Origin of the sequence: Legionella saoudiensis (genome assembly GCF_001465875.1) — a bacterium.
Taxonomy (GTDB): domain Bacteria; phylum Pseudomonadota; class Gammaproteobacteria; order Legionellales; family Legionellaceae; genus Legionella; species Legionella saoudiensis.
The window spans coordinates 387374-434188 of record NZ_LN901321.1; the positions used below are offsets into that span (position 1 = coordinate 387374).

Consider the following 46815-nt stretch of genomic DNA (forward strand, 5'->3'; position numbering starts at 1 on the left):
CACCATTATTAACTAAGTGCACATTAATTTTTTCATAATTAATGCCTTTAAGATTCATCGCAATACGTACGCGATAACAGGCGGTGGAGCGAAAGTAATCGTAAAGTTTCATCGTTAAGCCAGCTTCACGGTTTGCTCAATGGCACCAAAAAGACTCTTGCCTTGTTTATCCAGCATTTCAATACGAATAGTATCTCCAAAATGCATAAATGGAGTTTTGGCTTGACCTTGTTCAATGATTTCCAGCATTCGTTTTTCTGCTATACAGGAAGAACCTTTACTGCGATCTAAATTAGATACAGTTCCTGAGCCAATAATCGTTCCTGCACTTAACGCTCTTGTTTTTGCAGCATGTTGCACTAATTCAGTAAATGAAAAGGTCATATCAACGCCCGCATCAGGCTGACCAAATAGTGTTCCATTTAAATGGCTGAGAAGGGGTAAATGCACACGCTGGCCATCCCAGGATTGTGCAAGCTCATCTGGAGTAATGGCTACTGGGGAGAAACTGCTCGATGGTTTTGACTGGAAAAAACCAAAACCTTTGGCCAGTTCTCCAGGGATTAAATTACGTAAAGATACATCGTTAACGAGCATTAGTAATTTAATATGCTTGCTCGCATCTTCAGCATCTATCCCCATGGGTACATCATCAGTAATCACGGCAACTTCTGCTTCAAAATCAATGCCATAGGCTTCATCTGCAGCAAGAATGGGATCTCTTGGGCCAAGGAAGGTATCAGAGCCTCCTTGATACATCAAAGGATTAGTCCAGAAATCTTCGGGCATTTCTGCGCCGCGCGCTTTGCGGACTAATTCAACATGGTTAACATACGCACTACCATCAGCCCATTGATACGCACGGGGCAGAGGTGAAGTACAGTGTTTGGGATCGAATGCAAAGGTATTTTCTAAACACTGTTCATTCAACTGTTGGTATATTTTTTGTAGTTCAGGTTCAACCTGCTGCCAATAATCCAGCGCGTATTGCATATTACCTGCAATGTGTGGAACGCGTATGGCATGGGTCAATGCTTGATTGACCACACATAATTCCCCATCTCGTGAAGAGGCTGATTTTAATGTCGCTAATTTCATAGGGACTCCTACTGAACTTCTTTTAAGGTACCGCGTTTTATTTGGTCACGTTCAATTGCTTCAAATAACGCTTGAAAGTTTCCTTCACCAAATCCTTGGTTGCCTTTACGTTGGATAATTTCAAAAAATACTGGGCCAAACATATTCTCAGTAAAGATTTGCAATAATAAACCATGCTTGGGATCAGCCTCACCGTCAATCAATATTTTTTCTTGATGAAGTTGTTTTACTGATTCTTGATGCCATGGAAGGCGGTCTTGCAACATTTCATAATAGGTATCTGGAACATCAAGGAACTGAACCCCTTGTTCTCTTAGACTATGTACGGTGTGATAAATATTGTCTGTGGTTAAGGCCATATGTTGTATGCCTTCACCATGATACTCATGGAGAAACTCTTCAATTTGCGATACATCATCTTTAGATTCATTTAGAGGAATTTTGATTTTTCCACAGGGACTTCCTAAAGCACGGCTAAGCAAACCAGTCATTTTACCTTTGATATTAAAATAACGAATTTCTTGGAAGTTAAAAATCCGCTCATAGAAATGAGCCCATTTATCCATGTTACCACGAAAGACGTTATGAGTTAGGTGATCAATAAGTAACAGACCATTGCCATCTACTGTCGCATCCGATTTATTCGTCCAGTGTTGAGCAAACGGTTGGTGTTGATCATCAACAAAATAAATGACGCTACCGCCAATCGCTTGAATTGCTGGCAAGCCATGATGGGCATGTTCGCAATCTTCAAAAGCTGTGGCCCCATGTTTGATTGCATGCGCAAAAGCAGCTTGCGCATCACGCACTTTAAAGCCCATTGCACAGGCTCCAGGGCCATGAGTGGCTGCATGAACTGCTGCTTGACTGTTTGTTGTTGCATTGACTATAAATTGAATTTGCCCTTGCTGAAATAAGGCAATGTCTTGATCTTTATGAGTCGCGGTAATTTGAAAGCCCATATCAAGAAATTGTTGATGTAGGCGGTTTTTGTCAGGTCCTGAGAACTCTAAAAAAGCAAAGCCATCCAATCCACATGGGTTCTCATTTATTTGCATTCATTATACTCCTTTATAGGTTTCCTTATCCGGCTTTGGGCTTAAGTTATAACTTAAGCCTATGCTAAGTGCACTAAAAATAATCCGTCAGCAATAGGCAACATACTGGTAAACACCCGCTTGTCATTTTTAATCAAATCATTAAGCTTTTTTATCTCTCGGGTCTGACCGTTCGTGTCCTGCTCATCGATCACTTTACCATCCCAAAGAACATTATCAATAGCAATAATACCTTTAGGCTGAATCAATTTTAATGCCAATTCATAGTATTGCACGTAGTTGGTTTTATCCGCATCAATAAAAATAAAATCAAATTTTTGCTCCCAACCCTCATTAATAAGTGCATGCAATGAGTCTAGGGCAGGTCCAAGACGTAACTCAATCTTCTGATCTTGTTCGGCTTCTTCCCAAAAAAGATGCGCTTTTTTAGTCCATTGGGCACTAATATCACAGGTAATTAAGCGGCCATCATCAGGCAAGGCTAAAGACATAGCTAAGGCACTATAACCAGTAAATGTACCTAGTTCCAACACATTTTTGGCACCTATAGTGCGTAAAAGAAATTGCATGAACTGCGCTTGCTCTGGCGCAACCTGCATGTTTGCCAGCTCCATCAAGGAAGTGTCCTTGCGCAAGCGTTCCAAAGTAGGATGCTCGCGCAATGATTTATCTAAAATGTACTCATAAAGCTTAGGAGTTAGGCTTAATTGTTTCATTATGCTAATTTCTCTTGAGCCATTGCATCGGCAATTTCATTGGTGGGTATATTTTCTTTTGCTGAGCGAACAAAAATTTCAGTTAAATGCTCACGAATATGATCAATTTGCTCATTGATTTTGCTTTCAGGGGTATGCAGATATTTAGATGCTGCAAAAATCAATCCGCCTGCATTAATTACATAATCCACAGCTAATAAGATTCCTTTTTGATGCAACACTTTCCCATGATAGGTATGAGCGAGTTGGTTATTTGCTGCACCAGCAACAATTGTAGTTTGCAATTGTGGAATCGTAATATCATTGAGTATTGCACCTAAGGCACAGGGTGCAAATACATCACAAGGAACTTTATGAATTTCTTCAGTAGTTACTGGTTTAGCTCCGAATTCTTTAATTGCCTTTTCTACTGCAGCAGGAGATATATCCGCAACTGTTAAGTTCGCTCCTAACTCATGCAAATGTTGCGCAAGTAAATAACCTACATGGCCTAAGCCTTGAATAGCAACATGCACACCCTTCAGATTATCTTTGCCCAATTTGAATGCAACAGCAGCTTGAATGCCACGTAAAATTCCGCGTGCGGTTGATGGAGATGGATCACCATCATACTTAGATAAACTGGCTACATGGTTGGTATGCTCACCAATAATGTCCATATCACTTAAGAGCGTACCACTGTCTAAGGCGGTAATATAGCGGCCATTTAACTCATTAACAAATTGGCCAAATTTATGCATATAGCCCACACGGTCAAAGGAACCACGTGGTTTGATAATTACTGATTTACCACCGCCTAAAGGTAAATTGACAGACGCAGCTTTGTAACTCATGCCACGGGCAAGGCGCATGGCGTCTTTAAGTGCCGCGGCAGTATTAGGATATTCAATAAAACGACAGCCGCCTAAAGCGGGACCTAACTTGGTATTGTGTATGGCAATAATTGCTTTCATGCCTGTTTCTGGATCTACTTTAAAGTGTAAATCACCAAATCCATGCGCAAGCGCGTATTCTAAGAAATCATCATCAGCTCGTGCTGAATTGTCAGTGCTTATATTTTCAACAGACATCATTACCTACACTCCTGTTACGAATATTTTTTTGCAGAAGTTATAGTCCTATTTAAAAATTAAATCAATGATAATTTGGTTTCTGATGAGTTGCTGGTATAAACTAACTTGGGTTCGGTATATATTTACTTATCAATTTGGAGACGGTTATGCGACAGGCTGTTGCTAAGGTACTTGCTTTGATGGCAATTACTCCATTTGCTTTCGCGGCAGATGCAGTATTTCCACCACAGATGGTTCTCGATAAAGTTCTTTTCCAAGTTTCTGCAAAGCAATGGGTGACAACTCAATCGGCATTATTGGGTGTTAATATAAATGTTACCTTGTCGAATGCAGATTTAGTTAAAGCGCGTTCTGATATTATGGAACGATTAAATAAAATTGCTGCCGGAGATTGGCATTTAATTGCCTTTGAGCGTTCACAAGACAATTCAGGCTTGGAAAAACTCTATGTTCAAGCCCAGGCACGAGTGAACCAGACGGCGCTAACGGATATTTACCAAAATGCAAAATCAGTAAGTGTACCTGGTGCTAAATATGAAGTTGGCAGTGTAGAATTTAAACCAAGCCTTGAAGAAGTTCAGGCGGTTTTGGTTAAGGTACGCGAGCAATTATACCAGCAAGTAAATGATGAGCTCGGACGATTAAATAAGATATACCCAACGCAAAATTACAGTGTGAGCAATTTAGTTTTTGTTTCTGGGAATAATCCCCCAGCGCAACCATTAAGAGCTTATAAAGAGAATACCATGATGACTATGGCAGTGGGCTCAGCGGCGCCAGGGGCTATGCCTGAGGTTGCCGTAAGTAATGAGCTGACTTTGACTGCAGTAGTTGAGGCAGCATCTAATCGGAAACCATAGAGGCAGTTGCCTGATTATTTAAAGTATTGAGGAGTAAATTTCTTGGTTGTTGAACAAGTTATTGGCCATCGTGGCGCATCGGCATACGCACCTGAAAACACATTCGCTGCATTTAATAAAGCATTGGAAATGGGCTGCCGTTTCATTGAGTTTGATGTAATGTGCAGTGAAGATGGCGAGCCGTTTATATTCCATGATGACAAGTTAAAAAGAACATCGAATGGGCGTGGGGAAATCGGAAAGGTTAGTGCCGAGTATCTGCGCTCCTTAGATGCTGGCTCTTGGTTTTCCCGAAAATACAAAGATGAGCCAATTCCTCATTTTCAAGAAGTTTTGGAATGGCTGGTTCGCTCTGATATGCAAGCGAATATCGAAATTAAGCCTTATCCTGGAACCGATGAGCAAACCGCAGTATCAGTTCTTACCCATATTAATCGATTCTGGCCGGAAGGAAAGGCTTTGCCATTAGTTTCCAGCTTTTCCTGGGATGCTTTAGTGATGTGCCGTAATTTAGCGCCAGAGATGCCTCTAGGGTTACTCTTTCACGAGTGGGATGAGCAATGGCTGAAAAAAGCGAAACAATTAGACTGTTTTTCGATTCATTTTAATCGAAAGATTTTGACCGCAGATCGAGTTAAAGCTGTTAAAGATCAGGGGTATGTAGTTTGTGCTTATACAGTGAACCGTAAACGCCAAGCGAATAAACTATTCAAGTGGGGCGTAGATGCTATTTTTAGTGACTATCCAGATCTCTTAGCATGAACAAATTGAGCATTTGTTTATTGGCATTCTTATGTGCCTTACCTTTGTATGCAAAGCCTGTTGAGTTAGTGCTTTGGCATGGTATGGCAGGGCATTTGGGGGATGAAGTTAAGCTGCTTGCGGATGATTTTAATAAGAGCCAAGCGCAATATGTTGTTAAACCTGTTTACAAAGGGAATTATGTTGAAACCCTAACTAGTTTTGCCGCAGCGTTCAGAGCTCACCAACCACCGGCAATGGTACAAATCTTTGAAGTAGGCACGGCAATTATGCATTCAACTCAAGGGGCAATTAAGCCTGTGGATGAGCTAATGCACGAACAAGGAGTTAGTCTGCCTAAAGAGGATTTTATTCCCTCAATTCGGGAATTTTACAGTAAAAACGGACGGTTACAGGCTTTGCCCTTTAACCTCTCTGTTCCCACTTTGTACTATAACGCGGATGCACTTGCTAAAGTAGGATATAGCGGGAGCAATTTTCCTCAAACTTGGGAGGAGATGGAAGTCTTAGCCCAAAAGCTTAAAAAAGCAGGTTATGAATGTGCTTATACTACCGCTTATCCCGGCTGGGTACTTTTTGAGTCTTTTTTAGCGATTCATGGCTTGCCGTTAACACAAGGCAAGCCTCAAAAGGCAGTTTTTGATACTCCGCAATTAATTAGTCATTTTAAGCGCTTGCAACGCTGGCATTCACAACGTTATTTTCGTTATGCAGGACGGGTAGATGATGCCACCATTTTATTTACCAGTAATGTTTGTCCTCTTTTTAGTCAGTCTTCTGGAGCTTATAATAGTCTTGCTGCTTTAGTGCCATTTCGTTTGGGAGCGACTACCATGCCCTTGGACACTCAAATCAGTAAGGTACGTCATGCCAATGTAGCAGGTGGGGCGGCTTTATGGGCTGTGGCCGGGCAAGAGAAGATCAAATATAAGGGGATAGCTGAGTTTTTTGCATTTATTGCTCAACCAAGAAACCAACTGCGTTGGCATGAGCATACAGGGTATCTGCCCTTAGGTTTACAAGGTCAGTATGCAGACATCGTAAAATCAAGCCAGCATCCTAATTTAGCGTTGGCTCAAGTTGATTTAAGCAGCAGCATGCAAGAAACGCCATTGAAATATTTGGGGCCGCAAAACCAAATTCGTAATATTAATGATGAAGTTTTGGAGGCAATGTTTGCAGGTTTAATCAGCCCTGAGGCTGCAGTACATCAAGCAGCAGCACGCGCTAATCATGTCCTGCTACGTTTTGCTCGTAATGTACACTCTTATCAATAAAGAGAAATAACCCAGACGGTGCTTTCTTAAAATTCATCTGGGTTCTTCATTCGCAGGCGATAAGCGGCTCTCCGATTTATTGGCTCATTGAATAGGCTTCGCTGTTATCTTGTAATTCCATGCTATCTGTGGGAGCTTGTTGCAGGAATAATAAAGTTGGCGTATTTGTTATAAGTGGAGTCTCTCTCATCTTATCGAGTGTTGAAAAATCACTCAGCGCTGTTTGAGGTTGAATCAGGGCCTGCCATATCTCATGCATTAGTTGATCATAATTTTTAGTTGAGCCCCAATTTTCTTCTTCTAGGACACTTGCGACCTGGTATTTAATTGCCTCAAAATGAATCCTATTCCCTCCTTGTTTTTGTAATAGCAGTATCATTTCTTTCATATTCATGCGGTCTTGATAAGACCTAATGGCGGTAATTTTAGTGATGCAATATAACTCTAAGGCCCTAACTACCTGGTCCGCACAATCTATTTCTGTAAGATAGTCCTGGCTGCAAGGGATAGGGCGAAATTCTGCAAAAAAGTTAAAAAAAGTGCGAATTCTGCTTTCTTCGTGCTGTAAATTGCAAAGTTGTTGAATAATGCGATTTGCATCTTGTGGACGTAATGGTTCAGTGGGTATGGTGTAATCTGAAAAAGAGCGTAATCTTGCATCAAAAATAGTTTGACATAAGGGATTGGCAAGTACTTGGGTTAATACGCTTAATTTTAATAAATGCTCTTCGTGGTAATTAAAACTACTTAGATCAAATAAGGTAATTGCTCGACTTAATCCATCGGCGACAATATATTTTTCCATGAAGTTGGGAATATGCTCAACAGCTACCCCTCCTTTTAGCATTTGAGCAATAAGTTCGATACATTCATCAGACTTGGTGGCATTATTTAATAGGTAATTGACGGTATGCTCATTTAATAATTCTGATTCATCAAGCTCTTTCAAGAGAACAGAAAGCTTTTCTTGGGATGTAGATGTTAGTTCAGTAAAAATGTTGGGATGCCTCTTAAAGCATTGTGGAAATTTCTTTTGCCAGTTTTTTAACATAATTGATATCCCTATGATGGAAAAAAAGTCGCAAGAATAACTACTCTTTGTAAATAGTCAAGAGTGGCTAAAAGAAAAATTGCTGTTCTTAACAACCTAGGGATGGGCTGGGGATGCTTACATGATGAAACCTAAAGGGCTTGTCTTAAGAGGCGTCTCATCGCGAATAATTTATGCTGGGCTTTACAGCCCAGCCTACCAATAAGCATTAGGTAGTATGTGGCAAGGTTCCTTGGAGCTTTATAAGTTATAAAGGCTCCAGGAAACGAGCGAGATTTGGTTTTTGATTTAACCTATATTGATAGACTACATAAAATGCCATCACATTCTTCAAGTAGTTTCGAGTTTCTTGCCAAGGTAATGTTTCAATCCAGACATCGATTTCTTTTGGTGGATGGCTTCTTAGCCAATAGACCACTTGTTTGGGGCCTGCATTATAGGCTGCCGCGATAAGAATAGGATGATTATCAAATCGTTTTGCCAATTGTTTTAAATAAGCTACTCCAATGTTGATGTTCTTTTCTGATAAAAATAATTGATCCTTATTCTGATAGGAAATTTTATCTGCTTTAGAAACAACCCCTGCGGTATAGGGCATGACCTGCATCAAACCGCGTGCTCCAACCGTAGAGGTGGCATCCTCCCTAAAACCACTTTCCTGACGGATAATGGCGTAAATAAATTCTGGAGATACGGCGTATTTTTTAGCGTATTGCTGTATGGCTGTTTTATAAGCGAGAGGGAAGCGCAAAATAAGTTGGTTATTGAGGCGATCTGTATTGCTTAAGTAAACTGATTTGCCATGCCATTGCAACGTGGTATCAATCCAATAAACCAGCGCGCTGGCCTCATCTTTGGGTAATTCGCTAATAAAATCATTCAATAGGCGAGAAGCGGGCAGGGTATTTTTACTCTGATATAGCGTTTTTACCTGATCTAGAAATTCTTGATAGGGCTTTAATACATTCAAGTTTTGTATGGGGGCTTCATTAACAAAGCTTGGGGTTTGTTTAAGACGTAAGCTGGCAAGAAAACCATAATATTGTCGGCTTTTCGCTAAGGGCTCGTACACAGCTCGTGCCTCAGCGATTTTACCTTGTTCTTCCAAAGAGCGTCCTAGCCAGTATTGCCAGCAGGGCGCTTCTTTGTTTTTAGAATTATTAATTAAGGTACTTACTTCTTTCCAGTCTTCGCGTTTTAAGGCGTAACGTATTTCCCAATCAAGCAAAGTATCGTTGTAATATTGGGGGGCTACTTTCGCAAACCATACAGAGGTGTCTTCGCTATTGCGCATTGCTTTATACAAAGCAACATGAGCTAGAAATGCCTGCTGTTGCGCTTGGTTTAAAAGCTTCGATGTTTTGCTTTGTTGCCATAATTGCAGCGCCTTATCCATATTGATGGAAACCATGCGTTTTAGACCATAAAGATAAAACTCACCATTTAGGCCTCCTGGACTAAGCTTGCTAATGGCGCTTGGGTTTTGTACTACAGCATTTAAGGTCTGGATGTCTGTTAGGTGAGGTGTTTTGTATTGTTTTAACAAATAACGTGCCAATTGAATGTTGCGTCGGTCTAAAGCAAGTGCGATCCGCTGGCTAATTAAATTTTGATCAAAATTTTCATCATGCATTAAAAGCTCAAATAAGTTATTGCAGGCAGCAGGCCTGGACTCACCACTAAGCCATAGGGGAATTGAATCTTTTAATGCTTCTTGGCGAGCGCCAAGATTATACTTAGCGATTTGCTCATAGCAGGCAAGATTTAAATCAGTAGATGGTTGATAATATTGGGTGTAGCTGACCCAATCTTTAGTTCGTGCTAATTCATAAAGCCAACGTTCGCGCAATTTATTGGAAAGAGGGGTCGTCCCTTTAACAAATTCAAGAAAGACAGGCGTTGGGGTAACTGGTAGGTTCTTGCTTAAAGCAACATAAGTGTTAAAGCGCTCCATATATTCTGGTCCAGTAAGGGCCTGACTTGTATGTGCGCTGATAAGTCCGCATAGCAGGATAATTATTTTTTTCATAAATTATTTTTCATCGGCATTAATAGTCATTAATTGTTCACGCATGGAGGCTATTGTTTTTTTATAGTCATCGCTGTTAAATACAGCGGAACCAGCAACAAATTGATTGGCTCCCGCGCGTGCTAAGTGTGCAATGTTTTGGATGCTCACACCACCATCAACACAGAGGTCCAACAGTGGGTAAGATTGGCGAATTTGCGTTATTTTATTAATAATTTCTGGAATCAATTTTTGACCGCCAAATCCCGGATTTACTGTCATAACCAAAACAAAATCTAACTTATGAGCACACCAAGTAAGTACCTCAGTAGACGTGGCAGGGTTAAGTACCAGGCCCGCTTCACAGCCTAAATCGTGTATGAGTTGCAGGCTTCTATCTAAATGAATGGTTGCATCATGATGAATACTGATGCGTTTGGCTCCTGCTTTAGCAAAGGCTTCAATTAGAGTATCTACAGGTTCAACCATTAGGTGAACATCTACTGGTAAGCTGGGAAAACGTGTGATTAAGGCGCTACAAAATGCAGGACCAAAGGTAAGATTGGGAACATAATGATTGTCCATAACATCAAAATGGATAAAATCGGCTCCTGCTTGCATGACCGCATCTACTTCTTCGCCAAGACGGGTTAAATCAGCAGAAAGCATAGAGGGTAGTATTTGGTAAGTCATGTTGTGCTTTTTAAAATTATGCAATGGCACATATCATATGCTGTTCTGGGCAAACATTCTATATAGATGTGGAGTATAACTAGGTAAAGTCAGGTCTGGAGGGCACAGTTTACTTGTTTTTTACCAAGAGATTAATCGCTCAAAAATTACTCTCAATATTGAGTATTTGCTCAAGACATGGGATAATGCTTAGGCATTTCTGCTCGTGTAATTTGAATATTACTGAGACCTAATCATGCTTTTTAGGAAGAATAATATGAGTCAAAATTGGCCTACCAGAGACAGAGATTTAGATGCTGCACGTGTAATTATGGAGGAATATGCTAGTGAGCGGGATAGTGACTCATTAGGGCTTTTTGAAATTGTTGTTGATCCTACGGAAAAGCGGATGAATTTTTGCTTATCCGGCTGGGTTGTTACCTTAGCAAAGCATTTTTATCTACTATATGGGGAGAGTCAGGGGGATTTCGTGACTCGGCAGGTGATTACACGCTGCATCACCCAGGGAAATACCTTACATTAAAAGCGTGAATATTTGCAGCCGACTTCCTCTGTACTAATACGGGCTACTGTTCCTTGCCTTATTCTATGCCCTGCGGGGTCGTGGGGCATAGAAATAATTAAGATACATAAGCTCAACCGATGATATTAATATCATCACTTTTTTTCTTCTTACGTTTGCTCCACAGCCAAAATGCTAAGCCAGTAACTGCAATCAAAAGAATAATAATAGATATGACAAAGATTAATACATGTTTTGCGTGTCTCTTTCTTTTTATTTCTTCTTCTAATAGCTTTTTAGCGTCTACAGTCTCTGCAGGTGGTTTATAGCCTGGGGTGCAGACTGCGCCATTTAATAATAACTTAAAGAGTACGGGACGGCCGCTAACCATTTGTGCGTTAATTTGTATAATGACATATTCTTCTGAAAAGGCGCGTCGTTCACATAAATAGTATAAATCCGCAGTCCAGCCGTCTTTGCTTTTCTTGAAGAGCGTCTTTGTAGGTTTGTCTTTATAAATAAGTTTGATATGGACGCTTTCAGGCTTAATCAAGTTAGGATACTGTAGTTGAATCATTACCGAATCATGTTTGGCATTAATCATTTGTTCGAAGGGGGAGGGGTGAATAACCGCTTGATATTCCTTTTTTTGGTTAATATAGGTCCCTTCTGTCCGCAAAGTTGCTTGATAAGTTCCTACCGGTATGTCCAAAATAAAGGCATTTGTAAATACTCCATTTTTGTCATAGGGAATGACATAAGAAAAATTATGTTCGCTATTATGCAGCTCAAAATTCATTTTTAAATCTTTTGCAGCCAGGTCAGATTTAATAGGCTGTTCGTCTTGTTTAAGATAGCTATTTAATGTGATTAACTCACCAATAAAATAGGTTCCACTGGTGAAGTTAGTACCTAAATTAGCATTTACCAGTATTAATACCTCCTGCAATTGCTCTTCAGGACCTGATAAAACCCATTTTCCTGCTGTAGGAGTATGCATTTGTACTACTCCATAATTGGCAGTAGCTAAGATTCCATTGTCCTCTTTAGCTAAAGAATATTTTTTTTCGTCAGGCGCTGTTAAATACAGGTCTCTAATGTTCGCAGTTTTTTTGAAAATTAAAGTAAATTGCTGCAGTTTAGGAGGAATAATAATCGAGCGCGTAGATGTTGTATCCTGGAGATTTGGGCGCGTTTCTTTGGAGGCTGCAGAATCGGCAGTACCCGGAATGCTGAGTAACAAATAAAAACAAAAAACTATGTAAATTAAGTACCAATATTTTTTCATGAGAAGTCCTTTTCTCAACTGTGCTTTTTTGAGGAAACCGCAGTTAAGATGCTGAAAAATACCAATAATTGTACCCTAATTATGGGTACAAATACATTGGGCTATATAAAGGTTTTGTTGTTTATTACAAAAATAACTAGCATAAAAAAAAGTCTTGATGTATAAATCCTGATTTTACAGTCCTCACGCTCCGGTTACTGAGAAAAGTGGTACTAGGTAGTAGTTGGTTATGAATTTCAAATCGAAAACAGAAGCTTATTCCTATGCTATTTTATTGCTAACGCGGTTAAGCAAGCGCTATGCTAAATGGACTTTTTTTCAAGAAAATAGTGCCATTACCCAAATCAATGCGTGTATTTGCAGTCTAAAAATTGCCATGGAAAATCATGAGCAAGATTTAAAAGTTAGTGCAGAGCGTATCGAAGGGCTCATTTCTCAGTGTGCTCTTCTTCCTGATGATGAAGCTTTACTTAGGGAGTTGAGCACTAATATTTTAAATAGTACGTATCAGCAAACGATTCAAGAGAAATTTGATAATCCATTGGCGCGGCGTTGGGAGTCGGAGCTGGCAATTGTTTTATTCTGCAACCCAACTACTGCAATGATGCAAGCAGTAAACGAAGTGTCCGCACAAATTCTTCTTTTTATTGAGCAATTAAGTCTACTTAAAGAATTTGATTGGTCTTTTTATATTGATCTTTTTAGCCGAAGTTATCATGTTATCTCTTTTGGAGCAGAAGAAAATCCTACGTTAGAAGAGATAAAAAAAATACTGGTAGAAAATAGGCCTGAGCAATTAGCTGAAATAATGCACATACATTATAAATTTGCTCAAGGCATCATTCGAAAGTTTCCTATCAAAGGAATAGAAAGAAAACCTGTAGGCAAAATGGCAGAGATTGTAGCCCGTATATGGCAAGGGCCTGCAGAAAAATTTTTTTCCGAAGGCTTACAAGACTCTATCTCTGGCGCATCATATCGAGGCTATATCCCCGATCATCTAATGTATGGCTCTCTTCTATATAAAGTGCTTGATAATCGCGGCAAGCTGCCTAATTCTTTTAATGAAGAAAGCACGCAGCAATTAGGTTTATTGGGTTGGGGACAAGAAGAATATGAAATTGGCCTTCCCAAGCATCATTCTATATGGACTGCCGATTGCAAGGCACAAGGAGCTAATCTTGGATCCCAGTATGTTCTTGATTTAATAGAAAATGATGCGGTTTATGTTTCAGGCCCGTCTGGTATGACGAGTGTGCTTTTAGGCCAAATGGAAATTTTGGCTAACTTCCCAACGGTGAGTTTAAAAAAGAATTATTTAACGGCAGTGATGGTTTATATTGTTGCTGCGGGATTTCATAGTATTCATGAGGTAATAGCCCCCGCCCACTATGCATTAGAGCTGATTCCTGGTTATGAAGTTCATGTTCCACAACAAGGCAAGTTAGCTCCACCACCAAATTATAACCAATTTTTTATTCAACAAGCATTCATTGATCCTGATTTTGCCGCGCGTCGTGATACTGCTTGGATGAATTATCTAAATTATTTTAGTCAGTTTTATGTACCTCGACATTTGGCTAAACCTTTAGCGCAGCCAAATGTTCTACCCCAACAGCAATTAGGTAAAAAGCCAATTGACCCCATATTAGTAAATGAGGTGAAGTTGGAAATGAGTCGGTATATTAATGCGCGAGGCAATAGTGATGGGCGTTTAAGTTTTATCAGCTGCGTGTTTCGTAATAATGAGTTAACTAAAAAGAAATTGTCTTTGGCAATTGAATTTAATAAGCAATTAGCATTAGTAAAAACACTGAGCGACCTCGATGTCTTAATTGATAATACCGTTAATGCAAATTTAATTACAGAAAAAGAAATGGGTAAAACTTATGGCGTTTTAACCAGAAGTGGTTTGAATCGAAGTTTAGAGCATATTAAAACGATCATTAAAGAACACGTTTTTCCTCAGGAGGAAAACGCCTGGATTATTTTAAAGTAGGAGCTATTTATGTCTGAAAAATTTGGAGGCTTTTTTAATAAAGGCCCTATGGCTGGAAAGCAGCGACTATTCCATTTGTTGGAAAATGCGGATAGCGGAATAACTACGGCTGAATTTGATACCTTTCCTCTAAGTCATGAGGATGTTACACGATTAGCAAAAATTATAAGAGAGAATACTTCCTTAAAGGCTATCTCATTAATCGATTGTAATTTGAGCTCCGAGGATCTCGAAGAATTGGCTATGGCGGTTTTGAGCAATAGTACATTGCAAAAATTCCAAGTGGAATTATTTTATGATTGCAGTAAAACCCTACGCGATCTGATGACTACAGTCGATTCTCATCTTAAAAATAATATAAATATGATGCACAAGCTGGATATGCCAGAACAAATAATGAAAGCGATTTGTGTGTAACCTTCACAGTGCAAGCAACTTAATGTTTCGTTATCTTAAGTAAGTGCCATTAGCTGCCTGCAACCAGGCTTCCCTTATAAGTACTTAAAACTCTGATAGATACTTATCATAATTTTGCTTATATTCAGGGGAGCCTTGATATTGTAATAAGGCTTGATTTAACGCAGTCAATAAAGCGCCTTCCCCTGGATTTACCGCAATACCTAGTCCATAACCATACATATAAGGTGGGCCTGCTAATTTAAAGGTATCGGAAGAATTCGCCGCCCAATAATTCGCGGTTGGGTTATCCAGTAAGATAATGTCTACTTCACCTCGATTTAAACCTGTGAGCTGGTCTGAAACAGTAATGTAGAATTTAATTTTTGGATTCTTAACTCCCATGGTATTTAATTCTTGCTCAAATACAGTACCCGTTTCCAAGCCAATTCTTTTGCCATTCAAAAACTCTAAAGTAAAAGGTTCCGTCTTTACTTTGGGAGTGGTAACAAAACGCGAATAACTAAGCAGATAAGGTAAACTAAAGTTTACAAGCTTGGCTCGTTCTGGAGTAATCGTAATAGAGCTCATAGCCATATCAATTTGTTTTCTGGCAACAGCATCTAAAAGCTCATCAAAACGCATAATGTGATAATGGCAGGTACGTCCCATGATTCTGCACAAGGCATTCATCGAGTCAATGTCAAAGCCATAGATTTCATTTTTTGAACCGCGCATCACAAAGGGCGGGTTAAAATTTTCAGTTCCAATATTGAGCACAGGCAGGTCCTGTGCAAATAGCGCAGAAGAAAAGCTAATAGCCGCAAGCAAAAGACTACGAAAAAAATTCATTTTAATTCACTGAATAATGATTGATTTTTATAGATTATAACGAGATATTAGTTTTGGGAACGAAAAATTTCATTATTATGTGAATTCAGGATAAGAATCGAATTTATGCCAATAAATACCTCCGAGTTACGTGAATCTAAATCCTGGTTTATTGAAAAGCATTTTTCGGATTTATCACATCCGTTAAGCGATGCAGTAAAAAAACTGGTTTTAGTTAGCGATTATGCAAGCAAGCACGTTTCTCTGCTCAAACAGCTTTTAGCGGTCGATAAATGGGTTGCTCCATTAATGCGCGAAGAATATTTTCAAGCCGTACATAATATTTCCTTAACCTTGCCACAAGCAAGTTTTGCCCGCGAATTACGCCAATTTCGCCATACACATTTATTACGATTATTACTGCTTGAACTGTCAGGACTTAGTAGTACCGAACAAGTTGTGCGTTCTTGGTCGGATTGCGCAGATGCCCTTATTTTGCATGGCTTGGATTATTGCCAATACACTCTTTCTTCACGTTATGGTATTCCCAGAGATAAAGAGGGAAATCAAGTTACTTTATTAACTTTGGGAATGGGGAAACTTGGAGGCCGGGAGTTAAATTATTCTTCAGATATCGATCTTATTTTTGCCTATACAGCTACTGGAGAAACGGACGGCGAAGAGGTTATTGAGAATCAACAATATTTTAATAAAGTGGCCCAACAATTTAGCCAATTATTTCAAAATATAACTCCAGAGGGATTTATATTCCGCGTGGACCTGCGGTTACGCCCCAATGGCGATAGCGGTACTTTAGTCCCAAGTCTTGCGGCAATGGAGACTTATTATCAGGAGCAAGGACGTGATTGGGAACGCTATGCTATGGTCAAGGCGCGCGTCATTTCCTCCTCACTTGATGAGGTACATCCTTGGTTTGAGCGATTGATAATTCCTTTTGTTTACCGACGTTACGTAGATTTTAGCGTGATTGAATCATTGCGTAGTATGAAAGCCATGATTGAGCGAGAAGTGCAGCTCAACCCACGTTTGGATGATATTAAGCGAGGTAGGGGAGGGATTAGAGAGGTAGAATTTATTATTCAAAATTTTCAATTAATTCGTGGAGGCCGCCTACCTCAATTACAGACACAAAGCACTTTAGAGGCACTTGCGGTGTTAAAACAAGAAGCTTTACTGCATCATAGTGATGCCTTAAAGCAGGCGTATTTATTTTTACGCCGGCTTGAAAATATCCTGCAAAGTCAAAATGATCAGCAGACACACGCTTTACCGGAAGACCCAATGAAGCAAGCACAAGTAACCTTAGCTATGGGGTTTGCGTCTTGGGATGAGCTTTTGGAGAGGCTGCATCAGTATCAACGTATTATCAGTTATGCCTTCCATGCGGTAATGGGAAAGGTAGATTATTATGAGGATAAAAAAAGATTATTGGCGAATCAGCTTGCGAGTCTTTGGCAGGGACACGTAGAAACAGGAATGGCGATTAACTTATTAATTAGTTTGGATTTTGATAATGCAGAACATTGCTATCACATGATCCATGCGTTTCGCCATGGCCCTCGTTGCCGCCGTCTGTCGCAGGGGGCACGTATGCGTCTGGATCATTTTATGGTTCTACTTTTAACCGAATTAACGCGTGTGGAACATACGGATAAGGTTTTATTGCAAGTTTTACATTTACTAGAAAATATTGTCGGTCGTAGTGCTTATTTGGCTTTATTAACAGAAAACCCGCATGTTTTAACTGAACTACTTTTCTGGTTTGCCCATAGCCCCTTTATTACGTCTTTGCTGGTTAGCCAGCCATTTTTACTAGAAGTGTTATTAGACCAAGGGCAAGAGTGGCGTCCGTTATCGCGTTCGCAATTACAGGAATTGCTTTGGGAAAAATTGAAGCATTATTCGGATATGGAGGCTAAAGAGGAGTTATTGCGACAATTTAAATTAACTAATTGGCTTATGGCAGCACGTGCAGAACTTTATGGGTTTTGCAGCTCGGTACAGATTGGGCGCTTTTTAACAGATGTAGCACAAGTAATACTTAATGAAGTGCTAAGCTTAGCGAGTGAGCAATTAAGTCTGCGTTATCCAGAAATGAAGCAAATGCATGCCCATTTTGCCATTATCGCTTATGGCAAATTAGGCAGCCGGGAGATGAGTTACGCCTCAGATTTGGATTTGGTGTTTTTACATACGGTCAAGCCTGAAGATGAGGCATTAGTCACGCGTTTAACTCAGAAAATTTTGCATATGCTGACCACGCGTCTCCAATCGGGAGTTTTGTATTCGGTCGATACGCGATTACGACCCTCGGGGTCAGCAGGCTTACTGGTCAGCCACATGGATTCTTTTGTGGAGTATCAAAAAAAACAAGCGTGGACTTGGGAGCATCAAGCATTATTAAAAGCGCGTATTTTAACGGGGAATAAAGCGATTAAACATGCATTCTTACAATTGAAAAGAGATGTATTGGCAATGCCCCGAGATCAGAGGATGTTGCAAAACGAAGTTATTGCCATGAGAGCCCGAATCGAACAGCATCATGAGGCATCACCTTTGAAGTATATTTCCGGCGGTCTATTGGATTTAGAGTTTTTAGTACAATTTTTAGTACTTAATTCCGGTTGCCCAGAATTGGCACGCTCCACCCAGACCCTGGGGCAATTAAAGCGTTTATATACTGCGAATAGAATAAGTAAAGAACAATTCTTAGTATTAAGGAAAGCATATTGTTATTATCATCATGTATTACATTTGGAGTTGCTGCGTCCGGGAATGATTCTCGATGAGAGTATTTCCAACCAGGTCGCGGCTATTTATCAGCAATATTTGTCATATTTGACAAAGCAATGAGTTATCACTATCTTTTGAGTCGAGCTCAATATAAAGGATTAAAAAATGAACGCACTCTATACTGCAACAGCTAAAACCCATGGTGGACGTAATGGGCACGTAGAAACAACTGATGGTCTTTTGAAATTAGATTTAGCAATGCCAAAAGAGCTGGGTGGGAAAGGCAATGGCAATAATCCAGAGCAGTTATTTGCTGCCGGCTACGCTGCCTGCTTTGAAAGTGCTATTCGCTATGTAGCGCAGACCCAAAAAATCCCATTAAGCGACGCACACATGCAAGCAACAGTTTCTTTATACCCAACTCCAGAAAAAGGTTTTAAACTGGGAGTGGAACTCCAAGCAACAATTACGGGCTTAAGCCAAAAGGATGCTGAGGAGCTGGTTGAAAAAGCACACCATGTATGCCCTTATTCCAACGCTGTACGTGGTAACATCGAAGTAACACTTAAAGTACAGGCAGAATAAAGCGTAGCCTTGCAGTAGGTGCACTAACACTACTGCAAGGCTCCAAAACTAACTTACATCCCTTAGATGCGTTAAGCGCTCAATCATGGCATTAAAGGCATCCGTTTTACTGCGATAAATATCTTCATAAGACACATGAAAGGTATTAAATTCATCTTCACATTCAACCTGATCTTCTAAAAGCTCAGTAATCACTTGCTTCGATAATAAATAGAAATCATTTTCGACTTCAAAACTGATAATCCATACTTCTTCGCCTATTTTTAAGTCAGTCATCATTACCTACTTTTTTAATTTGTGAACTCTGCAAATAAATCATAATCATCACTGTCGGTAATATGTACCTCAGCAAATGCACCAACTTTTACTCCCGGTGTGGGTGGTAATATAACTAATCCATCAATTTCTGGAGCATCACTTTTACTGCGTGCAATGATGTGTTCTGGAGTAATTTCATCAATCAATACGGTTTGGATACTGCCAATTTTTTGAGCTAATTTCTTGCGGCTAATTTCAGCTTGTAATTGCATAAAGCGGTGATAGCGCTCCTCCTTAACTTCTTCAGGAACTTGATCTGCTAAATCATTCGCTTTTGCACCTTCAACAGGTGAATATTTAAAACATCCTACACGATCTAATTGCGCCTCCTCCAAGAAGTGAAGTAACTCAGTAAACTCTTCTTCTGTTTCTCCTGGGAAGCCAACTATAAACGTGGAGCGCAAAGTAATGTCTGGGCATACCTCACGCCATGCTGCGATACGCATCAAGGTATTTTCGCTGCTTGCAGGGCGCTTCATAGCTTTTAACACGCGTGAGCTTGCATGTTGTAGCGGTATATCAAGATAGGGCAAAATTAGTCCATCGCGCATTAAGGGAATGATTTCATCTACATGAGGGTAAGGATAAACATAATGCAGACGCACCCAAATACCTAGCTCCCCGAGTTGCTCGCATAAATCATAAAAACGAGTATTTACTGTTTTCCCCTGCCAGGTTACTTCTTGATAACGGGTGTCCACTCCATAGGCACTGGTATCCTGGGAAATAACTAAAATTTCATTAACTCCTGCCTCTTTTAATTTTTTCGCCTCAGATAAAACTTGTACTAAAGGATAGCTTTGCAATTTACCGCGCATAGTGGGAATAATGCAAAAAGTACATTTTTGATTACAACCCTCAGATATTTTTAAGTAAGCATAATGACGGGGGGTGAGTTTTATCCCTTGCGGTGGTACTAATTGCATGAAGGGGTCCGCTGGAGGAGGGAGGTGTTCATGAACCGCATTCACCACCTCTTCATAAGCATGTGCGCCACTAATATGTAATACGTCAGGACATGCTTCTTTAATAATGTCAGCTTTAGCACCAAGACAGCCTGTTACAATAACCCGGCCATTTTCAGCCATTGCTTCTTTAATGGTATCCAATGATTCTTTAACGGCACTGTCAATAAATCCACAGGTATTAATTACAACCACACCGGCATCTTGATAACTGGATACCAGCTCATAACCTTGGGCTCGTAATTGAGTAATGATTCGTTCTGAATCTACTAATGCTTTAGGACAACCTAAGCTAACAAAACCTACTTTATGATTCATAAAACTCTAACTGTAAAAAAAATGAACGAATTATACCCTTTCTTCATAGGCTTGTCGACTATTTAAAAAATTTTACTTTATTCTTGCTTTAGCGCGTATACATTTGTAAGAAACATGTAAAGAAAAAACATTTTTGCTCACCAAATGACAAAAAAATGCGTATCATTAAATAGAAATTTTTTGCTTTGGAGAAATTATGGGTAATCGAAAACAAGATTTGCAGCGTTTAATCGAATTAAGAAACGCAGCTGCTTTAACTGAGGAACAGGAACTAGAACTTAAGAAGTTGAAATTTCGACGAATCAAGGATGCTGAATTGCCTGTTTCTCAACTAGAAGAAGAACTACGCAAATTAGATACCGAAACCATTTCAGTTAGCAGCGAAAATATCGAAGAGCTTATTGCTGACTTTAACGAAGAATATGCTGGAAATGAAAACTATGAACCACCTGAAGTTCACGAAGATAATTCCGTTCAATTTAAGTTTAGCTCAAAAGATGAATGCGCTAAATTTTTCATGAAGCAATGTGAAAAAAATCAACCCTTCGTTTTATTTGACCCCGTAACTAAAAATGTCACCGCTTATTCTAATGGCGATGGAAAATTATACCATCACGATGGTAAAGAATTTAAAGTAGGTGATGAGTTTCACCAATCTGAAACGAAACAAGAGGATTTTGAAATCCCTGATTTATCACACGGTACAGGTCTCAGAATTTAGCCCATTTTCCTTTCACCACTGCCATTAAAACAGCTAATTCATGTAGCGTTGTCAGATGGCAGTGATTATTTTTGTTTACAACAAGTTATAATTTTTTTCCCCAGATTTACTCTCTTAATATTTAATTAATCTAAGTGTATTAAAATAGAGCGACATTGTTAATTTAGGAATGGATATGCCCGCTTATAAACTTAATACCCCTGTTGTTTTATTTAACCATAATGAATATGGCCAAAGGTTATTATTTAAGAATGGTGTTACTAATCCCCGCGATATTATAGGGAAAAATGGCGTTACATTTCATGGTGGTTTTGCCTCCTTGTTTTATAGGACAATCAAATTTCAAGCTGAAGTAGTTAATGAATCCGGTAAGTATGAACTACATGAGTTTCGTATTAATCGCAATAGTTTGATTAAATATCTTGGTGAAGACGCTCATAAAAAACTTCAGGATGCTGATTTAGCGGCTGCGCTGAATCAACAATTATGGACTACTGATAATAATCATGGTGTGGAGCAAAAACCTCAACAAATCAAAGCAGGAGCAGAAGGTTTACGTCATGCTGGAAGGTATAACCAACGTTTAGTTGATAGCTGGACTAATCGTTTTAGCGATTTCTTTAAAGGTTCTTTTTTAAGCTGGCTTTATCAAAAAACAATTGTTAGTACAAAGTTAATTAATATTCGATTTCTTTTTGTAGGTAAAGAGGCTGCTATTTTGGAAGCAGGAGAAGTGCTTGCCAAAAAACGTTTTCACGAAGCCTATAAAGAAGTACCTGCTTATAAAAACCATATTATTCGCTTTAACGGAGTTCCTACTTCGGCAACAGAGTTTCGTCAACTTCCTGAAACTACAAAAGATAATTACATTAAATTTCAAGCACATGACTCAGATACCCATTTTCAAGGAAAATATCCAGTCGCTTATAAAACGGATACCTCAACAGGCACTACGGGTAAACCTACAGAGTGGGTTCGTGGTGAGCAAGAGTTGGAAACTGTTAAAAAATCTTTGCAATTAGCTGCTCGGATTCAATTTGGCGCACGACGCTTATCCTATATTAATGCTTTTGCTCTAGGCCCATGGGCTACAGGCTTAACCACCTATGAGTTAATGCGTGATACAGGAAGCGTTTTTGCAACAGGTCCTGATAAAGATAAGATTCTTGATAAGCTCATAAGCAATGCACGTTACGAGCGCCATCAATTAGAGCTTGCTGTTGATGCATTCATGCATAAACATTCTAATTTAGTAGCCGAGGATAAACAGGTAATTATTACTTTAATTGAAACCACCTTAAAAGCGATGCTGAAAAAGCGTACCTCAACGCTTGCAACGGAATTTGATTTAGCAGTCTCCGAATTGGGTAGTGGTGATCAGTTGCTAATTCGACGATATCGCTCAGAAATTAAAGCAATGGCTGATGCATTAAATAAAGAAAAAAATCAGATGATTATTGCAGGTTATCCTCCATTCCTTAAAGACCTTACCGCCTATGCTCAAGAGAAGGGGTATAATTTTGAGGAGTTTTCTGTAATTGGTGTTGTAGGCGGTCAGGCGATATCTGAAGCCATGCGGGATCAATTAATGAATCATGGTTTTAATCAAATTTACTCTTCTTATGGCGCCTCAGATTTAGATATTAACTTAGGTGTTGAAACGGAATATGAAATTTCGGTACGTAAGGCAATTGAAACAAATCCTGGTCTTGCTCGCGAGCTTTATGGTGAGAATAAAGGTCTACCCATGGTATTCCATTATGATCCCATGAACTATCACGTTGAATGTGATGATGAAGACAATTTATTATTTACCTGTACACGCGATGACCGTTCTTCCCCACGCATCCGTTATAATTTGGGCGATAAGGGTCGTGTTTATGCATCAAGTGATGTTCAGGCGCTTTTAGCCAAATATGGAATGTTCCAGCAGCCCAAAACTAATCTTCCATTAATGTTCGTATGGGGGCGAGATTCAACTGTAGTGTTCAATGGCGCTAACTTGGCATTTACGGAATTAGAGCGTGCAGTAACAACGGATGAGCATTTAGAGCAAATCGTTTTAAAGAAGGCTTTTTATACCTATCAAGATGAAACAGGTTCCGATCAATTAGAAATCTGGCTTGAGTTAAATGACGATCAAGAGTTGCCGAATGAGGAGCAACGCGAAGCGTACGCTCATTCCTTGTTAAATAAATTGGTAAATCTAAATCAGGATTTCCGTTATCAAGTGGAAAAGTTAGATGAAGGCACAGCCTTACCACTGGTTCGCTTCTTTAAGCGTCACCAAAGCCCAATTAGTGAAGCCGGCGGTCACCGTAAGCAGGTTCTAATTTTCCAAAAGAACGTTAATCTGCCAGAAGATTATCAATTCCCAGGAGAAGAACAATGTTGTGGATACGCACTTCCTAAATCGGCGGATGTATTACAAGAACAATCTAGTAGCCCAGTTCTTGCTCACTAATAATAAAGATAGCCTGGTTGGCTTACAACCAGGCTATCTTAATCTAATAGTAGTTATTCCACCCCTTGAACCACTTGATTGAGTTTCGTTAAAAACTCATCTGCTGATACTTCGCCGACCACCAGTAACTCATCATGTTGTCTACCTTTAGTATCAAAAAATACAAAAGTCGGTGGCGCGACTACATTAAAATAATTCAAGATAGTTTTATCATTAGCATTATTCGCGGTTACGTCCACTTTAAGAACCACAAACTGTTCTAATGCGGTTTGTACTTGGGGATCTTTAAAAGTCGTTGCATCCATAACCTTGCATGCAGTACACCAATCCGCATAAAAATCCAACATCACAGGCTTACCTCGAGCTGCTGTAATTTTCTGCTTTATTTGTTTTAATGTAAGCGTTTCATGAGCCATCTTCGTTGGCGCGGCGGCACTGGCTGCTTGAGACACAGTTAATGGTTGCAGCGGATTCGTTGCCCCCATGCTGGCGCCAATTAAAATGAGGATGCCATAAACCAGTAAAATAATTCCTACACTTTGGCTGAATTTTTCTTGGTTATTTGATGAATGAGTTAACGCCCCACAATAAATACCTGAAAAAATGAGTAAACTCGCCCATAAAGCCATACTTAATACCGCTGGAGCAATACGGGAGATGAGCATAATGGCCACAGCAATAAACAAAACGCCAAAAAACGACTTTATTGTGTTCATCCAGCTTCCTGTTTCAGGGAGCCACTTCCCGGCAGAAGTACCAATTAGTAGTAGAGGTGTCCCCATACCCAATCCTAAAACAAATAATGTGAGGCAGCCTAGAAGAACATTTTTAGTTTGGGCAATATAAGTTAATACACCGATTAAAGGGGCAGTAACGCAGGGAGATAAGATTAAGGTAGACAAGCAGCCCATGACTGCTGCCCCCAGATAATGCCCCCCGCGCTGGCTTCGACTGGTGCTACCTATTTTGGCCTGCCAGGAATGCGGTAATTTAAACTCGTAAAATCCAAACATGGATAAGGCAAGTAAAACAAAAATTAAGCTTAAAAAGCCGATAGACCACGGTGATTGCATGCTAATTTGCAGGTTAGAGCCTAATAGAGCGACAACCGCGCCTACAATGGCATAGGTAATTGACATGCTCAATACATAACTTAGAGAAAGAAAGAATGCCTTTCGCGTCGTAATTTCTTTACCATGACCAATGATAATTCCTGATAAAACAGGAACCATAGGTAAAATGCAGGGGGTAAATGATAATAATAATCCCAGGCCATAAAATGTGAGTAGGATCATAGCCCAGTTATTGTTTTGGAAGATTTTACTCAATTCGCCTTTAGGTTGAACGGTATTTGTTGCCTGCGTATTTTCTGTATGGACAAGGCTTACTTCGTCCAACTCCAGCTTATCGTTAATAATGAGCTGGATTTTTTGCTCTTCGGGGGGATAACAAAAGCCATCATCAGAACATCCTTGATAGCTTAATTGTAAGGATGTTTTTCCAGGTTTATTACCTAAAATGGAGACGGGAATGGAAACTTTATCTCGGTAAATAGTGTACTTATGCCCGCGCTTATCTGTTTTTTCTTGAGTGGGAGGAAGACGCAAGTCGCCCAATTGCATGATATCATTTTGCGCAGGCACAAATTTAATGCTACTAGAATACAAAAAATGCTTCTGTTTGATCTGGAAATTAACTGCAAAGGTGTTGGGATCAACTAATTCCACATGAACCTGAAATACTTGAGGTGGGGCAGGAGGGGTTGTATATCCAATAATGGTAGTAAAACAGCATACAAAAAAGAGCAACCATTTTTTCATTTGAAACCTTGATAACAGCAATGCAATTTACTTCATTGTAGTTCGAATCAAGATAAAACGTAACTCTTAAATACGATTTATAGCGACGATGCGTATTATTTCCCTAAGCGTTTGCGATTGCGAAAAATGTTGAATCAATCAAAGAACATTATAAAAACCTAGATTCTTAATTATATAGCTTCATACTGACGGCTTGCAACCAGGTTTCCCATAAGCAATATAGATAATTGCATTTGGTAATATTAGACGAATGCACAGTCGTTCACATAAATAGGCATTCAAAATAATAAGATCATGGGGTTGCGGCAAGCTCAGCACTTGTAATTAATCCTACACCCATTTGTCCTAACTCCCTGCGAATTCGTTTAAACGCCTCCTTATTTAGTGGCTGAGTTGCATCCTCAATTAGATAAGTTTTAAACCCCTCGCGCAGCGCATCTTTAACACTATAATAAACACAAACATCCGCACATAAACCACAAAAATAAAGGTCAGATGCGCCTTTAGCACGTAGGTACGCGGCTAAACCCGTACTATTTTTATGATCATTCTCATAAAAGCCACTATAACTGTCTATTTTCGGATTCATTCCTTTACGAAAAATGGCAGCAATCCCTTTTGTTTCCAATTGTGGGAAAAATTCAGCGCCTCGACTTCCTTGCACGCAATGATCAGGCCAAAGAGTTTGCTCAAGGCCATTGAGTTGAATTCGTTCAAAAGCTTTTTTATCAGAGTGATTGGAGGCAAAACTTTTATGGTTTTGCGGATGCCAATCTTGAGTGGCCACAATTAAGTCAAAATGATTCATTACTTGATTAATTACGGGAACAATTCCATCTGCTTGAGGTACTGCCAAGGCGCCTCCAGGCATGAAATCATTTTGAATATCAATAATAATTAATGCATTCATTATCTTAGTGCTCATATTCTTGAATCAGTTGATCGCGTTTGGCTTTCAACTCATTACTTAGGCCTATTTGATAAGTTTTTGGATGCTCAATACACTTGTATTCATCAGGTAATTGCGATAACCGTAGGCTAGAGTACTCTTTAATTTGTTGTAAAGATTTTGATGGTATTACTATCTTACCTTGAGCCATCACTTTATGAAGTAAAGGTTCTTTCGAGTAGCTTTGAAGTGATTCCAGGACAGTCTGACCAAAAGGAGAATAGAGGGTATCTACTTGTTGTTCTTCAGCTAAAGCAATGACATCGGCGCCTAAAAAAAGATGTTTCTCAGTCATAACTCGATAAACCTGCTTTTTATAGGGAATAGTTATTTTTGCTGCATTTTCTGAAAGTTTAATCCGTGGTCTTTGATTGGCAACCGCTAATTTATATACCCCATCTAAAGCGGCATCGGGCATCCCTACAATTAAATTGGAACCAACCCCAAACCCATCAATCGGTGCTTTCTGCGCGCGTAGCGCTTTGATACTGTGCTCGTTTAATTGATCAGAGGCAACAATTTTAACATAAGACATACCTGCTTCATTTAACATATGTCGCGCTTTATGGGCTAAGTTGTTTAAATCGCCGCTGTCTAAGCGTATCGCTTGCAAGCGCTGCCCTCGTTGCTCCATTTCCTTGCCTACGAGAATAGCATTAGGAATACCGCTTTCTAAGGTATTGTAGGTATCAACAAGCAGGGTAGAGTTATCCGGCCAGATTTCGACAAAAGCACGAAAGGCCGCAAGCTCACTGTCGTAACTTTGAATAAAGGAATGCGCCATAGTGCCTGATACAGGGATTTGATAATCACGGCCTGCACGCACATTGCTGGTGGCATCAAAACCACCAATAATGGCTGCGCGGCTAGCATAGTAACCACCAGGTCCTTGAGCTCTACGTAAGCCAAAATCAATTAACGTACTATCGCCTGCAACCTGTCTTATGCGACTTGCCTTAGTAGCAATAAGCGTTTGAAAATTTAATATATTTAGCAGAATGGTTTCGATTAGCTGAGCCTCGATAATATTTGCTTCGACGGTGATAATTGGCGCGGTTGGAAATACGAGGTCTCCTTCGGCAACCGCATAAACGGTTCCGCTAAATTGAAAATGTTTCAGATAGTTCAGAAATTCAGGGTGTGCACCGTTTTGTGCCAAAAACTCAAGATCTGCGGCATCAAAGCGCAGGTTTTCTAATATTTTTAATAGATCCGCTAAACCTGCAAAAATGGCATAACCGGAGCCAAAAGGCAATTTACGAAAAAAATAATCAAAAATAGCTTGTTGTTTGTGCTGTCCTTGCAAAAAATAAACTTCAGCCATAGTTAATTGGTAAAGGTCGGTATAACTTCCCGTAAAATCAAACATTTAACTTCTTCACTCTGTGGCTAAAAATTATTTAGCTGTGGATTATAAAAGAGACATTGATGAAAATAATAGCGAAAAATGCTAATTCGTGAAAAACATTTTAAATTTTTTTTACTTTGCCCCTTGAAAGTATACTCACTGTCCCCATATGCCATTCAGCAACATTACTGTTTAATTAAATTCAGGAGATATATGTTATGAAAATTCGTCCTTTACACGATCGCGTAGTAGTTCGTCGTATGGAAGAAGAACGTACCACAGCGGGTGGTATTGTGATTCCAGATAGCGCTACTGAGAAACCAATGCGTGGCGAAATCATTGCTGTTGGCGCTGGAAAAGCCTTAGATAACGGTGACGTACGTGCATTAGCTGTAAAAGTTGGTGACATCGTATTATTCGGAAAATATTCTGGTACTGAAGTTAAATTGGATGGTATCGAGTATGTAGTGATGCGCGAAGACGACATCATGGGTGTAATCGAGAAGTAATTGAATTGATTCATTAGGAGATAAAAAGAATGGCTAAAGAATTACGTTTTGGAGACGACGCGCGTTTACAAATGCTTGCTGGTGTTAATGCATTAGCTGATGCAGTTCAAGTGACAATGGGTCCACGTGGTCGTAACGTTGTATTAGAAAAATCTTATGGTGCACCTACTGTAACTAAAGACGGTGTATCTGTTGCTAAAGAAATTGAATTTGAACACCGCTTCATGAACATGGGCGCGCAAATGGTTAAAGAAGTTGCTTCTAAAACTTCTGACACTGCTGGTGACGGTACTACTACTGCTACTGTACTTGCTCGTTCTATCCTTGTTGAAGGAAACAAAGCAGTTGCTGCAGGCATGAATCCAATGGATCTGAAACGCGGTATTGATAAAGCGGTTCAAGCAGTGACTAAGCAATTACAAGCTATGTCTAAGCCATGTAAAGACAATAAAGCAATTGCTCAAGTTGGTACTATTTCTGCTAACTCTGATGAGGCAATTGGTTCAATTATTGCCAGCGCTATGGAAAAAGTAGGTAAAGAAGGTGTTATTACTGTTGAAGACGGTAATGGCTTAGAGAATGAATTATCAGTTGTTGAAGGTATGCAATTTGATCGCGGATACATTTCTCCATACTTCATCAACAACCAACAAAACATGAGCTGCGAATTAGAGCACCCATTCATCCTGTTAGTTGACAAGAAAATCTCTAGCATTCGTGATATGTTATCTGTATTGGAAGGTGTGGCAAAATCTGGCCGTCCTTTATTGATTATTGCCGAAGATGTTGAAGGTGAAGCATTAGCAACTCTAGTAGTTAACAACATGCGCGGTATTGTTAAAGTATGCGCTGTTAAGGCTCCTGGTTTCGGTGATCGCCGCAAAGCAATGTTACAAGACATCGCAATCTTAACTCATGGCCAAGTTATTTCTGAAGAAATTGGTAAGAGCTTAGAAGCTGCTTCTTTAGAAGACTTAGGTACTGCAAAACGCGTTGTAGTAACTAAAGAAAACTGCACGATTATTGATGGTGAAGGTAAAGCTGCTGAAATTAAAGCACGCATTTCTCAAATTCGCGCGCAAATCGAAGAAACTTCTTCTGATTACGATCGTGAAAAATTACAAGAGCGTGTTGCTAAATTATCTGGCGGTGTTGCGGTAATTAAAGTAGGTGCTGCTACTGAAGTTGAAATGAAAGAGAAGAAAGCTCGTGTAGAAGATGCTTTACATGCTACTCGTGCTGCAGTTGAAGAAGGTATTGTAGCTGGTGGTGGTGTTGCTTTAATCCGTGCTCAGAAAGCTTTAGATGCATTGAAAGGTGATAACGACGACCAAACTATGGGTATCAACATCCTGCGTCGCGCAATCGAGTCTCCACTACGTCAAATCGCTACTAACGCTGGTTATGAAGCTTCTGTTGTTGTAAACAAAGTATCTGAAAACAAAGAGAACTATGGTTTCAACGCGGCTACTGGCGAGTACGGTGACATGGTTGACATGGGTATTCTTGATCCAACTAAAGTAACTCGTATGGCATTACAAAATGCTGCTTCTGTAGCAAGCTTAATGTTAACGACTGAGTGTATGGTTGCTGATCTACCTAAGAAAGACGAGCCTGCTGATATGAGCGGCATGGGTGGAATGGGCGGTATGGGAGGCATGGGCGGCATGATGTAAGCTGTCTACCCCAGACCCAAAAAACCCGCCTTAATGGCGGGTTTTTTTTGTCGAAAATTTGTTTCTTAAAGCGAAACAACTCAAGGCTTCGTGCCTCTCCAGCTACTATTTATTTTTAATAATTTGTTCAGCAACCCCATGTTTCATCACAATAATACTAATACGACGGTTCACTGCATTTAATGGGTCTTTTTTATTGAGAGGAACTGTTGATGAAAAACCTGAAACAGACATTACTTTGTTTTCATCCATACCCGATTTAACCAAAGCACGTCGTGCAGCATTCGCTCTTTGGGTTGATAATTCCCAGTTCGTATATTCCAACTCATCAGGATTATGATAAGGATGAGAATCAGTATATCCTTGGATGGTTACTTTGTTAGGAACTCCATTGAGTAACTTGGAAATTTTTAAGAAAATAGGTTCAAATTCAGGATTTAATTTTTCGGATCCCACATCGAACATAGGATGTTTTTGATCGTCAATCAATTGAATGCGTAAACCATCATGTACGATCTCCATGAGCATGCGGTCTTTTAAACCACTAAGCGATGGATCATTTTGAATGCTCAGGTTGATTTGCGACTTTAGCTCCTCTAATTTTTGTGTTTCATTTTGTGAGGATTGAATTACTTGAGTACTTTGTTCCTGCTTTGCCAGTTTAGCGGCAGCTTTGTCGGTAGTAGAAACCGAACCATTAGTGTCTTCAACTTTTGGTCCTCCACCTTTAATGCGAACTTGTTGGTTACCAACGTTTTCACCACCAAAAAAGGATACGCGTAATGGTTGTTTAAAGTATTCAGAAATACCATCTTTTTGAGCCTTGTTTAATGAGGCAATTAGCCACATCAACAAGAAAAATGCCATCATTGCTGTGACAAAATCAGCATAGGCAATTTTCCAGGAGCCTCCATGATGGCCATGCCCATGCTTTTTTACTTTCTTAATAATAATCGGATTAGGAGCCTTTTTACCCTTGCTATTACTGTTATTCGCTTCACTCATAATTTTTCTCTAGCTTGTTGCTGCACTTGCTGCTGAATCAGTTTGTTTTACATTCTTTATTTCATCACTTAATTGCGAGAAGGAGGGGCGTTGGGCTGAAAATAGAACTTTACGGCCAAATTCAACAGCAATTAGTGGTGGATTGTTATGCAAACTTGCTAAAATCGTCGCTTTAATTGATTGCAACATAAGCTGAGTTTGGTTTGCTCTTTGTTCCATAGCAGTAGCTATAGGCCCAATAAATCCATAACCTAATAAAATACCCAAGAAGGTTCCTACAAGTGCATGTGCAATTAGTACGCCCAATTCAGCCGGAGGAAGGTTAATTGATTCCATAGTATGCACCACCCCAAGAACAGCCGCCACGATACCAAAAGCAGGCATTGCATCGGCTATTTTAGTAATGGTATTGGCGGGGATTAGCTCTTCGGCATGGTGTGATTCAATTTCCATATCCATTAGAGCTTCTAATTGAAATGGTTGCAAGTTCGAAGTAATGATTAAGCGAAAGTAGTCACAAATAAATTCAATAATGTGATGCTCATTCATTAATGCTGGGTAATTGGTGAAAATAGGGCTGCTTTCTGGTTCCTCAATATCTGATTCAACAGACATCATTCCTTGCTGACGCGCCTTATTTAAAAGATTATACAATAACCCTAATAAACTAATGTAGGTCGCTTTAGATGTTTTTTCACTACGAAATACTTTAGGCAGCGCCTTACCTAGAGCTTTGAGAACACTCATACTATTACCTACAATAAGGGCACCTAAAGCAGCTCCGCCAATGATCATTAATTCTATCGGTTGAAATACGGCGGCCAAATGACCACCGCCTAAGGCAAACCCACCAAAAACACAAACTAAGACCACAACATAACCTAATAAAATTAACATGTTTATTCTATCTCCACACCAACAGCCTTAACCTAAGTTTGGCTTTATCATTTTTATTTTTGCTTATTGAGCGAGGTAATCATGCACCACGCGTCCATAAGGCAAGGTTAAATCAGTTAATAAATGTACTGCTTTTACAATGCGACGCACAGGAAGGCTTGCTACCGGTGCTAGTGCATGGTGCGCTAATTCTAATTGTGCAGGGCCCTGCCATGCGCCTTTTAAATTAACATCGGTCAGCATAATTTCGACCAATTCGCAAATTTGCGTGCCACCATTTACATGAGGAATTATTTTTAACAAATAAATGGGGGTGTTAATCGCTTCGGCCACTTTCTTAAGATCCAGAGGTTCATATTTATACCCCATGGTTGCTGTAGCAATCCGACAAGGACCATAATCAAGTGTTCCTAAGAAGGTATCATTTACTACTTCTAATTTGGGTTGGGCTAGTTTTTTCGGGTAACCCCAAATCTCACGTCCCGCAGCGATGGGCGCAAGATCATCCAAATACATGGCATGAGTATAACTACCCATTTTTCCCTTATAACGAACCGGAATTACTTGCCCTGATTCAGTATAATCACCAAAGCCTGTTGAATCAGGCATACGGATAAATTCAAATTGCACCAAAGGTTCCACTACTTCTAAAGGCTCAGGAACTATTTCACGAAGTAAATCCATATCTGTTTCATAGGTAACTGTCAAAAACTCTCTATTAATAAAGCGATAGGGACCACGTGGATATGCTGAGCTTGTAAGTGGCATGGCAAATGCTTTTTCTTTAACTTCAGACTCTTTCATTTTCGGCCTCACTTAAAATAGTTGTATAGGAACACATCTATTCCTAATGTTATTGCATGAACCAACCATGACTAACAACTAAGGATTGGCCAGTCAGAGCATTTGTGTCAAACGCAGCGAAGAATAATGCCGTTTGCGCCACATCCTCAGTGGTAGTGAATTCGCCATCTACCGTATCCTTTAACATAACCTTTTTAACAACATCTTCCTCACTAATTCCTAATTCTTTAGCTTGTTCAGGAATTTGTTTTTCAACTAAAGGAGTACGCACGAATCCAGGGCAAATTACGTTGGCTCTTACCTTATGAGCTGCCCCTTCTTTAGCAACTACTTCACATAAACCGATTAAGCCATGTTTTGCTGTAACATAGGGAGCTTTAAGAACGGAGGCTTCTTTGGAATGCACCGAGCCCATATAAATGATGCTGCCACCATTACCTGCAGCATACATGTGTCTGAGTGCGGCACGAGTTGTCAAAAAAGCGCCATCTAAATGAATGGATAATAATTTTTTCCAATCGGAGTAGGGGAGTTGATCAATTGAGTTAATAATTTGAATTCCAGCGTTACTCACTAGAATATCAACGCTGCCGAAGTGTTCCACTACGGCATCAACCCCTTGATTCACTTCTTCTTCATTAGTGACGTTCATGGCAACGGCCATGGCCTGTCCACCATGAGATTTGATTTCTTCTGCGGCAAGGTTAGCTTGATCTAAGTTGAGATCAGCAATAGCAACTTTAGCTCCTTCTTTAGCATAAACTAACGCAATTTCCTTACCTATACCACTGGCAGCACCTGTGATTATTGCAACCTTATTTTTTAAGCGCATGATTACAATCCTTGTAGTGTTTTCTGGTTAATCCTAAAAATTATTGAGAACAATCAAAAAATTAATCTTTTTAGAGTATAGCAATGGAAATTTGATATTGCTGTACTTCCTTATATTTTTTTTCTGGAACAAAGCAAACCTGGACTTAGGGTCCAGGCTTGTAGTGGCTGTAATTTAATGAATTAGTAATAATAACCATGACGATAATAATGACGATTATAGTAATAGGCTCGTCTGTCTTGATCACGGCCAATAGCGTTTCCGACTAAAGCACCAGCTCCAGCCCCAATCACGGTCCCAACGGCACTACCGCCAGTTACGGCATAGCCTAAACCTGCACCAGCAGCCCCACCAACACCGGTACCTACTTCAGTATTGGTACAACCCCCCAACATCAATGTAGCCAGGCTGATTACACATAATGATGAGATGATTTTTTTCATAGTAGACTCCCTTTTCTTATTTAGGTATTTTCCTAAAGTAGTTTTTAACTTATGGAATAAAACCATTACGATATTTCTTCACTATGAATAATAGTACAAAAATAGAGCTGTGTGTGAAATTAAAATTCATTGTTAATTTATAATTAGCAGTTTTCGCGTTGGGATTTTACTCCGACCTAGGTTTTCCAGTAGTATTAGATAATTAGAATAATAATAAGAAGAAGAGGACGCTATGTTCAAAGGAAGTATAGTGGCTTTAGTTACACCAATGCGAGATGATCAAGTTGATATACCTCGATTACGTGAATTGGTGGAGTTTCATATTGAAATGGGTACTCACGGTATTGTTGCTGCAGGCTCCACGGGCGAGGCAGGGACTTTATCGCATGAGGAAAAAATTTTAGTAATCAAAACTGTTATAGAGCAAGCTAAAGAGCGCATTCCTGTCATTGCGGGTACCGCGATGAATGCAACGCGTGATTGCATTAAGTTGACTCAAGAAGCAATGGAGTGCGGTGCACATGCTGCGTTGATTATGACTCCTTCCTATATAAAACCTACCCAAGAAGGTTTATACCAACATTATTGCAGTATTGCCCAATCGGTTGCTATGCCGATTATCCTTTATAATGTACCAGGTCGCACTGCATGTGATTTATTACCAGAAACCGTAGCACGGCTGGCGAAAATCTCTAATATTATAGGGATTAAAGATGCAACCGGCCAAATGACCCGCTTACAACAAATTCTGCGCCTTTCTGAAGGTCGAATCGATGTTTATAGTGGAGATGATCCTACTGCAGCCTCATGGATGTTAGCAGGGGCTAAAGGTAATATTTCAGTAACCGCTAACGTGGCAGCTAAGTTAATGGCAAAAATGTGCGATAGCGCCTTAGATGGTGATCATGCAGTTAGTTTACGTTTGCATGAACAACTTATGCCTTTGAATGACTTATTGTTTATTGAAACAAATCCTATTCCTGTTAAATGGGCTATGTATAAAATGGGCTTAATTGCTAATGAGCTGAGATTACCTCTAACCCCATTATCTGCAGAGCATCATGGTGCATTGGAGCAGGTAATGAAGCGTTTAGAATTGATTTAATTGGGGAATGTTGTGAAAAAGTTGAGTTTTATTGTTTGTAGTATGTTGGTACTTACCGCCTGTTCCAGCCGTTATTCAAGTAACGGAGAGAGTCTATACTTAAAAAGCAGGAATGGTGTGCATTTAGAAGTACCACCCCCATTAACAAAAGAAAATATTAGTGATTTTTATAATTTACCTCCACAAAATCAGGATGCACGAGTCAGTATCGCACCACCGAGGTAATAAGGGGCTATCATGACATCTGAGTCAGATGAATTACTCATAATACAAGAGTTATCCAAACGCATTGTGGATGCGCAACGTAAGATCCGGATTCTTGATAGTATTAAATGGGATGAAGGGATTAAAAAGGAATTTTTTAAACATAAAGGACAACGACTTCCAGCAGTGGATAAAGAGTATTATGAAAAGAAACCACTGCCTTTCAATGTTCATGATAAGCAAGAAGAATTTCGTTTAATTTTACGAGATGCTCAAAATCAATTAGGGCAGTATTCTACCGTGACCCGTTTAATCCGGCGTCAATGTGAAGAATACAGTCGGGCATCTCAAATGCTTTTTGCACGCGGAACCCCTGCCTTCAGCGAGCTGGCGATGGAGCTTTATGGCAGTCCTAATGATGTGTTTTATGCCGGCGGTCCGCGCATGTCTCAAATGGGCACACTGCTTTTTGATGTATTAACTGATTTGAGCGTGCAATTGCAATCTGAGGCAGATGTTAAGCACTATACTCCGCAACAAGCCCAGGAAATTTTGCAAGCTCGGCTAGGTGCTTTTTTTGATAAACACCCAGGCCGGGTAACCGTAATGGTCAGCGATGACATGGTTGCTGATGCTTCTGCTGGTGCGGATAGCATTAAACTAAGCCAGCAAGCAATGTTTAGTGAGCGTGATTTGCGTTATTTAGAAGTTCATGAGGGTTGGGTGCATGTTGGTACTACGCTAAATGGTTCAATGCAGCCCAATTGCTTTTTCTTATCTAAGGGTTCACCTTCGAGTAGCGTCATTCAGGAAGGACTTGCGGTGATCACTGAAATTGTTACCTTCTCGTCATATCCTGGGCGGATGCTAAAAATCACGAATCGAGTTATTGCGCTGGATAAAGTAACTCAGGGGGCGAATTTCTTGGATATCTATCGCTATTTTCTGGACTGTGGTTTATCTCCAGAGGATAGCTACAATCAAACGGTACGAATTTTTCGTGGCAGTACGCCCACAGGTGGCCCTTTTACTAAAGATTTATCTTATGCGAAGGGTTTTATTCTCATTTATAACTACATTCGTTTTGCAATCAGCCAGAAACATGTAGACTCAATCCCATTGTTGTTTACCGGCAAACTGGTTTTAGATGATTTGCCTTTATTGCGCGAATTAATGGAGCGGGACATTTTGACAAGTCCGGTCTATTTACCCTCACCATTTAGAGATTTAGCTGCATTAAGTGCGTGGATGAGTTTTTCATTATATCTAAATCAATTCGATTTAAATGAAATACAAAGGAACTTTCGTTTCTTATTAACCTAATAGGTGTAGCCCAATTGCAAGCATCATGGCTCTTACTTAGACGAAAACCCTCTCTAATGTAAGCGCCATATCAAGTTACACCGAATAAGAAAAACTTACATCTATCCCATTTGATAACTGTTTTGCTTCTCCAGCACAACATCTTGGGTCTTACTCTCTGCCTTAGTAAAAAATCTATGATTAGCAGTTGCTGCATTGCTAACTATTGCAGGTTGTACTGCTGTAGCTAAATGAGGGTGCTTTGCTGCTAATTCTTGACCATGTTTCATAATAAAGCTATCTTCTGATTGCTCAATTTTCGCCAGAAAAAGTTTTGCTTTCTGCTGATCTTCCGGTCTTTTAGACTCAACTAAAAATTTACACGCAGCAAGCATGGCATTAGTACATCCTAACTCTGCAGACTTAATGATCATATTTTTATGCTGAGCGGATTTTTCAGGAAAAACATGAGCTAAGTGATAAAGAGCCAAAGGATTTTTTTTAGCTAATTCTTGCATATATGGCAAGTATTTCACTACCTTTTGCTTCAAGTAAGGGTCTTCAGGTGATTGCTGTAATTGGCTAACCAATGCAGCAAAATCACCACTTGAAACGTACTTATTTGCCATAACCATACCTATCCAAAAAATAATATAAGGCTAGAATAGGTGATTCAAATTAAGGCAAAGTTAAGTCCAGAGAGCTTTACATTTTTTTACGAATTAAGACTTATTTTTGACTTCTTTGGTAATTATTGAGGCATAAAATGCCCAGCCTAAATGAAAGAGCATATGTGATATAATGGAACATACTAATCCATATTGCCAAAATACATAACCAAATATAATTGATTGGGACATACTAAGTAGCGTATAGGAATAGATAAAACTACGACTTGAACTGCACCCTGCAGCTAGATAGGCTGGAATTTGTCCGGCGGAAAAAATTAAGCTACTTACCAAAATTGAGATCCAAATAATTAAATTAGTAGTATGTTGCATAAAGATAATAGCGAAAAAAGTCGCTAAATTCATTATTCCCCAACGACCTATAATTTCTTCAACTACACCACCATAAAGAATACACCCATCAAGACCAAGCGCTATGCGCAAATTACGCATTATTTGCAGGCTTTTTTCATCAATAAAGCGTTTAGCTAATAGGTGGTAAAGGCACAAAAAAACAACGAGGCTTAAAAGCGCATAACCAATAGCAGGTAAGAGAATAGGAAAGAGAGTGCTTATGCCAGTCTTACCATGTAACATATCCTCAAGATGCGTCGCCCGTAAGCCTGTATTTTGAGAAAGGATAGCCCCAGCAAGGCATAAAATAAAAACAAGAATTAAGGTTTGTACAATAGCAAAACGCCCAATACGTTTTTTTAGTTCCTCCGAATTTTCGGGTAGTAAAAAATAAATCAGGCGTTTAATTGCAATCAGTACGCCTGGAATTGAAAGACAAAATAAAACTACAACTAAGGGCCAATCGATTATCATTTTTTATCCTTAAAAATGTATCTCTCTATCTATTGTTTTAGCAAAACAGTATAAAAGAATCCATCCATCCCCTGTTCTCCAGGCAATATTTGTTGCCCATTACCGGTGGGGTGGCCCCAGCTCCAATCACTTCGTATTGCTTTGCAGTCAGGCGTTATGGCAATGAAGTTAGCAACTTGCTGTTCATTTTCTATAGTCATTATGGAACAGGTCGCATAAACGAGTAAACCTCCTTTATTGAGCAAAGGCCATAATGCATGCAGCAGGTTCTGTTGGGTTTTACTGACTGCTGTAATTTCTTCCGGAGTCCGTAAAAGCTTAATGTCTGAGTGACGGCGTATTACACCAGTGGCAGAACAGGGCGCATCTAGTAAAATACGATCAAACAATTGACCATCCCACCAAGACTCTGGTGTGGAGGCATCGCCTTGCAGCAAGGTTGCATCTAATTTAAGACGGCTTAAGTTATCTTTTACCCGCTCTAATCGCTTTGCATCAACATCCAAAGCCACACAAGCTGCTAAGTGGGGCTCAGTTTCTAAAATATGGCAGGTTTTTCCTCCGGGGGCGCAGCAGGCATCGAGTACACGCAATCCTGGTTGTAATGAAAGTAAGGAGGTAGCCAGTTGGGCTGCACCGTCTTGTACGGAGATACAACCTTCGGCAAAGCCTGGAAGATGGCGGACATCACAAGGAATATTAAGAGTAATACCTTCTGGCGCTACAGAATGAGCCTGAGCTTCAATACCTGCTTTATTTAAGACAGACAGATATTCTTCACGAGAGTTTTTTTGCACATTAACTCTTAAGGTCATGGGTGGATGCGCGTCATTGGCTTGCGCAATTGCTTGCCAATGGTTAGGCCAATCGGCTTTGAGTCGTTTTAAAAGCCATTGAGGCTGGCCATAAACGAATAAGGGATCTTGTTTTAGTCTTTCCAGAAGTTCCTGCTGTTGGCGGCAGAAATTGCGCAATACGGCATTGACTAAACCTTTGGCCCAAGGCTTCTTTATTTTTTCTAATAAGGCGACAGTTTCTTTAACCACTGCATAATCGGGCTGATTCATATAATGCAGTTGATAAAGACCCATTAGTAGGGCAATCCAAACCTCGATCTCTTTTGGTTTTTTGGCTACTAAGCAGTTTGCTATAGCTTGTAGACGGTAATAATGACGGCAGAAACCAAAGCAGATTTCTTTAGTCATGGGCGATACTTCTGCTGCAGAGGGCATAAGTTGTGATAAAGAAGACTTATCCAGTAAAAGCGCAGTTAAAATTTTTAAAGCATGCAGGCGTTCGTTTTTATTCATGAATTAGGATCACAGACTTTAGATAAATTAGATCCTCTGAGTTTAAGGCTCAGAGGAGAAGACTAAACCGACGTATAGCGGTGATTTAGAAGAATTTAAGCAATCAGCAACCGTAATTACTTTTCCACCAGGAAGTTGTATTTTCTCCACCAGCAATCCTTTATGGGCGGTAGCTACAAGCATGCCCTTTTTATCAAGATGTACTACGGTACCTGGAGCTTGGCTTGAGTCCATGTCCACAACATGTGCCTGATGGATACGTAAGACTTCGTCATTCAAAAAAGTATAGGCAATAGGCCAGGGGTTAAAGGCACGAATTTGACAATCAATTTCTTTCGCATCGCGCTGCCAATTAATTAACGCATCTTCTTTGTTAATTTTTCCTGCATAGGTAGCTAAAGAATTATCCTGCATTTGCGGTTTGGCCGTATTATTAGCTAATTCCTCTAAAGCTTTGAGCAGAGGCTGTGCAGAAATCGCCGCTAACTTATCATGCAGAGTTGCTGCGGTATCCGTATTGGTAATGGGGCAACTTACTTTATGCAACATATCCCCTGTATCCATTCCTACGTCCATTTGCATAATTGTCACTCCTGACTCGGAGTCGCCATGCAAAATAGCATGTTGGATTGGCGACGCTCCACGCCAGTAGGGAAGTAATGATGCATGCACATTTACACAACCTAATCGTGGAATATCGAGTACCGCTTTCGGCAAAATTAATCCATAGGCAATAACGACCAATACATCAGGTTTTAAGGCTGCTAATTCGGTAATGGCCTCCGGGTTTTTAAAGTTAAGCGGTTGATAAACAGGTATATCTCGCGCTAAAGCCCATTCTTTTACTGCAGATGCCTGCAATTTACGGCCACGACCTGCAGGACGGTCTGGTTGAGTATAAATTGCTTGAATCTCATGTGTTGATTGCGCTAATGCGTCAAGACAAGGCAAGCCGAAAGCTGGGGTCCCAGCGAAAACAATTTTTAAATTACTCATGACTTACGTGTATGATGGCGTTTAAATTTATCTAATTTTTTTCGAGCCATCGCTTTTTTCAGCGGAGACAAGAGATCAATGAATAATTTACCATTCATGTGATCAATTTCGTGCTGCAAGCATTCTGCAAGTAATCCATCGGCCTCAATTTCAAAAGGATTGCCATGGCGGTCTAGGGCGCTTACCGTAACTTTTTCAGCACGAATTACTGTATCATAAGCACCAGGAACAGATAGGCATCCCTCATCAAATTTTTTCTCACCTTTACTAGCAATAATCTCGGGATTGATGATAACGATTTGGTTTTTTTTATCGCCTTCCACATCAATCACAGACAAGCGTAGTCCGATACCAATTTGTACTGCAGCGAGTCCTACTCCACGTGCATCGTACATAGTATCAAACATGTCTTCGATGAGCGTTTGTAATTTCTCATCAAAGGTTTCCACGGGTTTTGAAACCTCTCTTAAACATGGATCCGGTAAGTAACGTATTTTGTGAATAGCCATTGTTAAACTGTTTCTCTGTGTAAAATTTGTGATATTATCCTTGATCTAGCGTAATGCTGCAAGATCCAACAATGTACAAAGGACTGACTTCAATGAATAACTTACCCTATTTTCTTGCTTTAAACCGTATGGATAAAGTAGGTCCGCGTACTGTAGCTAAATTGTATAAGCGATGGCCAGACTTGCATAAAATGTTTCAACTCTCTGCTGCAGAGCTTGAGCAAGCTCATTTGCCGCCGTTATTAGCTAAAAAAATAGCCGATTTTGATATGGAGCAGATTCAGGCTGATTTACATTGGCTTAATGCTGCGGAGGACCATCATTTATTAACCTGGGATTCCCCTGATTATCCAGCCTTATTAAAAGAAATAACCGACCCGCCTACAGTATTATATGCTAAGGGGCAATTATCTGCCTTCTTGCAACCGCAATTGGCCATTATTGGTAGTCGTAATCCATCCGTAACCGGGATTAATAATTCTTATGCGTTTGCTAAAGAAATTGCCGCGCAGGGTGTGACTATTGTAAGTGGTTTAGCTTTAGGTGTTGATGCCCAAGCTCATTCAGGATGCTTAGATGCAGGAGGGCAAACAATTGCGGTAATGGGGACTGGAATTGACTGTATTTACCCTCGTCGCCATGTAAAGCTCGCAGAACAAATTACACAAAAGGGCTTGATATTAAGCGAATTTCCATTAAAAAGTCCGCCAACCTCTGGACATTTTCCGCGCAGAAATCGTATAATAAGTGGCTTGTCCTTGTGCATATTGGTTATAGAGGCTGCAATCCGGAGTGGTTCTTTGATTACTGCGCGCATGGCGTTAGAGCAAAATAGAGATGTTTTGGCAATACCTGGATCCATACATAATCCATTGGCTCGTGGTTGTCATCATTTACTGCAACAAGGTGCAAAATTGGTTGCCTCAGTAAAAGATGTTTTTGATGAGCTTAGAATAGAGCCACAACGTGTCATTGATAAACCTATTTTTTCTCTTGCCAGTGAGAATGAAAACCTAGTAAAGTTCATTGGCTTTGAAATAACGACTGTAGATCAAATCATTTTGCGTAGTGGATACACCGTTGAGCAAGTGATGTCCGAACTTGCAGAACTAGAATTAAATGGGGCTGTTAGCGCAGTGCCCGGAGGCTATATGAGGTGTGAATATGAAAGATAACTTATTTGAAATGTTGCTAAATCTATTTGAAACAAGTTTAACGCAGTTGCAAAAAAGTCAAAAGTCTGCTGATGCTGAAGCAGCAGAGCAAATGAATGAAGAAGGCACTGCCGATGAGCAAGTTGTTCATGTTCGACCCCAGCAACAAACGTCAACTCGCGTATTAACTTACGATGAACAAATGAAGTTGACTAAAGCAAGTTATCAATTTTTGATGCGTATGAAATTATGGGATGTTATTAACGCCGAATCATTTGAAACAATTATCAACCAATTGCAGTTTTCTGATTCACGCATTGTGACTCTGGAAGAAACTAAATGGACTATTAGAAATGTCTTATCTGCAAATTTAAATGAAGAAGAATTAACCTTCCTTGATTTAGTGCTTTATCAAACAGAAGAAGAATTAACATTGCATTAGTTCTAATCATCAGCTATAACACCACAAATACAGTTGCCCAGTTTTCATGCTGGGCATATATCCAAGATATTCCGAATTATAGTGCTCGATTGTTTATGGGTGCAAAAGTAGTTAGTAGTACAAATGGCTTTTTTGAGAATCTTGAATATATTATTACTATTTGAATAATCTATTGAAAAGGAAAGGGTTAACTTTACTATGAGCAAACACTTGGTGATCGTGGAGTCACCCGCTAAAGCTAAAACAATTCAAAAGTACCTAGGTAATGACTATGAAGTGCTCGCCTCCTACGGTCATGTCCGTGATTTACCTGCTCGTAAAGGTTCTGTAAATCCTGATCATCAATTTTCCATGACTTATGTGCCACTGGAAAAGAATGCACGTCATATTGAAACCATTGCTAAGACCTTAAAAAAATCAGACTCATTATTACTCGCAACCGACCCCGATCGCGAAGGGGAAGCCATTTCTTGGCATATTTTCGAGTTGATGAAAGAAAAAAATTTGGTGAAAGACAAACAAGTCCATCGTATTTTTTTCAATGAAATTACTAAGGCGGCTGTTGAAGATGCAATTAATAATCCACGCGCGATTTCCATGGATTTAGTCAATGCGCAACAAGCGCGCCGTGCTTTAGATTATTTAGTAGGTTTCAATCTATCACCTCTCTTATGGAAAAAAGTACGTAGAGGTCTATCGGCTGGGCGTGTTCAAAGTCCCGCACTGCGGCTTATTGTCGAAAGAGAAGAAGAAATTGAGCGTTTTGTTTCTCAGGAATATTGGAAGATACTAGCCCAATGTCTTCATGAAAAACTTCCCTTTGAAGCACGCCTAACGCATTACAAAAATGAAAAGCTGCAACAATTCACCGTAGTTAATCAAGAAAATGCGCATCAAATTCGTGAAGATTTGATCAAGCAAGCGCAGGGTTCTTTAGTTGTGACCCAAATTGAGAAAAAACAGCGTAAACGTAAACCATCTCCTCCATTCATCACATCAACCTTACAACAGGAGGCAGCACGCAAATTAGGATTTACTGCACGTAAATCAATGATGGTCGCACAACAGTTATATGAGGGTATTGATATTGGTACAGGTACAGTGGGTCTGATCACGTACATGCGTACTGATTCCGTGAACCTAGCTGTTGAGGCGGTAGATGAAATTCGTCAGTACATCGGCGAGCGTTATGGGACAGATAATTGCCCAGCAACTCCCAGACTTTATAAAACAAAATCGAAAAATGCCCAAGAGGCGCATGAGGCAATCCGTCCTACTTCAATTAAACGGAGCCCAGAAATGGTGCAATCGGCTTTAACCGCAGATCAATTTAAACTCTACAGTTTAATTTGGAAGCGTACGATCGCTTGCCAAATGGCCGATGCATTAATGGATACAGTAGCTGTAGATTTTAGTTGTGGTGAAGGCAACATCTTTAGGGCCAATGGTTCTACAGTTACCTTCCCGGGCTTCCTTGCTGTTTATGAAGAAGGGCGTGATGACTCTAAGGATGATGATAATGATGGTTCTTTACTACCCGTACTTGCTGTGGGTGAAAAAGTAAACATTCAAGAGATTCAAGCAAATCAGCATTTCACAGAGCCACCACCAAGATATTCAGAAGCAACTTTAGTAAAGGCACTTGAAGAGTATGACATTGGTCGTCCTTCTACCTATGCTTCGATCATTCATACACTACAGCAACGAGAGTATGTAATTGTTGATAAAAAGAGATTCTTTCCTACTGATGTGGGCCGTATTGTGAATCGCTTTTTAACCGGTTATTTTACTCGTTATGTAGACTATAAGTTTACTGCGCATTTAGAAGATACTTTAGATGCGATTGCACGTGGAGAGAAAGAGTGGATTCCCGTTTTAGAGGAGTTTTGGCAACCATTCATGCAGCAAATCCAAACCACGGACCAGCAAGTACAACGTAAAGACGTAACTACGGAAGTTCTTGATGAAAAATGCCCTAAATGTTCTAAGCCTTTATCAATTAGACTTGGCAAGCGTGGACGCTTTATTGGTTGTACCGGTTATCCTGAGTGCGATTACACCCAAGATCTTGCGGGACAAGAAAATGACAAAAGCGAGCCAGAAGTAGTTGAAGGCCGTGTATGTCCAGTTTGTTCCAGTGCATTACACATTAAAGCTGGAAAATACGGTCGTTTTATTGGTTGCAGCAATTACCCACAATGCAAGCACATGGAGCCCTTAGAGAAACCTGCGGATACAGGTGTTGAATGTCCTAAATGCCATGAAGCAAAAATATTGCAACGTAAATCAAGAAAAGGAAAAATTTTCTATTCTTGCGGTAATTATCCTAAATGCGATTATGCATTATGGAATGAACCCATCGCACAACCTTGCCCAAAATGTTCATGGCCTATATTAACCGTGAAAGAAAGTAAACGATTCGGTCGCCAAATCCTATGTCCACAAGAGGGGTGCGGCTATTCAAGCAAGGAAGATTAACAGCTGAGGAAAAGATTTCCTCAGCTATTCCATCTTAACCTGGTTGCTTGCAACCAGGGAATCTCCGCCAACAATTCCCTAACCAATTAAATCAACTTAATAGTATCTTAAGCATTTTAAGCTAATATTTTTACCAATATGACTATATTTATAAAGGTAAGCTATGCCAGTAATTATTTTAGTAAGAGAAGATGAGGCGATTCAATATACGCCTGGCCAAACAAAATATTACTTGCTAAAACCGCATTATAATTCGCAAATTACTAATGCCTCAGAGCCAGCTTATCAAGGAGTAGACTTCAAACCCGAAGGCCCCGTAATCTTATGCGCGCAAAATATACACCACTGCCATACTGTTATAGTAAAAGATCGTACTTATAATAATTATTTTATGCTGCACGTTTCACCACAATCATTACGAAAACCCTATGCTTCAAAAAATGTATCCTTAACCATTGACCTAGGGCATTTTGGCATATTTGGTAGCGAAGATACTTTCTTTACTAATTTAAGAAAACCAGCTTACATCGATTTGGCACCTCATCACTATAAAGACATAGACTTGGGTATTCATGAGGACTCTCAATTAGATGTGATTATTGTAGTAAATAACCAGCATTGGAATGAGAGTATTGTTCAAGCAGACATTCTAAAAGTTTTAAAAGAGAGAATTCCCGGTACAATCAATAATACTAATATTATAATCAATGAGGCCTTAGGCCATGCCTATTATTATAATGTGGAATTTAATCCCGAAACTGAAGAATTAACAGTACAGTCAAGAAATGGTTGGTATAGTGAACCTTATCCTAATGCATTTACCAACAATCAGCATCGCTTGATGGAACAACAATTACCTAAAGAGAGGCAATTCGAACTAAGAAACTCCTTATTAGCATTATTATCTAAAGAAAACACGGCAAATGATTTTTTATTTAAAGTGCTGGCAAGTGATATTACTATCGACGAATTAATTACTAATCCGCCCACAAAAGTGACATTATTCCGGAAACGAAATAATGAGGTGCTTAGGTCTTTAATTAATGAACTAGAAGAGCTTATTCAACAAACAATCACCCCAGTGTTAGATTTAGAGAGCCCCTTATTATATAAAGCCTACCAGCGCTTGGCATTACTGCATGCAACTATGGGTACTTATGAGGATGCTGCAAATTATTTCGCGCAGGTAACCGATTATGCAGAGAATATGCACCGAGCTGAATATGATGACGATAAACTCATTTATAGTATTTTCAGTGGAGCAACTTTTGAATCAATTGGCAACCTGCATCAAGCCTATACGTATTATAAGTATTCATACTACGAAAAATCTGTTGATGAAGAACATAGTGTTGATGAGATTGATGCCAGAATAAGATTAGCACGGGTTGCCGCACAGTTAAGTGGCCAAGAACTGGAGGCCTTGAGATATGCGATTACGGCAAAGCATGCACTTCGAGTATTAATAGATGCAGTACAACGAGATGAACCGCTTGAGAAAGAAGCGCTTATGCTTATGTTAGAAAGACGTCTTGTTGAATGCCAAATTCAAATTGATATTTTGGAACCTTACTTAACTATACATCATGAAGATGATCCTCTATTTCAAGCAGAATATGAGGAGCGTTTGGTAGCTGTAGCGAAGCTTTAACTCCATTTTGGATCCGATTATTGCTATTTGAAATAAAAACACACAGTGAATCATTAATTTTCACTTTTTTTAAAAAAAGTGTTTGACATTATTCGCAAAGTGCGTAGAATGGTCGGTCCAAGCTGCGGATGTTCATTAAAAAATTAGA

The 46815-nt window shown here is 39.7% G+C and carries 44 protein-coding genes (1 of these 44 running past the window's edge); 19 read left to right on the forward strand and 25 right to left on the reverse strand.

The annotated features are described in order from the left end of the window. The 5 genes in view from maiA to BN3124_RS04195 are tightly spaced (at most 59 nt apart) and all read right to left on the reverse strand, a layout consistent with a single transcriptional unit that may run on beyond the window. Positions 1–112, reverse strand: partial view of a maleylacetoacetate isomerase gene (maiA, locus tag BN3124_RS04175; protein ID WP_058533605.1) — the start only. 521 nt of this gene lie to the left of the window's left edge; only the first 112 of its 633 coding nucleotides appear in the window; it begins with the start codon at positions 110–112; its stop codon lies off the left edge, out of view. 2 nt (positions 113–114) lie between these two features. Beyond that, entirely contained in the window at positions 115–1098 is a 984-nt protein-coding gene (locus BN3124_RS04180) for a fumarylacetoacetate hydrolase family protein (protein WP_058533606.1), read from the reverse strand. 8 nt (positions 1099–1106) lie between these two features. Further along, positions 1107–2156 carry a 4-hydroxyphenylpyruvate dioxygenase gene (gene hppD / locus BN3124_RS04185; RefSeq protein WP_058533607.1) on the reverse strand — a complete coding sequence of 350 codons (1050 nt, stop codon included), beginning with the start codon at positions 2154–2156 and terminating at the stop codon, positions 1107–1109. A 59-nt stretch (positions 2157–2215) separates the two neighbouring features. Continuing rightward, entirely contained in the window at positions 2216–2872 is a 657-nt protein-coding gene (locus BN3124_RS04190) for an O-methyltransferase (protein WP_058533608.1), read from the reverse strand. After that, positions 2872–3945 (reverse strand): Leu/Phe/Val dehydrogenase, encoded by a 1074-nt coding sequence (locus BN3124_RS04195; RefSeq protein WP_058533609.1) that lies wholly within the window; start codon positions 3943–3945, stop codon positions 2872–2874. The genes BN3124_RS04190 and BN3124_RS04195 overlap by 1 nt, the downstream gene beginning before the upstream one ends. A 146-nt stretch (positions 3946–4091) precedes the next feature. On the opposite strand from BN3124_RS04195, the gene BN3124_RS04200 reads away from it, so the two are divergent. The 3 genes from BN3124_RS04200 to BN3124_RS04210 are packed head-to-tail and all read left to right on the forward strand — an operon-like array spanning position 4092 to position 6844. Beyond that, positions 4092–4805: a hypothetical protein gene (locus BN3124_RS04200; RefSeq protein WP_058533610.1), complete on the forward strand. Its 714-nt coding sequence runs from the start codon at positions 4092–4094 to the stop codon at positions 4803–4805. A 42-nt stretch (positions 4806–4847) separates the two neighbouring features. Then, a complete protein-coding gene (gene ugpQ, locus BN3124_RS04205; RefSeq protein ID WP_058533611.1) occupies positions 4848–5567 on the forward strand; it encodes a glycerophosphodiester phosphodiesterase in 720 nt (239 codons plus the stop codon). After that, positions 5564–6844: an extracellular solute-binding protein gene (locus tag BN3124_RS04210; protein WP_058533612.1), complete on the forward strand. Its 1281-nt coding sequence runs from the start codon at positions 5564–5566 to the stop codon at positions 6842–6844. Before ugpQ ends, BN3124_RS04210 begins: the two co-directional genes overlap by 4 nt. A 76-nt stretch (positions 6845–6920) precedes the next feature. Here the strand turns inward: BN3124_RS04210 and BN3124_RS04215 are convergent, their stop codons facing one another. The 3 genes from BN3124_RS04215 to rpe all read right to left on the reverse strand — a co-directional run bounded on the left by BN3124_RS04215 (position 6921) and on the right by rpe (position 10596). Beyond that, the gene (locus tag BN3124_RS04215) at positions 6921–7895 is read right to left on the reverse strand and encodes a hypothetical protein (RefSeq protein WP_058533613.1); all 975 of its coding nucleotides are present in this window, start codon (positions 7893–7895) and stop codon (positions 6921–6923) included. 247 nt (positions 7896–8142) lie between these two features. After that, positions 8143–9924 carry a transglycosylase SLT domain-containing protein gene (locus tag BN3124_RS04220; RefSeq protein ID WP_058533614.1) on the reverse strand — a complete coding sequence of 594 codons (1782 nt, stop codon included), beginning with the start codon at positions 9922–9924 and terminating at the stop codon, positions 8143–8145. Positions 9925–9927: 3 nt separating this feature from the next. Beyond that, positions 9928–10596, reverse strand: a complete 669-nt coding sequence (rpe, locus tag BN3124_RS16960) for a ribulose-phosphate 3-epimerase (RefSeq protein ID WP_058533615.1) — start codon at positions 10594–10596, stop codon at positions 9928–9930. Between the two features lie 256 nt (positions 10597–10852). Between rpe and BN3124_RS04230 the strand changes: the two genes are divergently transcribed. Further along, positions 10853–11119 carry a hypothetical protein gene (locus BN3124_RS04230; protein WP_058533616.1) on the forward strand — a complete coding sequence of 89 codons (267 nt, stop codon included), beginning with the start codon at positions 10853–10855 and terminating at the stop codon, positions 11117–11119. 112 nt (positions 11120–11231) lie between these two features. Here the strand turns inward: BN3124_RS04230 and BN3124_RS04235 are convergent, their stop codons facing one another. After that, positions 11232–12386 carry a hypothetical protein gene (locus BN3124_RS04235; RefSeq protein ID WP_058533617.1) on the reverse strand — a complete coding sequence of 385 codons (1155 nt, stop codon included), beginning with the start codon at positions 12384–12386 and terminating at the stop codon, positions 11232–11234. Between the two features lie 229 nt (positions 12387–12615). Here BN3124_RS04235 and BN3124_RS04240 point away from each other — a divergent pair, with 229 nt between their 5' ends. Both BN3124_RS04240 and BN3124_RS04245 read left to right on the forward strand, forming a co-directional pair. Beyond that, entirely contained in the window at positions 12616–14385 is a 1770-nt protein-coding gene (locus tag BN3124_RS04240; protein ID WP_058533618.1) for a hypothetical protein, read from the forward strand. 9 nt (positions 14386–14394) lie between these two features. Continuing rightward, positions 14395–14802 carry a hypothetical protein gene (locus tag BN3124_RS04245; protein ID WP_058533619.1) on the forward strand — a complete coding sequence of 136 codons (408 nt, stop codon included), beginning with the start codon at positions 14395–14397 and terminating at the stop codon, positions 14800–14802. 84 nt (positions 14803–14886) lie between these two features. Here BN3124_RS04245 and BN3124_RS04250 read toward each other — a convergent pair whose 3' ends face one another. After that, entirely contained in the window at positions 14887–15633 is a 747-nt protein-coding gene (locus tag BN3124_RS04250; RefSeq protein WP_058533620.1) for a transporter substrate-binding domain-containing protein, read from the reverse strand. 105 nt (positions 15634–15738) lie between these two features. Here BN3124_RS04250 and glnE point away from each other — a divergent pair, with 105 nt between their 5' ends. Both glnE and BN3124_RS04260 read left to right on the forward strand, forming a co-directional pair. Next, on the forward strand, positions 15739–18486 hold the full coding sequence (glnE, locus tag BN3124_RS04255; RefSeq protein ID WP_058533621.1) for a bifunctional [glutamate--ammonia ligase]-adenylyl-L-tyrosine phosphorylase/[glutamate--ammonia-ligase] adenylyltransferase: 2748 nt from the start codon (positions 15739–15741) through the stop codon (positions 18484–18486). Between the two features lie 45 nt (positions 18487–18531). Then, on the forward strand, positions 18532–18951 hold the full coding sequence (locus tag BN3124_RS04260) for an organic hydroperoxide resistance protein (protein WP_058533622.1): 420 nt from the start codon (positions 18532–18534) through the stop codon (positions 18949–18951). 48 nt (positions 18952–18999) lie between these two features. Here the strand turns inward: BN3124_RS04260 and BN3124_RS04265 are convergent, their stop codons facing one another. Beyond that, positions 19000–19230: a hypothetical protein gene (locus tag BN3124_RS04265; RefSeq protein WP_230849064.1), complete on the reverse strand. Its 231-nt coding sequence runs from the start codon at positions 19228–19230 to the stop codon at positions 19000–19002. Positions 19231–19241: 11 nt separating this feature from the next. Next, on the reverse strand, positions 19242–20552 hold the full coding sequence (rimO, locus tag BN3124_RS04270) for a 30S ribosomal protein S12 methylthiotransferase RimO (protein WP_058533624.1): 1311 nt from the start codon (positions 20550–20552) through the stop codon (positions 19242–19244). Positions 20553–20748: 196 nt separating this feature from the next. On the opposite strand from rimO, the gene BN3124_RS04275 reads away from it, so the two are divergent. Further along, positions 20749–21273, forward strand: coding sequence for a hypothetical protein (locus tag BN3124_RS04275; RefSeq protein ID WP_058533625.1), 525 nt, complete (start codon positions 20749–20751; stop codon positions 21271–21273). Between the two features lie 175 nt (positions 21274–21448). Next, entirely contained in the window at positions 21449–23737 is a 2289-nt protein-coding gene (locus BN3124_RS04280) for a phenylacetate--CoA ligase family protein (protein ID WP_058533626.1), read from the forward strand. Between the two features lie 53 nt (positions 23738–23790). On the opposite strand, the gene dsbD is transcribed toward BN3124_RS04280, so the two are convergent. The 3 genes from dsbD to BN3124_RS04295 all read right to left on the reverse strand — a co-directional run bounded on the left by dsbD (position 23791) and on the right by BN3124_RS04295 (position 27875). Beyond that, complete coding sequence (dsbD, locus tag BN3124_RS04285; protein ID WP_058533627.1) at positions 23791–25557, reverse strand: protein-disulfide reductase DsbD; 1767 nt, start codon at positions 25555–25557, stop codon at positions 23791–23793. Positions 25558–25849: 292 nt separating this feature from the next. Further along, on the reverse strand, positions 25850–26467 hold the full coding sequence (pncA, locus tag BN3124_RS04290) for a bifunctional nicotinamidase/pyrazinamidase (protein WP_058533628.1): 618 nt from the start codon (positions 26465–26467) through the stop codon (positions 25850–25852). A 4-nt stretch (positions 26468–26471) separates the two neighbouring features. Beyond that, on the reverse strand, positions 26472–27875 hold the full coding sequence (locus tag BN3124_RS04295) for a nicotinate phosphoribosyltransferase (RefSeq protein WP_058533629.1): 1404 nt from the start codon (positions 27873–27875) through the stop codon (positions 26472–26474). A 197-nt stretch (positions 27876–28072) separates the two neighbouring features. Here BN3124_RS04295 and groES point away from each other — a divergent pair, with 197 nt between their 5' ends. Both groES and groL read left to right on the forward strand, forming a co-directional pair. Then, complete coding sequence (gene groES / locus BN3124_RS04300) at positions 28073–28363, forward strand: co-chaperone GroES (protein WP_058533630.1); 291 nt, start codon at positions 28073–28075, stop codon at positions 28361–28363. A gap of 29 nt (positions 28364–28392) precedes the next feature. Next, complete coding sequence (gene groL, locus BN3124_RS04305) at positions 28393–30039, forward strand: chaperonin GroEL (RefSeq protein ID WP_058533631.1); 1647 nt, start codon at positions 28393–28395, stop codon at positions 30037–30039. A 105-nt stretch (positions 30040–30144) separates the two neighbouring features. Here the strand turns inward: groL and motB are convergent, their stop codons facing one another. From motB to BN3124_RS04330, 5 genes are all read right to left on the reverse strand, one after another. Then, on the reverse strand, positions 30145–31044 hold the full coding sequence (gene motB, locus BN3124_RS04310; protein ID WP_058533632.1) for a flagellar motor protein MotB: 900 nt from the start codon (positions 31042–31044) through the stop codon (positions 30145–30147). A gap of 9 nt (positions 31045–31053) precedes the next feature. Further along, positions 31054–31941 carry a flagellar motor stator protein MotA gene (gene motA / locus BN3124_RS04315; protein WP_058533633.1) on the reverse strand — a complete coding sequence of 296 codons (888 nt, stop codon included), beginning with the start codon at positions 31939–31941 and terminating at the stop codon, positions 31054–31056. Between the two features lie 63 nt (positions 31942–32004). Next, on the reverse strand, positions 32005–32745 hold the full coding sequence (locus BN3124_RS04320) for an acetoacetate decarboxylase (protein ID WP_058533634.1): 741 nt from the start codon (positions 32743–32745) through the stop codon (positions 32005–32007). Between the two features lie 49 nt (positions 32746–32794). Further along, entirely contained in the window at positions 32795–33577 is a 783-nt protein-coding gene (locus BN3124_RS04325) for a 3-hydroxybutyrate dehydrogenase (protein ID WP_058533635.1), read from the reverse strand. 182 nt (positions 33578–33759) lie between these two features. Beyond that, positions 33760–34020: a glycine zipper domain-containing protein gene (locus BN3124_RS04330; RefSeq protein WP_058533636.1), complete on the reverse strand. Its 261-nt coding sequence runs from the start codon at positions 34018–34020 to the stop codon at positions 33760–33762. Between the two features lie 232 nt (positions 34021–34252). Between BN3124_RS04330 and dapA the strand changes: the two genes are divergently transcribed. From dapA to BN3124_RS04340, 3 genes are read left to right on the forward strand one after another with little or no spacing between them, the layout of a single operon-like run. Further along, on the forward strand, positions 34253–35125 hold the full coding sequence (gene dapA / locus BN3124_RS04335) for a 4-hydroxy-tetrahydrodipicolinate synthase (protein ID WP_058533637.1): 873 nt from the start codon (positions 34253–34255) through the stop codon (positions 35123–35125). A gap of 12 nt (positions 35126–35137) precedes the next feature. Further along, positions 35138–35350 (forward strand): hypothetical protein, encoded by a 213-nt coding sequence (locus BN3124_RS16740; protein WP_078061476.1) that lies wholly within the window; start codon positions 35138–35140, stop codon positions 35348–35350. A gap of 9 nt (positions 35351–35359) precedes the next feature. Next, positions 35360–36652, forward strand: a complete 1293-nt coding sequence (locus BN3124_RS04340) for a flavohemoglobin expression-modulating QEGLA motif protein (protein WP_149865197.1) — start codon at positions 35360–35362, stop codon at positions 36650–36652. A gap of 101 nt (positions 36653–36753) precedes the next feature. Here BN3124_RS04340 and BN3124_RS04345 read toward each other — a convergent pair whose 3' ends face one another. The 5 genes from BN3124_RS04345 to def form a co-directional block, all read right to left on the reverse strand. Further along, positions 36754–37260: a hypothetical protein gene (locus BN3124_RS04345; protein ID WP_149865198.1), complete on the reverse strand. Its 507-nt coding sequence runs from the start codon at positions 37258–37260 to the stop codon at positions 36754–36756. A 93-nt stretch (positions 37261–37353) separates the two neighbouring features. After that, entirely contained in the window at positions 37354–38127 is a 774-nt protein-coding gene (locus BN3124_RS04350) for a CPBP family intramembrane metalloprotease (RefSeq protein ID WP_058533640.1), read from the reverse strand. A gap of 29 nt (positions 38128–38156) precedes the next feature. After that, the gene (gene rsmB, locus BN3124_RS04355; RefSeq protein WP_058533641.1) at positions 38157–39437 is read right to left on the reverse strand and encodes a 16S rRNA (cytosine(967)-C(5))-methyltransferase RsmB; all 1281 of its coding nucleotides are present in this window, start codon (positions 39435–39437) and stop codon (positions 38157–38159) included. A 42-nt stretch (positions 39438–39479) separates the two neighbouring features. Beyond that, on the reverse strand, positions 39480–40433 hold the full coding sequence (gene fmt, locus BN3124_RS04360; protein WP_058533642.1) for a methionyl-tRNA formyltransferase: 954 nt from the start codon (positions 40431–40433) through the stop codon (positions 39480–39482). Continuing rightward, on the reverse strand, positions 40430–40942 hold the full coding sequence (def, locus tag BN3124_RS04365; protein WP_058533643.1) for a peptide deformylase: 513 nt from the start codon (positions 40940–40942) through the stop codon (positions 40430–40432). Before def ends, fmt begins: the two co-directional genes overlap by 4 nt. A 92-nt stretch (positions 40943–41034) precedes the next feature. Between def and dprA the strand changes: the two genes are divergently transcribed. The 4 genes from dprA to BN3124_RS04385 all read left to right on the forward strand — a co-directional run bounded on the left by dprA (position 41035) and on the right by BN3124_RS04385 (position 46667). Next, entirely contained in the window at positions 41035–42117 is a 1083-nt protein-coding gene (gene dprA / locus BN3124_RS04370) for a DNA-processing protein DprA (RefSeq protein ID WP_058533644.1), read from the forward strand. Then, the gene (locus BN3124_RS04375) at positions 42107–42538 is read left to right on the forward strand and encodes a DUF494 family protein (RefSeq protein WP_058533645.1); all 432 of its coding nucleotides are present in this window, start codon (positions 42107–42109) and stop codon (positions 42536–42538) included. The genes dprA and BN3124_RS04375 overlap by 11 nt, the downstream gene beginning before the upstream one ends. A gap of 198 nt (positions 42539–42736) precedes the next feature. Next, positions 42737–45016: a type I DNA topoisomerase gene (gene topA, locus BN3124_RS04380; RefSeq protein ID WP_058533646.1), complete on the forward strand. Its 2280-nt coding sequence runs from the start codon at positions 42737–42739 to the stop codon at positions 45014–45016. Between the two features lie 163 nt (positions 45017–45179). After that, the gene (locus BN3124_RS04385; protein WP_058533647.1) at positions 45180–46667 is read left to right on the forward strand and encodes a hypothetical protein; all 1488 of its coding nucleotides are present in this window, start codon (positions 45180–45182) and stop codon (positions 46665–46667) included. The last annotated feature ends 148 nt before the right edge of the window (positions 46668–46815 follow it).

What these genes read in the sequence shown, in the direction of transcription:
- hppD (WP_058533607.1), bottom strand. Translation starts at nt 2,156, where the DNA reads ATGCAAATAAATGAGAACCCATGTGGATTGGATGGCTTTGCTTTTTTA.
- rimO (WP_058533624.1), bottom strand. Translation starts at nt 20,552, where the DNA reads ATGAATCATAAAGTAGGTTTTGTTAGCTTAGGTTGTCCTAAAGCATTA.
- motA (WP_058533633.1), bottom strand. Translation starts at nt 31,941, where the DNA reads ATGTTAATTTTATTAGGTTATGTTGTGGTCTTAGTTTGTGTTTTTGGT.
- BN3124_RS04210 (WP_058533612.1), top strand. Translation starts at nt 5,564, where the DNA reads ATGAACAAATTGAGCATTTGTTTATTGGCATTCTTATGTGCCTTACCT.
- BN3124_RS04325 (WP_058533635.1), bottom strand. Translation starts at nt 33,577, where the DNA reads ATGCGCTTAAAAAATAAGGTTGCAATAATCACAGGTGCTGCCAGTGGT.
- BN3124_RS04350 (WP_058533640.1), bottom strand. Translation starts at nt 38,127, where the DNA reads ATGATAATCGATTGGCCCTTAGTTGTAGTTTTATTTTGTCTTTCAATT.
- pncA (WP_058533628.1), bottom strand. Translation starts at nt 26,467, where the DNA reads ATGAATGCATTAATTATTATTGATATTCAAAATGATTTCATGCCTGGA.
- BN3124_RS04220 (WP_058533614.1), bottom strand. Translation starts at nt 9,924, where the DNA reads ATGAAAAAAATAATTATCCTGCTATGCGGACTTATCAGCGCACATACA.
- BN3124_RS04280 (WP_058533626.1), top strand. Translation starts at nt 21,449, where the DNA reads ATGCCCGCTTATAAACTTAATACCCCTGTTGTTTTATTTAACCATAAT.
- def (WP_058533643.1), bottom strand. Translation starts at nt 40,942, where the DNA reads ATGGCTATTCACAAAATACGTTACTTACCGGATCCATGTTTAAGAGAG.
- BN3124_RS04250 (WP_058533620.1), bottom strand. Translation starts at nt 15,633, where the DNA reads ATGAATTTTTTTCGTAGTCTTTTGCTTGCGGCTATTAGCTTTTCTTCT.
- dapA (WP_058533637.1), top strand. Translation starts at nt 34,253, where the DNA reads ATGTTCAAAGGAAGTATAGTGGCTTTAGTTACACCAATGCGAGATGAT.
- BN3124_RS04345 (WP_149865198.1), bottom strand. Translation starts at nt 37,260, where the DNA reads ATGGCAAATAAGTACGTTTCAAGTGGTGATTTTGCTGCATTGGTTAGC.
- BN3124_RS04265 (WP_230849064.1), bottom strand. Translation starts at nt 19,230, where the DNA reads ATGATGACTGACTTAAAAATAGGCGAAGAAGTATGGATTATCAGTTTT.
- BN3124_RS04385 (WP_058533647.1), top strand. Translation starts at nt 45,180, where the DNA reads ATGCCAGTAATTATTTTAGTAAGAGAAGATGAGGCGATTCAATATACG.
- BN3124_RS04235 (WP_058533617.1), bottom strand. Translation starts at nt 12,386, where the DNA reads ATGAAAAAATATTGGTACTTAATTTACATAGTTTTTTGTTTTTATTTG.
- BN3124_RS04375 (WP_058533645.1), top strand. Translation starts at nt 42,107, where the DNA reads ATGAAAGATAACTTATTTGAAATGTTGCTAAATCTATTTGAAACAAGT.
- rpe (WP_058533615.1), bottom strand. Translation starts at nt 10,596, where the DNA reads ATGACTTACCAAATACTACCCTCTATGCTTTCTGCTGATTTAACCCGT.
- BN3124_RS04180 (WP_058533606.1), bottom strand. Translation starts at nt 1,098, where the DNA reads ATGAAATTAGCGACATTAAAATCAGCCTCTTCACGAGATGGGGAATTA.
- BN3124_RS04245 (WP_058533619.1), top strand. Translation starts at nt 14,395, where the DNA reads ATGTCTGAAAAATTTGGAGGCTTTTTTAATAAAGGCCCTATGGCTGGA.
- BN3124_RS04215 (WP_058533613.1), bottom strand. Translation starts at nt 7,895, where the DNA reads ATGTTAAAAAACTGGCAAAAGAAATTTCCACAATGCTTTAAGAGGCAT.
- BN3124_RS04295 (WP_058533629.1), bottom strand. Translation starts at nt 27,875, where the DNA reads ATGTTTGATTTTACGGGAAGTTATACCGACCTTTACCAATTAACTATG.
- BN3124_RS04230 (WP_058533616.1), top strand. Translation starts at nt 10,853, where the DNA reads ATGAGTCAAAATTGGCCTACCAGAGACAGAGATTTAGATGCTGCACGT.
- BN3124_RS04200 (WP_058533610.1), top strand. Translation starts at nt 4,092, where the DNA reads ATGCGACAGGCTGTTGCTAAGGTACTTGCTTTGATGGCAATTACTCCA.
- groL (WP_058533631.1), top strand. Translation starts at nt 28,393, where the DNA reads ATGGCTAAAGAATTACGTTTTGGAGACGACGCGCGTTTACAAATGCTT.
- topA (WP_058533646.1), top strand. Translation starts at nt 42,737, where the DNA reads ATGAGCAAACACTTGGTGATCGTGGAGTCACCCGCTAAAGCTAAAACA.
- BN3124_RS04240 (WP_058533618.1), top strand. Translation starts at nt 12,616, where the DNA reads ATGAATTTCAAATCGAAAACAGAAGCTTATTCCTATGCTATTTTATTG.
- motB (WP_058533632.1), bottom strand. Translation starts at nt 31,044, where the DNA reads ATGAGTGAAGCGAATAACAGTAATAGCAAGGGTAAAAAGGCTCCTAAT.
- BN3124_RS04275 (WP_058533625.1), top strand. Translation starts at nt 20,749, where the DNA reads ATGGGTAATCGAAAACAAGATTTGCAGCGTTTAATCGAATTAAGAAAC.
- fmt (WP_058533642.1), bottom strand. Translation starts at nt 40,433, where the DNA reads ATGAGTAATTTAAAAATTGTTTTCGCTGGGACCCCAGCTTTCGGCTTG.
- glnE (WP_058533621.1), top strand. Translation starts at nt 15,739, where the DNA reads ATGCCAATAAATACCTCCGAGTTACGTGAATCTAAATCCTGGTTTATT.
- BN3124_RS04195 (WP_058533609.1), bottom strand. Translation starts at nt 3,945, where the DNA reads ATGATGTCTGTTGAAAATATAAGCACTGACAATTCAGCACGAGCTGAT.
- BN3124_RS04190 (WP_058533608.1), bottom strand. Translation starts at nt 2,872, where the DNA reads ATGAAACAATTAAGCCTAACTCCTAAGCTTTATGAGTACATTTTAGAT.
- rsmB (WP_058533641.1), bottom strand. Translation starts at nt 39,437, where the DNA reads ATGAATAAAAACGAACGCCTGCATGCTTTAAAAATTTTAACTGCGCTT.
- dsbD (WP_058533627.1), bottom strand. Translation starts at nt 25,557, where the DNA reads ATGAAAAAATGGTTGCTCTTTTTTGTATGCTGTTTTACTACCATTATT.
- BN3124_RS04330 (WP_058533636.1), bottom strand. Translation starts at nt 34,020, where the DNA reads ATGAAAAAAATCATCTCATCATTATGTGTAATCAGCCTGGCTACATTG.
- dprA (WP_058533644.1), top strand. Translation starts at nt 41,035, where the DNA reads ATGAATAACTTACCCTATTTTCTTGCTTTAAACCGTATGGATAAAGTA.
- groES (WP_058533630.1), top strand. Translation starts at nt 28,073, where the DNA reads ATGAAAATTCGTCCTTTACACGATCGCGTAGTAGTTCGTCGTATGGAA.
- BN3124_RS04260 (WP_058533622.1), top strand. Translation starts at nt 18,532, where the DNA reads ATGAACGCACTCTATACTGCAACAGCTAAAACCCATGGTGGACGTAAT.
- BN3124_RS04320 (WP_058533634.1), bottom strand. Translation starts at nt 32,745, where the DNA reads ATGAAAGAGTCTGAAGTTAAAGAAAAAGCATTTGCCATGCCACTTACA.